Below are 56,529 nucleotides of genomic sequence, written 5' to 3'. Positions count from 1 at the left end.
TTTCGGCGGTAGCGGCCTGGGCTTCGGCTTTGCTGCGCCGCGCCACCAAGAGCGGCATCATCACGTTTTCCAGCGCGGAAAACTCGGGCAGCAGGTGGTGGAATTGATACACGAAGCCCAAATGCCGGTTGCGCAGCCGGCCGATGGCCACTTGCGAGAGGTTGTTGAGCCCTTGGCCTTTGATTTTCACTTCGCCGCTGGTGGGCTTGTCGAGCCCGCCGAGGATGTGCAGCAGGGTGGATTTGCCGCTGCCGGAGGCGCCGATGATGCCGATGCCTTCGCCTGAGGCTACCTGAAAATCCACTTCGCGCAACACTTCCACTTTGAGGCTGCCGTCGTCATACACTTTGCCCACGTTTTGGCATTCGATTACCCATTCTTTATTCATAGCGCAGGGCCTCCGCAGGTTGGGTTTTGGATGCGCGCCAGCTCGGCAGCAGGGTGGCCACGAAGGAGAGGCCGAGCGAAATGCTCACGATGGCCAGCACGTCGGAAAGCTTCACTTGCGAGGGCATGTAGTCGATGAAATAGATGGCGGAGGTAACCAGCTTGCGCCCGGCCATCTGCTCGATGCCGGCCACGATGCCGCCCACGTTCAGCGCCACGGTAATGCCCAGCGCCACGCCGATGGCGGTGCCCACCACGCCCAGCAGCGTGCCCTGCACCAGGAAGATTTTCATGATGCCGCGCGGCGGCAGGCCGAGCGTGCGCAGGATGGCGATGGCGGCCTGCTTTTCGGTTACGGTCATGATCAGTGTGGAAATCAGGTTGATGGAGGCCACCAGGCTGATGAAGAACATGATCACAAACATCATTTTTTTCTCCACTTCCACGGCTTGGAAATAATCGCGGTTTTGGTAGGTCCAGTCGTAGGCCGCGATTTTGTCGCGCTGCTCGGCGGGCACGATTACGGCGGTTACATCCGGCGCGGTTTCCGGCTGCGACAGGCGTAGCTGCACGCTCACGTCGCCGTCGCCCGCGCGGTAGAGGGTTTTTGTGTCGTCGATGTGGATTACAGAGAGGCTGTTGTCCACCGCGAAAATGCCAGTGGACACGGTGGCCACCACGGTGAATTGCTTCATGCGCGGCACCATGCCGATGGGGGTGACGTTGCCTTCGGGTGAAATCAGCGTAACCTTTTCGCCCGGCTGTACGCCCAGGCGGTCGGCAATGTCTTTGCCCAAAATCATTTCAAATTGGCCGGGATGAAGCCGCTGATAGAGCTCGTTGGGCAGTTTGCTGCCGTATTCCGACACTTTCGGTTCTTCGGCCGGGTCGATGCCTTTCACCTGTACACCCTGTACTTCGCCGGAATTGGCCAAGAGCGCCTGCCCGCTCACATACGGCGCCACGCCGAGCACGCGCGGGTTGGCCTGCGCGATTTTGGCCAGGCTGCGCCAGTCGTCGCCCGGCTCGGCTTGCAGATAGCTCAGCTGCATATGCGGGGTTACTTGCAGCAGCTGGCCGCGGATTTCTTTCTGAAAGCCGTTCATCACGGAAAGCACCACGATCAGCGCGGTCACGCCGGTGGCGATGCCGAAAATCGAAATGATGCTGATGACGGACATCAGGCCGTTGCGTTTTTTGGCGCGCATATAGCGCAGGCCGATCCAGGTTTCGAGGGAAAGCATGGTGGGATTTGCTCCGCAGGCTGCGTGCGGCAGGCTGCAAAAGATTTGGGTTGTGCGGTAATTGCTTTAAAAGCGGCGTCGTTGGGGCAGAGAGGGTTTTTCAGGTAGCCTCAAATTTTCAGGTAGCCCCAAAGCGGCGCACAGTATACCGTTTATTGGATGGCAGGGCAGGGGCGATTACGCGGGTATGCGTGGAATTTTCCCTATTTAACGGCAGTTTCCGGGGCGCAGATATAGAAAACTGCATTCCCTTGCTGAGCCAGAGAATGCAGTGTCTCGGTGGAAACGCGGCTGAAAGGTTTATTTCAGCTTGGTTTCTTTGTAAACCACGTGTTTGCGGGCAACCGGATCGAATTTTTTGATTTCGAATTTGCCGGCCATGGTCCGCTTGTTTTTGGTGGTGGTGTAGAAATGGCCGGTACCGGCGGTGGATTCCAGCTTGATTTTATCGCGCATGACTCTGATTCCTTAAATAATGGTTAGGCTTCGCCGCGTGCGCGCAAATCGGCCAGAACGGCATCAATGCCGACTTTGTCGATCAAACGCAAAGCTGCGTTGGAAACGCGCAAACGCACCCAGCGGTTTTCACTCTCAACCCAGAAACGGCGCGATTGCAGGTTCGGCAAAAAACGGCGCTTGGTTTTGTTGTTGGCGTGCGATACGTTGTTACCGGACATCGGCCGCTTTCCGGTTACTTTGCAAACTCGTGCCATGGTTATTCTCCAAACTTCAAAAATATTAGATAGAAACGAAACTTGCTTTATACCATAGAAAAGATATCCGGTTCAAGTTTTATCGTGATGAAAACGGCGGAAGCGGTGCGGGAAACCACACATGCAGGGGAAGGCGCATGGCAGGCAAGCTGCTGTTTCAGGTGGCCTTTGCTTGCAGCGGAAGTGCGGCTGCCCGGGTTGGTATAGCGAACCAACTTAACTTTCGCTACGGCGTTAGCTCGCCTTGCCGTACTCCTGTACTGTCTGCGGCTCGCTGCCTGGTATCGAAAGCTAATTTGATTCGCTATATTTTTCAGGTAGCCTTAAATTGCGTTTGAGGCTACCTGAAAACGGTTTGGCGCTACTGATGCTGTTTGCCGCGAGGAAACGATTGCGCAGGCGGGTGCCGGCGCGTGCGGCAAAACCATGAGCCGGATTCGGGCGTTAGGCGCGGCGGCGGCTTTATTTCCTACGGCGGGCAACACAATTTGCTTGCCTCTTGCGCCGTGTGGCTTTACAGTTCGGCCTGTGCGAATGTAGCACGTTTCCCGGAGCAACCCATGCAACAGACAAAAGACCAAGAATGGCTTCTCGTTGATAGCGGCAGCCTCGAAGTGTCCGTTACCCGCGAAGCGGATGCCGTGGCGGAAGCACAACGCCTGCGATACGAGATATTCGGCCTGGAAATGGGCGCCGGCATCCATGCCGAAGACGGCCGCGACATCGACCGCTACGATGAATTCTGCCGCCACCTGATTGTGCGCGACAAAGCCAGCGGCCGCATCATCGGCACCTACCGCCTGATTACCAAAGAGGCGGCCAAGGCGGCAGGCGGCTGGTATTCCGATTCGGAATTTGATTTGTCGCGCATCCGGCATATTTTGCCGAAAACGGTGGAGCTGGGCCGTGCCTGCGTGCACAAGGATTACCGCACCGGCGGCACGATTTCGCTGCTGTGGATGGGCTTGATCGGCTTTATGCAGGCGCAGGGCTTGGAATATATGATCGGCTGCGGCAGCGTGCATATGGACGACGGCGGGGATTATGCCGCGAGCCTGTTCCACAAGCTGAAGCAGACGCATTATTCGCCGGAAGAATACCGCGTGTTCCCGAAAGTGCCGCTGCCGCTGGATGAGCTGCGGCAGGATTTGGACGTGGAGGCGCCGCCGCTGATGAAGGGTTATCTGCGCGCGGGCGTGTGGATTTGCGGCGAGCCGCATTGGGATAAGGATTTCGGCAGCGCCGATATGCTGGTGATGATGCCGATGGAGAATATCCATCCGCGTTATGCCAAACATTTTGTGAAATAAATCAGGAACAAGGTTAGCTGATGCGTAGGCTCAGACTGATTGTGAGGCTATTTGGGGTGGCCGCCATTTTGCTGTGGGGCTGCTTTCAGGTAGCCTTGTTTTTCGGCCGCGAGGATAAGGCGAAACGCCAGTGGCGGATTCGGCGCTGGTCGCGGCAGTGTATGCGGATTTTTGGCATTCGGCTGACGGTGCACGGCTCGGAGCGGTTTTTTGCCGAGGGCGGGCAGTTTATGGTGGGCAACCATGTGTCGTGGCTGGATATTTTCTTGATTAATTCGGTGCAGGCGGTGCGCTTTGTGGCCAAGCAGGAGGTGCGCGACTGGCCGGTGATCGGCTGGCTGGTGGCGCGGGTGGACACGGTGTTTATCAAGCGCGGCAGCCGGCAGTCTTCGCAGCAGGTGATGGAGGTGTTGCTGCAGATTTTGGCGGAAAAGGATTATGCGGTGGTGTTCCCGGAGGGGACGAGCACGGACGGTACGGGCATCAAGCCGTTTAAGAGCGGGCTGTTTGATACGGCGGTGGTGGGCAATCAGGCGGTGTGGCCGGTGTTGTCGTATTATCCGAATGCGGACGGCAGCCCGAATATCAATATGGCTTATTATGGCGAGATGAGCCTGTGGCAGTCGTTTTGCCGGATTTTGCCGCAGCGGGGCAGTGAGGCGGTGCTGTATTTCTTGGAGCCGATTGCGCCGCAGGGTAAGACGCGGCAGGAGTTGTGTGCGGTGGCGCAGGCGCAGATTGCGGCCAAGCTGGCGGAACTGCGCGGTGTGCCGCCGGAGAGTGTGGTGGCGGAGAAGGGGGCAGTGTTTGAGCACACGGCTTAAGGGTGTGCGTTATGTTGCGAAGGCTGTTTCGCTTGCGGGCGGGGCGGCCTTTGGTGTTTTGGGCGGGATGGAAATGCTGTCTTTGTGGCAAGGCGGTGTGTTTGGAGAAACTTGCTCCGCTTGTTTTTCAGGTAGCCTTTGGGTGGGCGGGGAGGCTACCTGAAAAGTGTTTTGCTGTAATGGGGATATATAGTGGATTCACAACAATCGGGACAAGGCGAGGCAACGCCGTAGCGGTTTAAATTTAGTCCACTATGGCGAATCAAATTAGCTTTCGATACCAGGCAGCGAGCCGCAGACAGTACAGGAGTACGGCAAGGCGAGCTAACGCCGTAGCGAAAGTTAAGGTGGTTCGCTATATGTTTTCAGGTAGCCTGTGGCGGACGTACAGGCTACCTGAAAAATTTTTTGCTTGCTGTGTCAATCTAATAGCAGGCGGCGCAGAATGTTTTCGTAGATGGCGGAGAGCCGGGGGATGGCGGCGAGCTCGATGTGTTCGTCGATTTGGTGGATGCTTTGGTTGACGGGGCCGAGCTCGATGAGTTCGCTGGCGATGGCTTTGATGAAGCGGCCGTCGGAGGTGCCGCCGCCGGTGGAGAGGGCGGCTTGGATACGGCATTCTTCGGCGATGGCGGCTTGGGCGGCTTGGGTGAGGCGGCCGGCTTCGGTGAGGAAGGGTTGGCCGGAGAGCTGCCATTGCAGGTTGTAGCTCAGTCGGTGTTGTTGCAAGATGGCTTCTACGCGCTGTTGGAGGCTTTGGGCGCTGGATTCGGTGGAGAAGCGGAAGTTGAATTGGACGCTGAGGCTGCCGGGGATGACGTTGGTGGCGCCGGTGCCGGCGTGGATGTTGGAGATTTGGAAGCCGGTGGGGGGGAAGTAGGCGTTGCCGTTGTCCCAGTGTTCGGCGGTGAGTTGGGCGAGGGCGGGGGCGGCGAGGTGGACGGGGTTGGCGGCGAGGTGGGGGTAGGCGATGTGGCCTTGTTTGCCGTGGATGGTGAGGCTGCCGGAGAGGGAGCCGCGGCGGCCGTTTTTGATGGTGTCGCCGAGGGTGTGTTCGGCGGTGGGCTCGCCGATGATGCAGTAGTCAATATGTTCGCCGCGGGCGCGCAGGGTGTCAACGACGCGGGTGGTGCCGTCGCGGCCGTCGCCTTCTTCGTCGGAGGTGATGAGGAGGGCGAGGCTACCTGAAAAGTGGGGGTGGGCGGCGGTGAAGCGTTCGCAGGCGGTGATGAAGCAGGCGATGCTGGTTTTCATGTCGGCGGTGCCGCGGCCGTAGAGTTTGCCTTGGCGTTCGGTGGGCTGGAAGGGGGGGGATGTCCATTCTGCTTCGGGGCCGGGGGGAACGACGTCGGTGTGGCCGGCGAAGCAGAGCAGGGGGGCGCTGCTGCCTCGCCGTGCCCAGAGGTTGCGGGTGCGGCCGAAGGGGAGGTCTTCGATGGTGAAGCCGATGGCGCGCAGGCGCTCGGCGATGATGTCTTGGCAGCCGTGGTCGTGCGGGGTAATGGAGGGTTGGGCGATGAGTTGTTTGGCGAGGTGGAGGGTGGCGGTGTCGGTCATGGCGGGGATGTGCGGATTGGGGAAGGCTGGGTTATAGCGGGTTTGGCGGGGTTTGCCAAGGGCTTGGGGCGGCGTTGATGCGGGATGGAAAGAGGCTACCTGAAAAGTGGTGTGGCATTTTCAGGTAGCCTTTGTTGTGGCTCGGCGCTTAGGGCTGGCGGTAGGGGTTGTGCACATGGCGCATAAGTTCGACGAGGAAATCGCGCACTTGTTGTTCGCCGCAGCCCATGAGCAGGGCGTCTTCGAAGGTGTCTTGCGCGAGCTGGTAGAGCTCTTGCATGTTTTCCTGCATCACTTTCACTTTTTCGGTGCAGGAAACGATGTCGCCGTTGTCGCTATACCATTTGGGCATGTCGGGCATGTGCATGGGTGTGTGCCTTTAGCGGGTGAAGCGGGTGGAACGGTCTACGCGGCGGGCGGTGATGTAGCGGTTTTTCCAGTAGTTGCCGTTCATGCTGGTGATTTCGATGTCGCGGCCGGTGCGGGGGGCGTGGATGAAGCGGTCGTTGCCGATATACATGCCGACGTGGGATACGCGCCCGCCGCCGCCGAAGAAGACCATGTCGCCGGGCTTGAGGTTGGCGCGGTCGACCTGCTGGCCCACGGTTGCCATTTCGGCGGAGGTGCGCGGCAGGGTGATGCCCATGCTGCGCTTGAAGATGTATTGCATGAAGCCGCTGCAATCGAGGCCTTGGGTGGGGGAGTTGCCGCCGAAGCGGTAGGAGAGGCCGATGAGGCTCATGGCGTTCATGATGAGGTCGCCGGCTTCGTCTTGGCTGCCGGAGGGGCGGCTGCTGGAGGATGATCGGCTACCTGAAGATTGGCGGCCGGATGAGGAGGATGAGGCGTTGCTGCCGTGGCCGGTGCGTTCGCGGATGAGGCGTTCGAGCGCGTCGTTATCCAAGCCTTCGGGCGCGGCTTGGGCGCTGAGCGGGAGGGCGAGGGAGAGCGCCGTGAGGGCGAAAATGCTTGCTTGCTTGATCCACTTCATCAATTTGGAGCTTTCTGTTTCTTGCCGTGTTATAGCGTATTCGGATTGAGGCGGAAACGCGGCGCGGCGGGCGGCGTATGCGCTATAAGGGGCGGGTGTGTTATGCTGTGTATCCGTTATGGATACAGATTTTGCAGGGGGTATGCGTATGGCTAAATCTGCCGTTCTCGCTTGGGGCGACCTCAACCGGTTGCGCCAAATCGTGTCCACGCTTGCCCGGCACGGGCTGGGCGGCTTCCTCGGCCGGCTCAAGCTGAACCGCTCTTCTTGGTTTGGCGGCGAGGGGCGGCCGGCCGACCATGTTGCCATGAGCACTGCGCGCCGTTTCCGGCTGGCGTTTGAAGAGCTGGGGCCCACGTTTATCAAGCTGGGGCAGATTCTGGCCACCCGCGTGGATGTGTTCAACGCCGAATGGATTGAGGAATTCGAACAGCTGCAAAGCCGTGCTAACCCCTTGCCGTTTGAGGAAATCCGTTTGCTGCTGGCCGAGCAGCTCGGGCGAGCGCCGGAAGAGGTGTTCCGGCATATCGACAGCGATCCGGTGGGCAGCGCTTCCATTGCGCAGGTGCACCGCGCGGTGCTACTCGACGGCAGCGAAGTGGCGGTGAAGGTGCGCCGGCCCGACATCGAGCCGCTGATTCAGGCAGACTTGCGCATTCTAACCTATTTGGCGCAATTGATAGAATCGGAAATTGCCGAAACGCGCCGCTATCATCCGGTGCAGATGGTGCAGTATTTTGCCAAAAGCCTGGCCAAGGAAACCGATTTGTCGGCCGAGCTGCGCCATATGCAGCGTTTTGCCGCCTGGTATGACGGCCGCCCGGGCATTCATATCCCCAAGGTTTACCCCGAATATAGCAACCGGCAGATTCTGGTGCAGGAATACATGGCGGCCGAGCTGCTGAAAGATGCCGACATCGCAGCGCTGGGCGCGGAAGAGCGGCACCTTCTGGCCTGCCGCATCACCGATGCCCTGCTCCACATGATTCTCGGCCAAGGCCTGTTTCACGCCGACCCGCATCCGGGCAATATTTTCATCTATCCTGATTTGAGCGTCGGGCTGATCGATTTCGGCATGGTGGGCTACCTGAATACCGTGCGCCGCCAGGAAATCAACGCCTTAATCGAAGCCCTGATTCACCGCGACCCCTTCGCCGTGCAATACATCCTCGGTAACTGGGCGCAGGGAGATGTGCCCGATGAAGACCTGCTCGGCGCGGATGTGATGGAAATGCTGCTCGACTACGAGCACACCGCCGTGCGCGATTTGCGCGTGAGCCAAGTTATCAACGATCTCACCCGCATCATGCGCGAGCACGAATTGGCGCTGCCCGGCGATTTGGTGATGCTGTTTAAAACCCTGCTCACCCTGGAAGGCGTGGTGAAGCGCCTAGACGGCGATTTCCAGCTGCTGGAGCATGCCAAGCCGATTGTGCAAAGCGTGATCCGGCAAGGCTTTTCGCCCGAGCGCGTTTGGCGGCGCGCCCGCACGCAGAGCCGGATGCTGGGGCGGATAATGGGCGATTTGCCGAAAAACCTGCTGCGCCTCAACCGCAGCCTGCAAAGCGGTCGCGTAAACGTAAATCTCGATTTGAAACGCCTCGATAGCCTCAACCAGCATCTGGAACACAGCGCCAACCGGCTCACCATGGGCATGGTAACCGCCGCGCTGATTATCGGCTCCTCTATCTTGCTGAGCAGCAACATCGGCCCCAAGCTGTTCGGCCTATCGTTTCTCGGCTTTTTCGGCTACCTCTTGGCCTTCGCCAACAGCCTGTGGATTATCTGGGCTATTTGGCGTTCGGGCAAACATTAAAACAAAACTTTTCAAGCGTAAAGGGAATTTGATGAAGGAGAGAGGCTACCTGAAAAACAAAAAGGCGTGTGGAACCAGCATCCCACACTCCTTTAATTTTAAAATCAGCAAGCTAACACAACACATGTTTGGCCAGGCCGCCGATGGAGGTTTCGCGGTATTTCTGATCCATATCGCGGCCGGTTTCATACATGGTGGCGATCACTTCGTCCAGCGTTACCGCCGGCTCGGTGGTGCGGCGCAGCGCCATGCGCGAGGCGTTGATGGCTTTCACGGAAGATATGGCGTTGCGCTCGATGCAGGGCACTTGCACTTGGCCGTTTACCGGGTCGCAGGTGAGGCCGAGGTGGTGTTCCATGGCGATTTCGGCGGCAATGCACACTTGATCCGGGCTGCCGCCTTGCAGCTCGGTGAGCCCGGCGGCGGCCATGGAGCAGGCCACGCCCACTTCGCCCTGGCAGCCCACTTCGGCGCCGGAAATGGAAGCGTTCATTTTGTAGAGGCTGCCGATGGCGCTGCAAGTGAGCAGGTAGCGCAGCACTTGTTCGTCGGTGAGGCTGCTCACGAAGTGGTCGTAGTAGGCGAGCACGGTGGGCACGATGCCGCAGGCGCCGTTGGTCGGGGCGGTAACCACGCGGCCGCCGGCGGCGTTTTCTTCATTTACGGCGAAGGCTACCATGTTAATCCAATCCACGATGCCCATCGGGTCGCTGCTGATGCCGGCGTTGCTTTCGAGCTGTTTTTTCACTAGCGGGGCACGCCGCTGGATGTGCAGCGGGCCGGGCAGCGTGCCGTCGGTGTTGAGGCCGCGTTGGATGCAGTCGCTCATGGTTTGCCAGATGGCGCGGGCGTAAGCGCGCACTTCTTCTTCGGGGTGCAGTGCGCATTCGTTGCGGAAGATGACTTCCGACAGGCTCAGCTTATGCTCTTTGCATTGGCGGATGAGGTCGGCGGCGCTTTGGTAGGGGTAGGGCACGTTGAGCGGCGCCTGCTGCTGGTCGGCTTTGGCAAACTGCTGCTCGGTGACCACGAAGCCGCCACCGATGGAGTAATACACTTCCTGCGCTGCGATTTCATCGCCAATGAAGGCTTCCAGACGCATGCCGTTTTCGTGCAAGGGCAGGAAGGAGGAGTGGAAGCGGAAATCGCGCATGTAGTCGAACGGGGTTTGGTGGCCGTTGATGTCGGGAAGGGTTTTGCTCGACATCACTTGCCGGATGAATTCGGGGAAGGTGGTGGTGTCCACAGTGTCCGGTTCGTAGCCGGCCAGGCCGCCGATGATGGCGGAATCCGTGCCGTGGCCGCGGCCGGTGAAGGAGAGAGAGCCATAAACATGCGCCCGGAAACGGGTGATTCGGTTTAATAACTTCTGATCGATTAGCTGCTGCCGGAACAGCGCCCCGGCACGCATCGGCCCGACAGTGTGCGAGCTGGAAGGGCCGATACCGATTTTGAACATATCAAAAAAACTGATCATTCTTTTGCCGCCTTTCTGTCGTAATTTTTCAATATTTTACCAAATCCGGCTGTGGCAGCCTAGGCGGGCGGCGTGGCGCAGATGCCGGCTGTGGCATTTATTCTCTTTGTAAGGCTAGACAACCGGGCGTTATCTAGGCAAAATGCGCATTATTGCCTGTTAAATGTTGTAACGAAGTTTGGATAACGGAGTCATAAACGCGGGCAATACTTGCGACGTCTACTGCATATTTTCACAAAACAATGCAGTAAGCTTAGATAGATATATTTTTTAATCGACTACATTATTTAGAGGTTAATATGCCACAAATGTTGATTCAGGTATCCGGTATGCAGAACAAAACGGATGGGGACCGGCTGGTTGCCAAAGGCGAAACCGTGGCCGGCGTGAGAATGGTAAACGCCAATCACGAAGATGGCCGCGTGGTGATTACTTGCGGCGACGGCTTCGACATCGCCGCATTCAAAGCCGCGTTGACGGAAGAAGGCTTTTCTCCCGAATAAACCCGCGCCTTTCCGGCAGCACGCAATCGCAGCAATAGCAAATGGCTTCCACGGCGGAAGCCATTTTCCTTTTTCAGGTAGCCTTATTTGCCCGCCGTGGCGCAAATGAGGCTACCTGAAAATATTTGCGTGCCAAGGGCGGGCAAACGGCAAGCCTGCCTAGTCAAACAAATCCTGCTGCCTGGTGCGCCGCGGCAACACCTGCGCCTGCGCGGTGCCGGTTTCGAAATGCAGCGAGAGCACCTGCCCGCTGTGCAGCCGGCCGGCATCGCGCACCACCTTGCCCGCGCGGTCGGTGATCACGCTGTAGCCGCGCGCCAGGGTGTGCTGCGGCGAGAGGGCTTCCAAGATGCCGGCCTGCTTTTGGCACTGCGCCTGTTTGTGCGCGAGCAGGGCGGCCAGGTGGCGGTTGAGTTGCACGGCCTGGGCTTGCACCTGGCGCGCGGCGGCCTGCGGCGCGGGGCGGCTGCGGCGGCACAGTTGCGCCAGATAGGCCAGCTGTTCTTGTTTGCGCAGCAGGTGGCGCTGCATGTGGCCGGCGAGGGCGTGGCGGCTGCGCAGGAGGGCGGCCTGCTGCTCCTGCCACTTCTGGCGCGGGTGGCGCAGTTGGGCGGCGTGCCAGTCGAGCCGCTGGGCGGCATCGGTGCAGCGGCGTTGCAGGGTGTGGCGCAAATGGCCGAGCAGCTGCTGCATTTTGCCGAGCTGTTCCGTGCGGTTGGGGCTGGCCAGCTCGGCGGCGGCGGTGGGCGTGGGCGCGCGCAGGTCGGCGGCGAAATCGGTGAGCGTGAAATCGGTTTCGTGGCCCACGCCGCTCACCACGGGAATCGGCGAGGCCGCCACCGCGCGCACGGCCGCCTCTTCGTTGAACGCCCACAAATCTTCCATGCTGCCCCCACCTCGGCACACAATCAGCACATCTGCCTGCCCGTGCGCCGCCGCTGCGGCAAGGGCGGAGGCTACCTGAAATTCGCTGCCCGCGCCCTGCACCGCCGTGGGATACACGATTACGCGCACATCCGGCGCGCGCCGCCGCAAAGTGGTGGCCACATCGCGCAGCGCCGCCGCGGCCAGGCTGGTAACCACGCCGATGCACTGCGGCGCTTCGGGCAGCGGCCGTTTGCGCGAAGCGTCGAACAAGCCTTCCGCCTGCAAACGCTGCTTCAGCCGCTCATAAGCTTCAAACAACTGCCCCAGCCCCTTGCGCCGCACTTCCTGCACATTAATCTGAAACTCGCCGCGCGCCTCATACAGCGTGATTTTGCCCAGCACTTCCACTTCCGCCCCCTCGCGCAGCAGCGCGGCCAGCGAACGGGCGGCGTGTTTGAACAAGGTGCAGCGCACTTGGGCGCGTTGGTCTTTTAAAACAAAGTAGTAGTGCCCGCTGGCCGCCTTCACCAAGTTCGACACCTCGCCGCCCACCCACAGGCCGGAGAGCTGGTCTTCCAGCAGGGTTTTGGCCAGATGGTTCAGCTCGGAAACGGAAAGCGCGGCGGGGGCAAACAGGTCAGACATGGCATCGGGCAGGGGAATGATGGAAGGCGGCATTATACAGCCGGAAGGCTACCTGAAAAATCGGGCAGATGGATTTTCAGGTAGCCTTACCCCGCGCGGCGATATGTTAGAATGCGCCGTTTTCAATTCGGGTTTCCGCCATGTCCAATATTCCAGACCAAGTGCGCCGCCGCCGCACCTTCGCCATCATCTCCCACCCCGACGCGGGCAAAACCACGCTCACCGAAAAACTCTTGCTGTTTTCCGGCGCGATTCAGAGCGCGGGCACGGTGAAAGGCAAAAAAACCGGCAAATTCGCCACTTCCGACTGGATGGAAATCGAGAAGCAGCGCGGCATTTCCGTGGCATCCAGCGTGATGCAGTTCGACTACAAAGACCACACGGTGAACCTGCTGGACACGCCCGGCCACCAAGACTTCTCCGAAGACACCTACCGCGTGCTCACCGCTGTCGATAGCGCGCTGATGGTCATCGACGCGGCCAAAGGCGTGGAAGCGCAAACCATCAAACTGTTGAACGTCTGCCGCCTGCGTAACACGCCCATCGTAACCTTCATGAACAAATACGACCGCGAAGTGCGCGATTCTTTGGAATTGCTGGACGAAGTGGAAAATATTTTAAAAATCCGCTGCGCGCCGGTAACCTGGCCCATCGGCATGGGCAAAAACTTCAAAGGCGTGTACCACATCCTGAACGACGAAATCTATCTGTTTGAAGCGGGGGGCGAGCGTCTGCCGCACGAGTTCGACATCATCAAAGGCATCGACAATCCCGAGCTGGAAAAACGTTTTCCGCTGGAAATCCAGCAGCTTCGCGACGAAATCGAGTTGGTGCAGGCGGCTTCCAACGAGTTTGATTTGGACGAATTTCTTTCAGGTAGCCTCACGCCCGTGTTTTTCGGCTCGGCGATTAACAACTTCGGTATTCAGGAAATCTTGAACTCGCTGATTGACTGGGCACCCGTGCCGAAACCGCGCGACGCGACCGTGCGCATGGTTGAGCCGGACGAGCCGAAATTCTCCGGATTTATCTTTAAAATCCAAGCCAATATGGACCCGAAGCACCGCGACCGCATCGCCTTTTTGCGCGTCTGCTCCGGCAAATTCGAGCGCGGCATGAAGATGAAGCACCTGCGTATCAACCGCGACATCGCCGCATCCAGCGTGGTTACGTTCATGTCGCACGACCGCGAGCTGGTGGAAGAAGCCTTTGCGGGCGACATCATCGGTATCCCCAACCACGGCAACATCCAAATCGGCGACAGCTTCTCCGAAGGCGAGCAACTGGCGTTCACCGGCATCCCCTTCTTTGCGCCCGAACTGTTCCGCAGCGTCCGCATAAAAAACCCGCTGAAAATCAAGCAACTGCAAAAAGGCTTGCAACAGCTTGGCGAAGAAGGCGCGGTGCAGGTGTTCAAACCGATGAGCGGCGCGGATTTGATTTTGGGCGCGGTGGGCGTGTTGCAGTTTGAAGTCGTTACCTCGCGGCTGGCCAACGAATACGGCGTGGAAGCCGTGTTCGACAGCGCGTCCATCTGGTCGGCGCGCTGGGTGTCGTGCGACGACAAGAAAAAGCTGGCGGAATTTGAAAAAGCCAACGCGGGCAATTTGGCGATAGATGCAGGCGGCAATCTGGCCTATCTCGCGCCCAACCGCGTGAACCTGAACCTGACGCAGGAACGTTGGCCGGATATTGTGTTCCACGAAACGCGCGAGCACGCGGCGAAGTTGAGCTGAATAAAGAGGCTACCTGAAAATTTTGGCAATCTTGTTTTCACTGTTTTCAGGTAGCCCTTAACCGGATGGGGAAACGAATGGCTTGGTTCAAAATGAGCGAGTGGGAGTGGTGGAACAAGCTGGCGCTGGCGGCGGCGCTGGTGTTGGGCGCGGTGTTGGTGATGACGCAGCCGCTGGCGTGGAAGAAGGGGGCGTCTTGGCTGGCGGGGGCGGTGTTTGCCGTGCTGGCGGCGCTGTGCGTGCGCTGGCTTTTCCGTCTGCGCAAGGGCGGCGCAGGGTTGCCGGCGGGGGATCGGTTTAAGCGGGATATGTCGCGCGTGATGTGGGGGGTGTTGATGGCGGGGGTGCTGACGCGGGTGCTGGTGAATGCGGTGTTGCTGGTGTCGCTGCTGCCGGTTGAGCCGGTGTCGGTGGAGGCGCGTTTGCTGGAAACGCAGAAGGGCGCTTTCAAATCTTGGGTGCTGGAGCTGGAGGACGGGATGCGTTTTGAGCTGGACGAGGGTGTGCTGCGGCGTACGCCGGAGGATTTGGCGGGGCAGACGGTGCGGGTGAGGGTGCGGGAGAATGGGCTGGGGTATTATGTGGTGGCGGAGTAGGGCGTGGGTGTGAAAAAGGCTACCTGAAAACTTCATTGCGTTTTCAGGTAGCCTTTGGTTTGGCGCTAAGCAGGGCAGGCTAAATGGAGCAGTCGTTTTATTTCAGGTTGATATTATCTGGCGGGGTGTGAATCTGACCTGTGCTTGCTGTTGTCGTGTTTCAAAAAGTGTTCCATGCAAACCTGATATTCGATTCTACCCACCGCAACAGAGGTTTTTGTGTGCTCCGACCTAGGCAGCCTCCTTAGGTATGGATACAGGTCATAGGCTTTATCCAGCGAGTGTTTGACTTGCGCGCGCATTAGCTCGCGTATTCTGGGATCGTTTGGGAGGGGATTGATATAGCTGGCTTCCAGTTTCCGCTGTACCGTTTGTCGGCTTTCACCGTTGAGGCTGGCGCGTACGGCGTCGTAGGTGATATTGCCGGTTATTTTGCAGAATTCGTGTATTTCCTGAGTGTTGGGTTCGGCATGGGCGGGGACGGACAACATGGCGATGAGGCAGGCGGTGATGATCTGTTTTTTCATTGTGTTACTCCTTATCTCGTATTTTCAGATAGCCTTTGTACGGGCGTGTCAGCAGGGAAAAGGCTACTTGAAAACGGGAGCTTCGTAGAAACTTTGCTGTATTGCGTTTTCAGGTAGCCTTAATATTGTGCGGCAAATTAGGCGGGCAGATGCGGGGCGATGGTTTGCAGCATTTGCGCCAGCACTTTGGGCGGGGCGGCGACGATGTTGCCGCTTTCGAGCCAGCCTTCGTTGCCCTGCATATCGGTAACGATGCCGCCTGCTTCCTGCACGATGAGGGCGCCGGCAGCGATGTCCCAGGGTTTGAGGTTGAATTCGAAGAAGCCGTCGAAGCGGCCGCAGGCCACGGCGCAGAGGTCGAGCGAGGCGGCGCCTTCGCGGCGGGCGCCGGCGGTTTTGGCAAGGAAGCTTTGCAGGATTTGCAGGTAGCTTTCCATCATGCTTTGATCGACCACGGGGAAGCCGGTGCCGATGAGGCAGCGGTTGAGCTCGGTGCGGTTGGATACGCGGATGCGGCGGTCGTTGAGCAGGGCGCCTTGGCCGCGCGAGGCGAGGTAGAGGTCGTTGCGCTCGGGGGCGTAAACGAGGGCTTCTTGTAGCACGCCTTTGTGCAGCAGGGCCATGCTGACGGCGTATTGGGGATGGCCGTGCAGGTAGTTGGTGGTGCCGTCGAGCGGGTCGATAATCCATTCGTATTCGGCTTTTTCGGGGCCGGAGGTGCCGGTTTCTTCTGCGGTGATTTTGTGCTGGGGGTAGGCTTCGTGCAGGATTTCGCTGATGATTTCTTCGGCGGTGCGGTCGATGTCGGACACGAAGTCGTTGAAGGCTTTGCTGTCGATTTTGACGGCGGAAAGGTTGTTGGAGGCGCGCAGCATCATGTCGCCAGCGCGGCGGGCGGCTTTGATGGCGGTGTTGAGGACGGGGTTCATGTTTCTCTTTCTCCGATTCGGGCTGTGGGCAGGCTGGCTACCTGAAAATTAGAAAGGGGCTGCGCTCGGGGCGGCAGCCGATTGTTGGGGCGGCATTATACCTTGGGCGGCGGGCGGGCAAAAGCGGGCGGGCTTTAAATCGGCGGGGGCGGCCTTATTTTGCGGGGGTGAATCATTGTTTTGTTTGGGAGCGGGTATGACGGCTTCGTTGGTTGTGTTGGCGCTGGTGTTGCTGCTGGCGGGTTTGGCGGGGGCGGTGCATCCGCTGCTGCCGGGGATGCCGATAATGTTTGCGGGCACGTGGTTGTTGGCTTATAGCCAGGATTACGAGGTAATCGGCCCGACGGCGCTGGTGGTGCTGGGGCTGATTTTGGCGCTGGCTTGGACGTTGGATTATGTGGCGGGGCTGCTGGGGGCGAAGTTTACGGGGGCGAGCAGGCAGGCGCTGTGGGGTTCGCTGGCGGGCGGTGTGGTGGGGCTGTTTTTTGCGCTGCCGGGGATGGTGTTGGGCCCGCTGGTGGGCGCGGCGGCAGGGGAGTTTGCGGCGCGGCGCAGTTTGTGGTCGGCGGGCAAGGTGGGGCTGGGCACGCTGTTGGGCATGGTGGCGGGGGTGGTGGCGAAACTGGGCTGTGCGCTGGTGGTGTTGTTTAGTATTTTGGGCTTGTATGTGTATCATTGGGTGAGTTGAGGGTTTTGGGACTTTAGCTTGAAACTTGGTATCGATAATATTTTGTACGGCATGGGAGAGATTTCAGGTGGCCTGCTAATTTCAGGTAGCCTTTGCCATCCTTGCCCTATTCACCCTTGCGCCTCATGCCGGCGCGGGCACTTCCTTTTCTTTGCTTCGCCAAAGAAAAGGAAGCAAAAGAAAGGCGACTGCGGGCACAGGTTTGGCTTCGCCAAACTTCCCTCACTCCACGCAGTTTTTCGGGCGGGCTCGCAACTTGCGGTTGCGCCGCTTCGAACATGCAAGCCCTTGTTTCCCGAAAAACCGCGCTCCGTTCGGCTGCGCCAGCAGAGAAGTCACAGCCCCAAGTATTGACATCAAGATATTCTGCGCTTGGTTTTTCAGGAAGTTTTGTTGGGAGTTTGGATTTCAGGTAGCCTGTGGCGAAATGGGGCTGCCTGAAAAACGGCGGGATGATTTTGTCTTTACGGCAATTTTGCTGCGCTGGGTTTGAACTGAGTTGAGGCTGACGTTTTCAGGTAGCCTTTCTCTGCTATGATTGGCTACCTGAAAAATAATTTTGAGTGAAATGAGAAGTAGATGATCGGTTTGATGATTATGACGCATGAAACGCTGGGCGAGTCTTATAGCAAGCTGGCGCAGCATTTTTTCGGCGAGATGCCGGAGTATTTGTCGATTATCGGCGTGCGGCCGGATGAGGAGCCGGAGGCGGTGATGGCGCGGGCGCAGAAGGAAGCGGAGCGGCTGGCGTTTACCGACGGCATCTTGCTGCTGGCGGATGTGTTTGGCGCCACGCCGTGCAATGTGGGGCGGCGGCTGTTGCGGCAACACCGCATGGTGATGCTCACGGGGCTGAATGCGCCGATGATGGTGAAGGCGGTGCAGGAGGCGAAAAAGAGCGATGATTTGCTGGCGTTGGCCGAGGCGGTGCGCCAGTCGGCTTTGGCCGGGATTATGCTGATTTTGCCGGAAGAGGAGCAGGGCGTATGCTGAAGCAGCAGGTGGAGATTATTAACAAGCTGGGGCTGCACGCGCGCGCGTCGAGCAAGTTTACGCAAACGGCGGGCGCGTTTGCCGCCGAGGTGCGGGTGTGCCGCAACGGCAAGTGTGTAAACGGCAAGAGCATCATGGGCTTGATGATGCTGGCGGCGGCCAAGGGCGCAGTAATCGAAATCGAAACCGAGGGCGCAGACGAGCAGGCGGCCATGCAGGCGCTGCTGGCTTTGATCAATAATTATTTCGACGAAGGCGAGTAAACATGAGCGTGGTGTTGCACGGATTTGCGGCGGGCAGCGGGATTGCCATCGGGCGGGCGCATTTGGTGGTGCGCGGCATGGAGGAAGTGCCGCAGCTGGATATGGCGCCGGAGGAAATCGATGCCGAGGCCGAACGTTTTGAAGCGGCCGTGAAGGCCACCCGCCGCCAGCTGGAGCAGCTGCGCAGCGCCATCCCCGAAAATGCGCCAACCGAATTGGGCGCGTTTATTTCGCTGCACCTGATGCTCCTGGCCGACGTTACCCTTTCGCGCGAGCCGATCGACATTCTGCGCGCGCAGGGCATCAACGCCGAATGGGCGCTGAAGCTGCAAACCGACAAGTTGGCCGAACAGTTCGACGCCATCGACGACGAATACCTGCGCGAACGCAAGCAAGACATGCTTCAGGTAGCCGAGCGGATCTACCAAAACCTGATGGGGCAGAACACCGACTTCTTGCCCGACACCGACACCGAAGACGACATCATCCTGGTTGCCCACGATTTATCGCCCGCTGATGCCGTGTATTTCAAGGAGCACCGCATTGCCGGCTTCGCCACTGACGCCGGCGGCCCTACCAGCCACACCGCTATTTTGGGCCGCAGCCTGGATATGCCCTCGGTAATCGGCCTATACAACGCGCGCGAGCTGATCAGCCAAGATGAATGGATCATTGTGGACGGCCTCAGCGGCGTGCTAATCATCAACCCCGATGACCTCATCCTCAGCGAATACCGCAAGCGCGACCGCGTGTACCGTAGCCAGCGCCGCCTGCTCAACAAGCTCAAAGACATTACCGCCACCACCAAAGACGGCATCGACATCGAGCTTTTGGCCAACATCGAATCCGGCCAAGACGTGCGCCTGATGAACCGCCTTTCCGCCGACGGCGTGGGCTTGTTCCGCAGCGAATTCCTGTTTTTAAACCGCGACAACCTGCCCGACGAAGACGAGCAATACCGCGTGTATGCCGGCATTGTGAAAAAGCTCAAAGGCAAGCCGCTCACCTTGCGCACCGTGGATTTGGGCGTGGATAAAAACCCGCGTTGGTTTGGCGAAGGCCACGCGCTCAACCCCGCCTTGGGCATGACCGGCATCCGCCTCTGCCTGGCCGAGCCGGTGATGTTCCGCACCCAGATGCGGGCGGCTTTGCGCGCGGCGGCGCTGGGGCCGGTGAAAATCATGTGGCCGATGATTTCTTCAGTGGATGAAGTGCGCCAGTGTATCAACCATTTGGCCACCGCCCGCCGCCAGCTGGAGGAGCGCGGCGAAGAGTATGGCAAAGTGCAGGTGGGCGCGATGATCGAAATCCCCTCGGCCGCACTCACTGTGGGCAGCATTTTGAAATATCTGGATTTTATCTCGGTCGGTACCAATGATTTGATTCAATATACCTTATCGGTGGATCGCGGCGACGACAGCGTGAGCTATCTCTACCAGCCCGCTCACCCGGCTGTGTTGAAGCTGCTGCATCATGTGTTTGGCACCGCCAAGCGCATGGGCAAGCCGGTGTCGGTGTGCGGCGAAATGGCGGGCGATTTGCATTTCACCCGCTTGCTGTTGGGTCTGGGCCTGCGCCGCTTCTCCATGAATGCTAGCAATCTGCTGGCGGTGAAAAATGTGATTATTCAAAGCAACACGGCCGAGCTGGCCTCTCAGGTGCGCAAACTGCTGCGCATGGGCGATCCGGAGAAGGTTCGGCAGGCAGTTAAGAAGATGAATGCGGCAGATGATGACAAAAACGCAACAGTTGAAATAACATAACATTCAGATAGAAAAGTGAAGAATCGTTAAAAATTATTGTTTAAATACTGCGCTTAATCTTTACTTAAATAAATGAACAAATCTTCTTCTTTTCAAGCTTAGTGCAAGTTTATGGCGGCGAATTGCCGTATTTGGGTAAAAAATAACAATTAGTAGTGACAATAATCAAAGTATTCTATACAATGCGCCCCGTCTGTGCCGCTTCTTGGTAGGCGGTATGGATAGTAAGTAGACGTTTTCCCGCAAGTTGGCCATCAATACTTCCTCCCTTGGTATTGATGGCTTTTTTTGTCTGTGCCAGGCGCACAAAGTGAATGTTCAACTTGCGTCGGGGGAGCTGCCGATATTTTTCAGGTAGCCTGATGGCGTGGCCGGCGTGTAAGGGCTTATTCTTATCTAATTCTTCATTTGCCAAGCACAATCGTTCTGCCGCTCTGCCCGATGGTGGCAATCGTTTGCAGTTTCCTGTTTGGCGATGCGCCGCCGCTGGCTTATAATCCGCAGTTTTCCAAACTATCTCAATCTGTCGGCAGAACCCATCATGCAAGAACTCTACCAACCCTCCCTCACCGAGCCCGCCGCCCGCGAAAAATGGGCGGCGCACCGCGTTTTCAACGCCAAAGAAAACAGCACCAAGCCCAAATTCTACTGCCTCTCCATGTTCCCCTATCCCAGCGGCAGGCTGCACATGGGGCACGTGCGCAACTACACCATCGGCGACGTGCGCAGCCGCTTCAAATTGCTGAACGGGTTCAACGTGTTGCAGCCGATGGGTTGGGACGCGTTCGGCATGCCCGCCGAAAACGCCGCGCTGAAAAACGGCACCGCGCCCGCCAAATGGACATATGAAAACATCGCCTATATGCGCGGCCAGTTGCAGAGCTTGGGCTTCGCGCTGGATTGGGAACGCGAAATCGCCACCTGCCGCCCAGAATACTACCGCTGGGAGCAATTGCTGTTCACCAAGCTGTTTGAAAAAGGCATTGTGTACAAAAAGTTGGGCACGGTGAACTGGGACCCGGTGGACCACACCGTGCTGGCCAACGAGCAGGTGATTGACGGGCGCGGCTGGCGCAGCGGCGCGCTGGTGGAAAAGCGCGAAATCCCGATGTACTACTTCAAAATCACCGATTACGCCGAGCAGCTTCTGGCCGATTTGGACGGCTTGGACTGGCCGGAGCAGGTGAAAACCATGCAGCGCAACTGGATTGGCAAATCGCGCGGCATGAACGTGCGTTTTCAGGTAGCCGCCGACAGCCGCGAAGGGCTACCTGAAAATTATGCCGATTATATTCAAGTCTATACCACCCGCCCCGACACGCTGATGGGCGCGACTTATGTGGCTGTGGCCGCCGAGCACCCGCTGGCCGCCGCCGCTGCCGAAAAGCAGCCTGCACTGCAAGCGTTCATCGCCGAATGCAAGGCCGGCAGCGTGGCTGAAGCCGATATGGCGACGATGGAGAAAAAAGGCCTGCCCACCGGCCGCTTCGTCATCAACCCGCTCAACGGCGAGCGGCTGGAAGTGTGGGTGGCGAACTATGTGCTGTGGGGCTACGGCGACGGCGCGGTGATGGCCGTGCCCGCGCACGACGAGCGCGATTTTGAGTTTGCCAACAAATTCGGCCTGCCGATTAAACAGGTGATCGAATTGAACGAACCGCAGCCCTACAACCCCTCCGTGTGGCATGACTGGTATGGCGCGAAGGAAAACACGCGGCTGATAAACTCAGGCGAATTCAACGGCTTGGATTTTCAGGCTGCTTTCGATGCCATCGCCGCCAAGTTGCAGGCTGCTTCTGCGGGCGAGCCGAAAACGCAATACCGCCTGCGCGACTGGGGCATTTCCCGCCAGCGTTATTGGGGCTGCCCGATTCCCATCATCCATTGCGAATGCTGCGGCGAAGTGCCCGTGCCCGCACAGGATTTGCCCGTGGTGCTGCCCGAAAACGTGGTGCCCGACGGCGCGGGTTCGCCGCTGGCCAAAATGCCCGAATTTTATGAGACAAAATGTCCGAAATGCGGCGGCGCGGCCAAGCGCGAAACCGACACCATGGACACCTTCATGGAATCGAGCTGGTACCAGTTCCGCTATATGTCGCCGCGCGACGACGCGCACATGGTCGCGCCCGAAGCGGCGGCGTATTGGGGGCAGGCCGACCAATACATCGGCGGTATCGAACACGCGATTTTGCACCTTTTGTACGCCCGCTTCTTCACTAAATTGATGAACGAAGAAGGGATTGTGCCCGTGCGCGAGCCGTTCAAGCAGTTGCTCACACAGGGCATGGTGCTGGCGCAAACCTACTACCGCGACCGTGCCGATGGCGGCAAAGAATGGTTCAACCCCGCCGATGTGGATTTGCAGTTGGACGACAAAGGCCGCCCCGCCTCCGCCGTGTTGCGCGCCGACGGGCAGCCCGTGCAGATTGGCGGTATGGAAAAAATGTCCAAATCCAAAAACAACGGCGTTGATCCGCAAACGCTGATCGACACCTACGGCGCGGACACCGCCCGCCTGTTCATGATGTTCGCCGCGCCGCCCGAGCAGTCGCTGGAATGGAACGACGCCGCTGTGGAAGGCGCGCACCGCTTCCTGCGCCGTTTGTGGCGCACCGTGTACGAATTCAATCAGGGCGGTACGGCGCAGGCGTTTTCAGGTAGCCACAACGCGCTGGCAGGCAGCCTGCAAGAGTTGCGCTTCAAGCTGCACAGCACCATCGCCAAAGTCACCGACGACTACGACCGCCGCCAGCAGTTCAACACCGCCGTGGCCGCCGTGATGGAGCTGCTGAACCAATACGACGCCACCGCCAAAAGCGGCGCGTTGGCCGAAACGCACGGCCGCGAAGTGGCGCAGGAAACGCTGGAAGCCGTGCTGCTGCTGCTGTGGCCCATCGTGCCGCACATTTGCGAAAGCCTGTGGGGCGAGCTGCGCGAGGGCGGCAAGGTGTGGGAAACCGCGTGGCCGAAAGCCGACCCCGCCGCGCTGGTGCAGACCGAAATCGAAATGATGGTGCAGGTGAACGGCAAGCTGCGCGACAAAATCACCGTGCCCGCCGAAGCCGACAAAGCCGCCATCGAAGCCGCCGCGCTCGCCACCGCCGGCGCGCAGAAGTTTATGGAAGGCAAAGCGGCGAAGAAAATCATCGTCGTGCCCAAGCGGCTGGTGAATATTGTGGTGTGAGGCCGTTGGGCTGATAAGAGGCTACCTGAAAATATTGGCTTTCAATTTTTCAGGTAGCCTTTGTTATAACTAAATCAAATCCATGCAAAAAGTCGGCTTGTGCTGAACCTGTTTGCGGTTTTATTGGCTTTGGGAGAGTTTAAAGGTTGGCTTGATTTTATTGCCAACGTCCCGTCTCGTGATTTCCATTACTTCATCATGGGAATGATTGAATTACTAGTCTATTATTTGGTAAGCCTGTTTATTGTTTATTTGTCGTTTCATTGCCTGCCCGTCAAAGCCGCAGCAGCCGTCAGGATATTTTGCTCGGCAACGGTTTGCTTGTTGTTGGATATGTTGTTTTGCTTGTTTGTATATCGTCTGTTTTTTATTGTGTAAGCAGGCCGCAGCGAGTGAATCAGTCTGATTCATTCTTCAGCCAGCCCTTCTAGCACAGAGGCTACCTGAAAAATCCCCGCCCCAAGTTTTCACTTCGCTGAAGCTTGCGTTTTAGCTTCGCAGAAACTCACTCCGTTCGTTTTAACTGCGTTGAAGCTCACGCTTTCAGGTAGCCTTTTGCCGCCCAATCAGGCTGGCCTGCCTTGCCGCGAACTTGCGTTGTCCAGTAAAATAACGTGCTTCCGACAGGCGGCGCGCCCGCCCCAGAAGCACGTTTGCACACCGCCATGCGGTGCGGGAACGTGCTTTTTCTCGGATTGAACCCCTCTTATCGGACACCACACCATGACCACTCCCGCACTCCTCGTTCTCGCTGACGGCAGCGTATTTCACGGCACATCAATCGGTTACGACGACACGACTTCCGGCGAAGTCGTGTTCAACACTTCCATGACCGGCTATCAGGAAATCCTGACCGACCCGTCCTACTGCAAACAAATCGTTACCCTCACCTACCCCCACATCGGCAATACCGGCACCAACGCCGAAGACGAAGAAAGCCGCAGCGTTTATGCCGCAGGCCTGATTATCCGCGACCTGCCGCTCTTGCACAGCAACTTCCGCGCGTTCGAAAGCCTGCACGACTATTTAGTGCGCAACAAAACCGTCGCCATTGCCGACATCGACACCCGCCGCCTGACCACGCTCTTGCGCGAAAAAGGCGCGCAAGGCGGCGCGATTCTGACCGGCGCGGACGCTACGGTGGAAAAAGCGCAGGAACTCATCGCCGCGTTCGGCAGCATGGTCGGCAAAGATTTGGCGAAAGAAGTTTCCTGCACAGAAGCCTACGAATGGACCGAAGGCGAATGGGCGTTGGGCAAAGGTTTCGTTACTCCTGCCGAACAGCCGTTCCACGTTGTCGCCTATGATTTCGGCGTGAAAACCAACATCCTGCGTATGCTCGCCTCGCGCGGCTGCCGCCTGACCGTCGTCCCCGCCCAAACCAGTGCGGAAGAGGTGTTGGCACTCAACCCGGACGGCGTATTCCTCTCCAACGGCCCGGGCGACCCCGAGCCTTGCGACTACGCCATCGAAGCCGTGCAAAAACTGATGGCAAGCGGCAAACCCATCTTCGGCATTTGTTTGGGACACCAGCTCATCAGCCTCGCCATCGGCGCAAAAACCCTGAAAATGCACTTCAGCCACCACGGCGCGAACCACCCCGTGCAAGACTTGGACAGCGGCAAAGTCGTCATCACCAGCCAAAACCACGGCTTCGCCGTCGATGCCGACACCCTGCCCGCCAACGCAAGGATTACCCACCATTCCCTGTTCGACGACACCTTGCAAGGCATTGAGCTGACCGACAAACCCGTGTTCTGTTTCCAAGGCCACCCCGAAGCCAGCCCCGGCCCGCAGGATGTCGGCTATCTGTTTGACAAGTTTATTGCCAATATGCAGGCTGCCAAACAGTAAATATTGCTGTTTCTCAGCCACCGTTGAGGTTTGTATAGTGGATTAACAAAAATCAGGACAAGGCGAGGCAACGCCGTACTGGTTTTTGTTAATCCACTATACTTTTCAGGTAGCCTTTGCCATGCGCGAAGGCTACCTGAAAATTTATCGGCTTGGTTTAACGGTTAGGGCGAACCATGAAAATATACGAAATCCATTGCTCCGGCATCGAGCTGTTGCGCCGGCCTTTCTCTTTGGCGCTGGCGGCAGACCCGTTTCCTTTGGAGCAAAACTGCGATTGCGTGGAAATCGGCGCGGCGGCAGGCGGCAGCGAACTGCGCCTGTGGTATGACGACGGCTCGCGCCTGGCCTGTTTTTCTCCGGCGTTTGAAGCGCTGTATATCGACAGCGGGCGGCTGTGCGCGGATATTTGGCTGCCACCGGAAACCACGGATGGCGCGCCGCCCAGCGGCATCGGGCAAATCCGCCTGTTTTTGGCGCGCGAACACCTGCTGCGGCTGCAAACGGTGTGGCCGCTAGACAGGGTGGCGGATTATGCGGCGCTGGCATATTGCTTTGAGGAATAGGGCGGCGGCTTGCCTGCGTGCGGGGTTTGGGGTAGGCTGGGTTTGGCTTTGTTGCTGCGGTATTTTCAGGTAGCCTTGGGTGAAGATTGGGGCTACCTGAAAAATGGCGCGGCTCAAGCGGGAAGGGTATGAGTTTGCTCATACGCGAGATGATTTGCGATTGGATATTGAAAGGAAAAGACATGGGAAAATGGATGATGATTGCGGCGCAGGCGGCGTTGCTCATGGCTTCGGCTGTACAGGCGCAAACCTTGGATGAGCAGGCAAAAATACAGGTTGTGCGGCAGGCGTATGCCAAAGAGGATTATTTGCCGTATGCTTCGCCGGAATTTAAGCGTGTTGTGAATCAGGCTTATCGGATTATCGATAGAGCTAATACCCGGGCCCAGGGGATTGAGTGCGAATATGCCAGGCATTTCGATATGGGCATTGGGAATGGCGGTGCGCCCGATGATTTGATGCGGACACTGAGGGTGACGCCATTGCAGGGAGACAGGGTGCGTGCAACGTTTAAAGATTTTGTCAATCTGGGCGAGCCTAGAAAAACCGTTACCACTCACTTTAACGTTAGTTGCCATAACGGACGTTGCCAAATCAACGATGTGGGCAATGTGCGGAGGGTTTACCAGCAGATTGTCCGCACGAATCGGTGTGAGTAGGGCAATGTGGCTCGTACGGCAGGGTTGTTTGTTGCCGATGGTTTTCAGGTAGCCTCCAGCTTCGCGTGAGGGCTACCTGAAAACTATTCGGCCTTTCTCTCTGCTTAAGCCCTTGCCGCCAATCCGCTTTGGGCTATAATCGCCCTTTCTTTTTTCTGCCGGTTTCCTTCCCCTTGGATTTCACCACCCGATTGCGTCGCGCCCGCCGCTACCGCCCATACCAGCCGCAGGCGGTGATGCCGGCGCACCATATTTGCTGCCATTCCTGCGGTTTGGAGCTGCGCCTGCCGCCGCTCAAGCCGGGGAAGGCGGCGTTTTGCCCGCGCTGCCGGCATCCGCTGGCGCGGGTGGAGGCCAATCCGTTTATGCTGCCGCCGGCGCTGGCTTTGGCTTCGCTGATTATGCTGGCGGTGGTGTTTTCCGGGTTGTATATGCAGGTTACGGTGTTGGGGCAGAATGTGCCGCTCACGCTGCCGGAAATGATGAAGGTGCTGATTTTGCAGGAATCGGGCTTTTTGGCGGAGGTGATGTTTGTGCTCACTTTCGGCGCACCGCTGCTGTTTTGCCTGCTGTGTTTGTATGTGTATGGCGGGCTGCTATGGGGCAGGCCGCCGCCGGGGGTGCTGCGCGCCACGCGCTGGCTGGTGCGGCTGCGCGGTTGGATGATGGTGGATGTGTTTTTTATTTCCACGCTGGTGGCGTATATCAAGCTGGGCAAGGTGGCGCAGGTGCAGTTTGGCGCGGCCTTTTACCTGATGTTTGCGCTCTCCGTGCTGCTGATTCGCACGGCGATTTCGGTGCCGGAGCATTGGGTGTATTACCAAATCCGGCGGCTGAACGGGGATCGGGATTTGCTGCGGCCGCAAGGCAGCTCGGTGTTTTGCGGCAAGTGTTTGTTTGAGCGGCCGGCGGGCGAAACGGAATGCGGCATCTGCGGCTCGGGGCTGCACAAGCGGCGGCCGAACAGCCTGGGCTGGAGCTTGGCGCTGCTGATTACGGCGCTGGTGTTGCTCTTGCCGGCGAATTTGATGACGATTATGGTGTCGTCCAACCCCACCGTGATCGAGCGCAGCACGATTTTCAGCGGCATCCGGTTTATGTGGCGCGACGGCGACCACTATATTGCGATGATTATTTTCAGCGCCAGCATCATGGTGCCGTGGCTGAAGATTATCGCCATGGGCGTGCTGCTGTATGCGGCCAAGTTTGGCATCAATATGGCGCCGCAGAAGCTTTCCAAGCTGTATCTGATTACCGAATCCATCGGGCGTTGGTCGATGATTGATATTTTCGTCATCATCATGCTGATGTCCACTTTCCGCACGCATTTGGCGCGCGTGGTGCCCGGGCCGGCGGCGCTGTATTTCTGCCTGGTGGTGCTGCTCACCATGCTTTCGGCGCACTTTTTCGACCCGCGCCTGATGTGGGACAAAGCCGCCCAACGGCGCAAACAGTCGGGCTGACATTTTGGCTTTGCAGACATTCCGCCGCGCTGCGTTTTTCAGGTAGCCTCCGGCTAAGAAAAGGCTACCTGAAAACACCCAAGCCCCAACCTTTTTAAAAACCAAGCATCCCAACCATGACAACACACTCTTCCGAACACGAGCCGCAGGCGGAAATCCGCCGCAACCGCAGCTTCTCCTTTATGGTGTGGCTGATTCCGCTGATTGCGCTCATCACCGGCGCCTGGCTGCTGTTTGAGTACATCCGCGATACCGGCCCCGAAGTCACGCTGTATGTGGCCAATGCCGAAGGCATCGAAGTGAACAACACCGTAATCAAAGTGCTGGATGTGGACGTGGGCCGCGTAACCGCCATCCACCTGCGCCCCAACCAGGAAGGCGTAGCGCTCACCGCCCGGCTCACCGGCGAAGCCAAAGAGATGGTGCGCAAAGACAGCCAGTTTTGGATTGTGAAGCCGCGCGTGGACCAAAGCGGCATCACCGGCTTGAGCACGCTGGTGTCCGGCTCGTATATTGCGCTGCTGCCCGGCAAAAGCCCGGAAGAGGCGCGCGAATTCACCGTGGCCGATTTCCCGCCGGTGGCCGCGTTTGCCCAAGGCGGCCTGAGGTTGCGCCTCAAAGGCGGCGGCAGCAAGATTTTGAGCAACGGCAGCCCGGTGATGTACCGCGACATCAATGTGGGCATCGTGGAGGACGCTGAGTTTGATCCGGTGAGCAAAACCGTTTCTTATCAAATTTTTATCGCCAGCCCGAACGATAAGCTGGTGGGCAGCAATGCCCGCTTCTGGCTACAAAGCGGCCTGAAGGTGGAGCTGGGCAACGGCGGCCTGAAAGTGGACAGCCCCTCGCTGCCCGCGCTGATTTCCGGCGCCATCGCCTTCGACGACCCGCCTAGCGGCGAGAAGGGCGGCCAAGTGGGCAACAACACCCTGTTCAAGCTCTATGCCAGCCGCGCCGACGTGGAAAACCAGGCCGACGAGCGCTCGCTGTATTACGTGGTTTTCTTCAAACAGAGCGTGCGCGGGCTGGCGGTGGATGCGCCGGTAGAATACAAAGGTATCCCCATCGGCACGGTTACCGACGTGCCGTATTTCGACCGCAACGACAGCCTGCGCCTGTTCGACAACGGCTGGATTCCGGTGCGCATCCGCATCGATCCCTCGCGGCTGGAAATGAATGCCGACGCGCAAAGCAAGGAAGCCTGGGCCGACCAAATTGGCCGCGCCCTCAACAAAGGCCTGAGCGCCACCCTCGCCAGCAATAACCTGCTCACCGGCTCGCTGTTTGTGGAGCTGTCCGAAGCGCCCGGCCAGAGCGTGCTCAAGCCCGTGGCCAGCTACCAGGGCAACACCGTGATCGCCACCCGCAACGGCGCCGGCTTGGGCGATTTGCAGCAGCAGGTGTCCGATTTGCTGGATAAATTCAACCGCCTGCCGCTGGATAAAACCGTGCGCGAGCTCAACGGCAGCCTGGCTGAGCTCAAAGGCACGCTGGCGCAGGCCAACCGCCTGCTCGGCCAGCCGCAAACCCAGCAGCTGCCCGGCGAGCTGAACCGCACCCTGGCCGAATTGCGCACCACCCTGCAAGGTGTGTCGCCGCAATCGCCCGTGTATGGCGACGTGCAGAAAACCCTGCGCAGCATCGACCGCACCCTCCAGCAGGCCGCGCCCGTGCTCAACACCCTGAAAGAGCAGCCCAACGCCCTGATTTTCAATTCTTCCTCCACCGACCCCACCCCGAAAGGAAGCCGCTGATGAACCTTCTTGCCAAGCTGGCCGCGCCTGCCGCCGCCCTGCTGCTGGCCGCCTGCGCCGCCACGCCCGCCACCCAGTATTTCAGCCTGCCCGACAGCGCCTTCGTGCCGCCCGCCGGCCAGGCCGCCCGCCAAACCGCCGTGCAAGTGATTCTGGCCGAGCCGCTGGGGCAGGGCGGGCTGGTGTATCAAACCGACGAGCAGCGCCTGAATTTCGCCCGCCACCACCTGTGGGCCGCGCCGCTGGATCAAAGCCTCGCCGCCGCCTTCAGCAACCGGCTGAACCGCCACGGCGGCGCCCGCTTCGTGCCCTACGGCCGCGGCAACGGCCTGCCCGTGCTCAAGATTTACATCGAGCAGTTTCAAGGCAGCTTCCGCGGCCACACGCTGGTGAGCGGCTACGCCCAATGGCCGAACGGCCGTACTGCGCCCTTCCGCATCCAAACCCCGCAGCAGGGCGACGGCTACGCGGCGATGGTGAACGCCTTGTCGCAGGGCGTGGCGCAGGCGGCGGAGCAAATCGGCGCATATTAACGGCACGTGCTGGCACGCAAAAGGCTACCTGAAAATTTTGGCTGCGCAGAAACTTTGCGTTTCGTTGCAGCCGATGTTTTCAGGTAGCCTTCCGCATGGGCGGCACGGATTGGAGGCTACCTGAAAAATAGTGGATTCAATTTAAACCGAGGCAAGGCAGCAAGCCAACGCCGTAGCGGTTTAAATTGAATCCATTATCTGATGGCAGCAGCTGAAGGCCGTTGCCGAGTTTTCAGGTAGCCCCAACGCTTGGAATCTCGCTTCGCGCAATCAAGGCTACCTGAAAAATGCTTGGGGCAGAAACTTCGTTTTAGCTTCGCAGAAACTTCGTTTTCACTGCGTTGAAGCTGCGCTTTCAGGTAGCCTGGATTGATGGTGCGGGTGCTGCGTTACAGCCTGCTCACGCCGGTAACGCCTTTTACGTTGGCGAGGCTGGCGAGCACGTGCGGCAGGTCGCCCACTTGGTGCACTTCCAGCGTGAAGCGCAGGCTGGCTTCGAGGTTGCGCGATTGGGTTTGCACGGCGGTTACGTTCAGCTTGTGCCGCGCCAGGGCTTCGGAGAGGTCGCGCAGGAGGCCGTTGCGGTCTTGGGCAGACACTTCGATGTCTACGGCAAACACCTGCCCGGCCGGCACGCCAGCCCAGGAGGCGGGCACGACTTTTTCGGCGGCTTGTTCGGCCAGCTTCTGGAAGGCGGGGCAGCCGAGGCGGTGGATGGAAATGCCGCGCCCGCGGGTAACGAAGCCGGCGATTTCGTCGGGCGGGGCGGGCTTGCAGCATTTGGCCAGGGTGGTGAGCAGGCCGGATTCGCCGTCCACCAGGATGCCGCCTTTGCCGCCGTCGGCCTTGATGCGCGATTCTTTCACGATGCTCTGCGTGCTCACAGGCTCGGGCGCGGGCTCGGCCAGGAGGCCGCAGGCTTTCTGCACGGCGCGGGGCATGATTTCGCCGTGCGCCACGGCGGTGTAGAGGTCGTCGGGCTTTTTGAAGCCGAGTTTTTCGGCCAGGGCCTGCATATTGGGCTTGGCCTGGATTTTGAGCAGGGTGCGCTCCAGTTGCAGCTTGCCTTGTTCGCGCAGGTTTTCGGCGTTTTGGCGGCGGATGTGGGCGCGGATTTTGGCGATGGCTTTGTTGCTCTTCACCCAGCCTTCATACAGCCAGTTTACCGAGGGCTCGCCTTCTTTGGCGGCGATGATTTCCACGCGCTGGCCGTTTTCCAGCGGGGTGGAGAGGGGGACGATTTGGCCGTCTACCTTGGCGCCGCGGCAGCGGTCGCCCAGATTGCTGTGCAGGGCGTAGGCGAAATCGATGGGGGTGGCGCCCACGGGCAGGGAGAGCACTTTGCCGTGCGGGGTGAGCACGTAGATGGTGTCGTTGAAGAGCTCGGTTTGGAAGGCGGCGGCGAGGTCTTCTTTGCCGCTTTCGGCCATGTTTTCGCGCCAGTCGAGCAGTTGGCGCAGCCAGGCGATTTTCTGTTCATACGCCGCGTCGCCTTTGCCGCCTTCTTTGTAGCGCCAGTGTGCGGCCACGCCGAATTCGTTGAATTGGTGCATTTCTTTGGTGCGGATCTGCACTTCAATGCCTTTGTCTTCGGGGCCGATGATGACGGTGTGCAGGCTTTTGTAGCCGTTGCCTTTGGGGTTGGCGATGTAGTCGTCGAATTCGCCGGGGATGGGCTGCCACAGGCTGTGCACGATGCCGAGCACGGTGTAGCACTCGGGCACGCTGTTCACCAGCACGCGCACGGCGCGGATGTCGTAGAGCCCTTCGAAGTCGAGCTTTTTCTTCACCATCTTGCGGTAGATGGAGTAGATGTGTTTGGGGCGGCCGGCCACGTCGTAGTCGCGGATGCCGTATTTGGCCAGCTCGGCTTTGAGGATGCCGAGGAAGTGGTCGATATAATGCTGCCGCTCGGGGCGTTTTTCGTCGAGCAGGTGGGCGATGCGGCGGTATTCTTCTGGGTTTTGGTGGCGGAAGCCCAAGTCTTCGAGCTGCCATTTGAGCTGCCACACGCCCAAGCGGTTGGCGAGCGGGGCGAAAATATCCAGCGTTTCTTTGGCGATGGCGCGTTTCCCTGGGCTGTCGGGGCAGCTGCCGAGGTATTGCATGGTGCGGGTGCGCAGGGCGAGTTTGATGAGCACCACGCGGATGTCGGACACCATGGCCAGCAGCATTTTGCGCATGGTTTCGGCCTGCGCGGCGCGCTCTTCGGGCGTGGCGAGGCCGTCTACGCGGGCGAAGTGGGTGAGCTTCTGTACTTGGTCGATACCCTGCACCAGGGCGCACACGGTTTGCCCGCATTGCTCGGCTACCTGAATTTGCCAATTGCCGCCCTGTTTGGATATGCCGGACAATATGGTGGCGGCCACGGCTTCGGGCAGCAAGTCGAGCTGCGCCACCATCTGCGCGGCGCCCAAGGCGTGGGGCAGCAGCGGCTCGCCGGCGTAGGTTTGCGCGTCGGCGGGGTAGTGCGCTTCGGCCAGGGCGAAGGCTTGGTGCAGAAGTTGTCGGTCGGCCTCGTTTTGCTGGGCGGCATACTCGGCCAGCCAGCGGCGGCAGGCGGGCAGGTCGGTGATGTGGGTGTCTGAATAGCCGGTTTCCATGGGGGTTCGCCTTGTGTTCGGTTTCTCGGGCTGATTGTAACCAAAAATCCGCCGTGTGTGTTTTGCCTGCGGCGGGGATTTGATTTGGGTGCGCAATGTTGTGCCAAACGGCGGTGGAAATGGTAATATCCGCACCGTTCACAGGCTACCTGAAAGATTAACTATCATGCTGTTCCACCCCGAAGTGATGACTGTTGAAATGCTGGCGCAGAAAATCCGCAAAATCCCGCATTGGCCACAGGAAGGCGTGCTGTTTCACGACATCACGCCCGTGCTGCAAAGCCCGGAATATTTCCGCCTGCTGGTGGACTTGCTCACCTACCGCTACATGACGCAAGACATCGACGTGGTGGCCGGGCTTGATGCGCGCGGCTTCATCATCGGCGCCGCGCTGGCCTACCAACTCAACGTCGGCTTCGTGCCCATCCGCAAAAAAGGCAAGCTGCCCTTCGCCACCGTGTCGGAAAGCTACGCGCTCGAATACGGCGAAGCCACCGTGGAAATCCACACCGACGCCTTCAAAAACAACGCCCGCGTATTGCTGGTGGACGACCTCGTGGCCACCGGCGGCACCATGCTCGCCGGCATCAACCTCATCCGCAAGCTCGGCGGGCACGTGGTGGAAGCCGCCGCCATCCTCGAATTCACCGACCTGCCCGGCGGCGACCGCATCCGCAACGAAGGCGTATCCCTGTTTACCCTGTATCAAAACAGCGGCGCCGTGGGCAGCGAGCACGGCACGCCGTAGGCTACCTGAAAAATAAACCCAACCAATCCGGCGCTCAGGCTACCTGAAAGCCGGATTTCCTTATCCCGAATCAGACAAGCCGCCCCCGCTGCGCTATAATCAGCCGCGCAGTATTTCCCCCATGTTTTAATTAAGGAAACCACGTTATGAAACTGTACCTCCCCCTGATTGCCGCCGCCGCACTGGCGCTGGCCGCCTGCGGCGGCGAACCCGCCCAGCCCGCCGCTGCTTCCGTTGCTTCCGAAGCCGCACACGAGCATCCCGCCTCCGCCGCTTCCGAAGCCGTGCCCGCTTCCGAAGCCGCCTCCGCCCCCGCCGCTGCCGCCGAAGGCTGCTCGCAACTGGTGGAAACCGGCGACAGCATGCAATACAACACTGCCGAAATCAGCGTGCCCAAAGGCTGCACCGACTTCACCGTTACCCTCAAGCACACCGGCAGCATGCCCAAAGCCTCGATGGGGCATAACATCGTCATCACCGCCGAAGGCGACGTAAACGGCGTGAACAACGACGGCATCGGCGCCGGCCCCGACAACGACTACGTGAAACCCGGCGACACCCGCGTGATCGCTCACACCAAACTCATCGGCGGCGGCGAAGAAACCTCGGTTACCTTCCCCGTGAGCAAGCTGGCCGCCGGCTCTAGCTACAAATTCTTCTGCACCTTCCCCGGCCACGCCGGCGTGATGAACGGCACCGTGAAACTGGCAGACTAAGCTGCCAATGCGCCAAAGGCTACCTGAAAAATATTTTCAGGTAGCCTTTGTGTTTCAGCAATGGGGAGTGAGGCAAGCCGGATATCCGCTTAGGCTGCTTCAACCCGATTAAAGGCTACCTGAAAAGTGGGCGAGGTTTCAAGCAGCCTTTGTGTTTTCGTATCTTTCCGTGATAGGCGGGATGGCGGGCCGGGCAGAGTTATCCAAGGTTGGAGGCCAATGCCCAAGCTATTTTGAACCCGCAGGAGGCTACCTGAAAAAGTAATGCTGGATTTTCAGGTAGCCTGAAATGTTGGCGTGTCGGTATCGGGGCGGGTGTGGGGAAAAGGGGAGGGCGCAAATGCTGGCCAAAGCCGTGTCGGCGGGGGCGAGTGGGCGCGCGTGTGGCGTTTAAGCAGGCGGCGTGTTGTAAAAATACCGTAAAAACCGGCTTTGAATGGATAAGGCGCTAGGCTGAACAGGTAAAGATGGGTATCATGCAGCCCTAATTTGACCGGCGTTTGTAGAGTATATAGCCCACTGAATCTATTGAGAGAAAAGTCTTTTGGCTTGCAAGGGTAGTTTAAATTTTGTGTGATTTGGCAAGTTTTTCAGTGGGAATGCGCTTATGTTGATGTAAATCAGCTGTTCGGGCGGCTTTGCAAGTTTTTATGTTGATTTTTGATTGGTTTAGAAAAAACTAAGGGAGAGAGTAAATGAATAAAGTTTACCGCGTTGTGTGGAACGAACATACCAACACTTGGGTGGCGGTGCAGGAAACGGCCAAGGCTCATGGTAAATCTGCATCTACCGGAGTAAATGGCAGCGGGGCAGGTATTTTGAGTCGGGTGGGCATCAGGATGCCCCGAGTTGCTGCTTCTGCAATGTTGCTGGCTCTGACTGCTACTGCCGGGTATGCCCATGCCGGCCCGGGGATTTATATCAATGACGGACAGGATGCTAACTGTACTGTTCTTCCTGATGGTTCTACTGCCGTGCCTTATGCCATACAGCCGGCTAATCCTAAACAGGTTTCAACTCCTTTGGAGGGGATCGGAAATGTATCGATGTATAACGCCGCCGATGTTGGCTTAACATCTTCATACAATCCGTGTAATTCGCGCACTACCACAGGAAGTGAAAAACACGATACGCAGACCAACCGCACTTTGTTTTACGGTGATAAGAAGCTTGCTCCCACAAGCGAGACTGATAATGGTGCCAAACATCTTACCCTTGGCGGCCGCTTGGATGTGAACAGCGGCATCATCGGTGTGGGCGATCGAGGTGTCAATGGGGCAAACGCAACGAACAGCATCCGCATCGGGACTGGAGCTACCTTGCTGGAAGCCAACAAGCAAATAAATTCAATCGCTATCGGTGTTGATACCAAAGCTACCGCGACGCATGCCACGGCACTGGGTGCAGAAGCAGAAGCCTCTTTAAAAAACTCTATTGCTTTGGGTAATAAAAGTACCACTAAAGTAAATGCTTCTGCCGTAACCAGCGCCACTATCGGATCGATAACATACAGTGGCTTTGCAGGTGCGACTAATATTGCGGCAGGCGACCAAGTATCGGTAGGGGCGGCTGGGGCTGAACGCCAAATCAAACACGTTGCCCCGGGTGCCATTACTGCCGCTAGCACTGACGCTATTAACGGCAGCCAGCTGTATTCCATCGTAAACGGCTTAGGTTTTGGAGTGAATGCTGATAACAACAGCCTTCAAACCCATCAATTGGGCAAGGAGTTGGCCATTGTTGCTGGCAATACTACAGAAGCTACTTCTTCCGCCAACCTGAAAACTAACGTTGCTCAGGATAATGCTACCGGTAAAACCACGGTTACCATCAGCATGAAAGAAGCCCCCACCTTTACTAGCGTAACCACTCAAGATGCGGCAGGGAATAAAACCATAACCAACGGCAGCGGTGTGACCATCACTCCAGCAGGCGGAGGCAAATCGGTGAGCCTGACGACCGGCGGTTTGAACAACGGCGGTAACAAGATTACCAATGTGGCCAACGGCACGGCCGACACCGATGCGGTCAATTTTAGCCAGTTGCAGGCGATGGGCAGTGCCGCCAAAACGCACTACTACAGCGTCAACAGCACCGAAACTGGCGCAGACAGCAACTACAACAACGACGGCGCTACGGGTGTGGACGCACTGGCTGCCGGCGTCAAAGCCAAAGCGGAGCAACGCAATTCCGTTGCTATCGGTAACCAAGCGCAAGTCGTTGACTCGCCAGCTAATCCGTCCAGTGGCTCGATTGCCATCGGCGACAAAGCCAAAGCGCAGGGTGATCTGGCGGTGGCGCTTGGCGCGGGTGCCACGGTAAGCGGCGAAAGCGCAGCCGGCGGCATTGCTATCGGTGCGGCCGCCTCCTCGAACAATGGCGGCATGGCTGTCGGCAGCGGCGCCAATGCCGGCAACGGCACGGCGATGATTCCCGGCCTGCCAGTGCGTCTGAACAACAACGTTGCCTTGGGCGACAGCGCAAAAGTTAAAGACGATACCAACTTCAATGTTGCGCTCGGCTCCTTCTCCATTGCCGGCGAAACAGACCTGACTGCCACGCCCTACAAACCGACGGCAAACGCCGTTGTTGCCGGCGTTGCCGAAGCTGGTGTGCAGCTGGGCGAAGTATCGGTCGGCGGCGACAACACGGCTGGGATGGGGCAAAAACTTTACCGCCGCGTCACCAATGTCGCTGCCGGCGCGGCCGACACCGACGCGGTGAACGTGAGCCAGCTGAAAGCCGCACAGGCCGCCGCCACCAGCAAGGTAGAGGCGGGTGACGGCATCACCGTGACCTCGAAAGTGGATAACACCACCGGCAGCACCACCTACACCGTAGCGGCCGACACCACCGCACTGACCGTGGGCGACGGCAACAACGGCAACCCGGTTGGCAAAGTGATTGAGCCGACCGGCGCCGATGCCAACAAACTGGCCACCGCCGGTGATATTGCCAAAGCCATCAACAACAGCGGCTTCACCTTGACGGCGCAGGGCGAAGCCACCACGGCCTCGCAAGTAAACCCGGGCGAAACAGTCGACCTGCGCAACACAGACGGCAACATCGTCGTTCAAAAGACGGCGGCGGACAACACCATCAGCTTCGACCTGGCCAGCACCGTCAAAATCGGCCCGGCTGCCGGCGGTAAACCGATTACCATCAACGGCACCGTCGGCACCATCAGTGGCCTGACGGGTAACCTGCCGGCCACCAGCAGCAGCACCCCGTACACCACCGACCAGGAAGCTCCTGCCAATGCGGCCGCCATCAGCGGCAACGCCGCCACGGTAGGCGATGTACTCAACGCCGGCTGGAACCTGCAAGGCAACGGCACTGCAGTCGACTTCGTCAAACCCTACGACACGGTGAACTTTGCCGACGGCACCGGCACCACCGTAACCACCCAAACCACGGGCTCTGTCACCACCGTCAAAGTCAACGTCAATGCGCAAAACATTGCCGAAACCGCACAACTGCCGGTGGTCTACACCCAAGCCGACGGCAGCAAAGTCTATAAACACACCGACGGCAACTTCTACGACGCGCCTAACGGTGCAGGTAACCAAGTTGCAGCCGGCGACGTGATTGCCAGCATGCAAAGCGCCGGCGGCAGCACCACCGCGCCGACCAAACTGGCCAATGTGGCGGCAGGCACGGCCAACACCGACGCCGTCAACGTCAGCCAACTCAAAGGCGCGGCTGATGCGCTGGGTGGAGGAGCAGGCATTGCAGACGGCAGTGATCCAGCCGTACCGGCCGGCACTTTCATTCAGCCTAGCTACAGCATCACCAAAACCGACGGCACGACCTATCCAGTTGCCAACAACGTGGGCACTGCACTCAGCAACCTGAATGCGGAAGTAGTCAAACCCATCACCTTTGCGGGCGACAGCGGCGCGGACTCGGCACGCAAGCTGGGCGAAAAACTCACCATCAAAGGCGGCGTGACCGACGCGAACAAGCTGACGGACAACAACATCGGCATCGTCTCGGACGGCAATGGCACGCTGACAGCGAAACTGGCTCAGAACATCGACCTGGGTGACAACGGCAGCGTCAAAACCGGCGACACCAAGATGGACAACAGCGGCATCACCATTGCTGCGCCGACCCCGACGAATCCGGCGAACACGGTGAGCCTGACCAAGGATGGTCTGAACAACGGCGGCAACAAGATTACCAATGTAGCCAACGGCGCGGCCGACACCGATGCGGTGAACGTGAGCCAGCTGAAAGCCGCACAGGCCGCCGCCACCAGCAAGGTAGAGGCGGGTGACGGCATCACCGTGACCTCGAAAGTGGATAACACCACCGGCAGCACCACCTACACCGTAGCGGCCGACACCACCGCACTGACCGTGGGCGACGGCAACAACGGCAACCCGGTTGGCAAAGTGATTGAGCCGACCGGTGCCGATGCCAACAAACTGGCCACCGCCGGCGATATTGCCAAAGCCATCAACAACAGCGGCTTCCAAGCCACTGCCGGTGGTAATTTGGCCAGCGGCAGCACCGCCACCCCCACCACCGTGAAGCCCGGCCAGAAAGTCACCTTTGCCGCTGGCGATGGTTTGACCGTCAAACAGGATGTGAACGGCACCACTGGTGACCAAACCTATACCTACGCCCTGAATGCCCAGGCCGTGGTGCAGAACGCCCAAACCCCGGTGGTGTACACCAAAGCTGACGGCAGCAAGGTATACAAACACACCGACGGCAACTTCTACGACAAGCCCGAAGGTCAAGCGGGGGCACAGCAAGTACAGCCTGGCGACGTGATTGCCCGTATGCAGGATGCAGGTGGTGACACCACCAAACCGACCACCCTGGGCAACGTGAAGAGCAACCTGGCCGATGCCAGCACAGTCACGACCAACCCGACTGGCAACGACCGTGCGACTCTGACTGCCAACGGTAAAGGCAATAACGCCGCCACCGTGAACGACGTACTGAACGCCGGCTTCACCGTACAGGGTAACGGCACCGATAAAGACTTTGTTACCCACGGCGACACCATCAACTTTGTCAACGGCCAAGGCACCGTAGCCAAAGTCAACACCACTGGCGGTGTAACCGAAGTCAAATTCGACACCCCGCTGACCTACGTTGACCCGGCAGGCCAAGCCAGCAATGCGCCGAGCAACAAAGTGAACCTGGTAGGTGTGGCGGCAGGCGATGCAGTCACCTTAGGCAACGTCGCCGACGGCAATATTGCTGCCAACAGCAAAGACGCCGTCAATGGCGGTCAGCTACACACCACCAACCAGAACGTTGCCAACAATGCCACCAACATTGCCAAAGGCATCAACTTCGGCGGCACCACCGGCAGCAACAACTACCAGCTGGGGCAGACGATCAACGTGACAGGTGACGACAACATCACCAGCACCACCGTAACCGGTGGCGCCAAGTTGGCGTTGAATCCGAACCTGAGCGTGACCAGCGTGACCACCAAGGATGCGGCCGGCAACCAAACCGTAACCAACGGCAGCGGCGTAACCATCACCCCGGCAGCTGCCGGCAGCAGCCCGGTGAGCCTGACGACCGGCGGTTTGGATAACGGCGGTAATAAGATCACCAACGTAGGTGCGGGCACCAATCCCAACGATGCAGTCAATGTAGGCCAGCTCAATCAGGCCTTGGGCGCAATCAGCGGCAGTAACAACGCCAACATCGTGGCTCTGGATGCCAAAGTAAACGACGTGGCCAACACCGCCAATGCCGGCGTTGCCCAAGCCATCGCCACCGCCGGCCTGCCGCAGGCTTATCTGCCGGGCAAAAACATGGTGGCCGTGGGTGGCGGCTACTATAAAGGCGAAACCGGTTATGCCATCGGCTTCTCAACGATTTCCGATAACGGCAACTGGATCATCAAAGCCACCGGCAGCGGCAATTCGCGTGGCAACTTCGGCGGTTCTATCGGCGCCGGATACCAGTGGTAAGCTGAAAGAGGCTACCTGAAAATGCAGCAGATGGTTTTCAGGTAGCCTAATCGGATTTCTGTAAAACAAGATAAAAGGAAAGATGATGAAATTTGTTCAATTAGCCAGCCGTGCGGCAGTGGTGGCGGCAGCGGCGCTTGCCTTGTCGGCCTGTTCTTCTTTGTCGAAAGTGAAAGCAGACGGCAGCACCGATGAGCCGGTGTGGCCGAAGTGGGACAGCGTTTCGTTCAACAACAAACGCGGCACCTTCCCCGATTTGGGCAGCTTGTCGCAAGTGAAGCCGGGCTTGACTAAAGACGAGCTCTACTACCTGCTCGGCCGCCCGCATTACAACGAAGTGTGGCGCCCGCGCGAATGGAACTATCTGTTCCACTTCCACACCCCCGGCCAAGGCACCAATGGCGTGACCACCTGCCAATTTAAAGTATTGTTCGACAAGAACAGATTCAGCGGCAGCACTTATTGGAAAGCTGTTGATCCGGCAGATGCCACCTGCCCGCCGCAGCCTCAGGCTGCCGCAGCGATGCAGCAGCACTACACCCTGAGTGCAGACGTACTCTTTGCCTTCGACCGCAGCAGTGAGCGCGATTTGCAGCCGCGCGGCCGTGAAGAGCTGAGCGAGTTGGCCGCCAAGCTGAGAAGCTTCGAGCAGCTCAACAGCATCACCGTTATCGGCCACACCGACTACTTGGGTTCCGATGCCTACAACCAAAACCTGTCGCAACAGCGAGCCGAAACCGTGCGCCGTTATCTGGCGGGCGAAGGCTTGCCGGCAGAGAAAATCCGTGCCGTGGGCATGGGCGAATCCCAGCCGGTGAAACAGTGCGACAACCGCGGCAGCCGCAACGAGCTGATTGCCTGCCTGCAGCCGAACCGCCGTGTGGAAATCCAAGTGGACGGCTATGGCACCCGCCGCTGATTGCTGCCGTTTCAGTTGAAATAAGCGCTAGATAATCAGTAAGTGAGAACCCTTCTTGTTGAGCAAGAAGGGTTTATTTACGTTTACTACACAAGCTGGCATAATACTTGCTTGGTGAATCGGTAAGATTGTGATACCGGATTGCCGCTTGTTTGCCAAGATTGGCAAAATTCGGTTTGGAGTGTTGCCGGCCGGCAAAGGGAGTGTGATTGCCGGCGGCAATCGGTTTTATGTTTACTTAAAGAGGGACGAAAATGGCTTTTGTATATTGGACATCTGATTTGGATACGGGCTTTGAAGATATTGATGACCAACATCGCAAACTGGTGGATTACATTAATCAGCTCTACGATGCCAAACAAAGCGGCGACCAAGAAGCGATCGAGCGCGAATTCCAGCATTTGATCGACTACACCATTGAGCACTTCAGCTACGAAGAAATGATGCTGGCCGAAGCGCAATACCGCCTACTGGAGCCGCACAGAAAAGTGCACGAAAACTTTGTGAACAAAATGAGCACCCTGCAAGCCCGCTACCACAACGGCGATGCTGCCGCTTTGGATGAAGTGATTGACTTGTGCGAAGGCTGGCTGTTCCGCCACATCCGCATCAATGACCACGGCTACATCGAAAGCGTGAAGGCATCAGGCATCCGCTCTTAATCGAGGCGCGCCATGCCGTAGAGGCTACCTGAAAATATTTTCAGGTAGCCTTTTGTTTGTCTGCAAACAAAAAGCCGGGAGGGTATATAATGCCGCCCAAGCGCGCTCACACATGAAAGGAAAATCATGAAACTGCTTGACGACATTTTGCAATTTAACAAACGCTTCGTGGAAAGCGGCGAATACATCCAGTTTTTCAGCGACAAATATCCCGAGAAGAAACTGGCGATCTTATCCTGCATGGACACCCGCATCATGGAGCTGCTGTATGCGGCGATGGGGCTGAAAAACGGCGACGCCAAAGTAATCCGCAATGCCGGCGCAGTGGTGCTGCACCCGTGGGGTTCGGTGATGCGCAGCTTGCTGGTGGCGGTGTTTGATTTGAATGTGGAAGAAATCATGGTGGTGGCACACCACGATTGCGGCATGTGCGGCTTTTCACCCAAACATTTGCTCGATAAAGCCCGCGCTGCCGGCATTTCCGACGAAAGCATCAACACCCTGCGCCATGCCGGTATCGATTTGGACGGCTGGCTTACCGGCTTCGACAATGCCGACGACAGCGTGCGGCACACAGTGCAGATGATCCGCCAACATCCGCTGATGCCCGATTACGTTGCCGTGCACGGCATGGTTATCCACCCGACCACCGGCAAATTGACCTTGGTGGTAAACGGTAATGAGGTAGATGCGGGGTAGGCGAGTTTCAGGTAGCCTATTTGTGCTTATGAATGAATAAGCTAAATGATATTTGCAGAAAAACAGAAATATTTTTGCAGAAATAGCTTGACTCAAATTGCAAGGCTATCTATAATTCAAAACTCCACAGCGCACCCGTAGCTCAGTTGGATAGAGTATCTGGCTACGAACCAGAGGGTCGGGCGTTCGAATCGCTCCGGGTGCGCCAATTATGCGCCCATCGTCTAGCGGTTAGGACATCGCCCTTTCACGGCGGTAACGGGGGTTCGATTCCCCCTGGGCGTGCCAAGATTCGAAGGCTAAGTTAATTCTGGGCTTTGGAAAAATAAAAAAGATAAATACCTTAAAAAAGATAAATACCTTATTGAAGCTTAATTCTGGAACACGGAATTAAGCTTTTTGTTTATCTGTGTTTTTTGAATGACACATTCAAGCGGCTTTCCAATCCTTGCTGCCTGCGGTGAGCCGTATTGCTTTTCGATACAGGTTAGCAAGCCGTAGTTATGTCGTAGTGAAAAACTTCATCGCTATATTGCTCGCGCCCCTTTAGCATTGTTGAAGCCGGCACTTTAGCTTTGCCGAAACCGCCTTGGTTTGCTAGTCCATTGTTTTAACCAAATTCGCCATGCTCGTTTTAATTTCGTTGAAGCTTAACGCTTTAGCTTCGCAGAAACTCCGCTTTGCTTTGCAAGACATCTGTCTACTGCGTTGAAGTTTGTGCTTTCAGGTAGCCTCATCTTGTGAACACCCTCCGCCGTTTCCTTGTCCTTGCCGCCCCGTTTTGGTTTGCCCGTCGACAGTGGCGCGAATGGCTGCTTTTGGCCGCCGTGGTCGGCTGTTCGCTCGCCATCGTGCGCGTCAGCGTGCTGATTACCGATTGGAACAAAACGTTTTACGATGCGCTGGCCGCCTTCGATGGCCGTGCCATGCCCGCGCTGGTGGGCGAATTTTTGCTGTATATTTCGCTGGTTACCGCCTTTGTGGCGCTGGGCAACTGGTTGCGAAAAATCCTGCTGTTCCGCTGGCGCAGCCACCTCACGCAGCAGTTCCAGCGGCAATGGCTCGGCCGCAGCCGCCACTACCGCTTGCAACTGCAAGCCGGCGGCGAGCCGGACAACCCCGACCAACGCATTGCCGAAGACATTTTCCTGCTGTCGGAAAAAAGCATTGATTTGTTCAAATATTTCATCATGAACGCCGCCAAACTCGGCGCGTTTGTGGTGATTCTGTGGCAGCTCTCCGGCGTGCAAACCTTCCAAATTTTCGGGCAAAACATCACGATATACGGCTATCTGGTGTGGGTCGCGCTGGCCTACTCGGCAGCCTGCACCCTCGTTACCCATCTCATCGGCCGCAAACTCCAACCGCTCAATGTGGAACGCCAGCACCGCGAAGCCGACTACCGCGCCACCCTGCTGCGCGTGCGCGACCACGCCGAGCAAATCGCCCTGTATCGCGGCGAAAATGCCGAGCAAAGCCGCCTGAACCGCCGCTTTGAAGCCGTGCGGCACAACTGGCGCGAACTCATCGGCCGCGAGCTGCGGCTGGAAACCTTTTCCGCCGCCTACCTGCGCCTGTCCATGTTCATCCCCATCATCGCCACGCTGCCCATGTATCTGGCGCACACGCTCACTTTCGGCGACATGATGAAGGCACGCAGCGCGTTTTCCAACGTGCAGGACGGCTTCGGCTGGTTTATGGACTACTACAAACGCATCATCGAATGGGCATCCGTGGTGGAACGTTTGGCCGGTTTTCAGGTAGCCCTAAACGCGCTGGATAGCGCACCGCAAAAGCAGCCTGCACATCATGAACACGCGGAACACGGCCATGCCGCCCGCTTGGAAGTGGATAGCCTGACCCTACACACCGCCGACGGCCGCACCCTGCTGCACCATCTTTCGCTCGCCGCCCGCGCGCCCGAATGGCTGCTGCTGGAAGGGCGCAGCGGCATCGGCAAATCTACCCTGTTGCGCGCGCTGGCAGGGCTGTGGCCGTATTACCAAGGCCGCTTCGCCATCAGCGGCCGCAGCCTGTTCCTGCCTCAACGCCCCTACCTGCCGCACGACAGTCTGCGCAACGTGCTCGCCTACCCATACGCCGCCGCGCCCGATAACCAAGCCATCGCCGCCGTGCTGACCCAAGTCGGCCTGCCGCGCCTGCTCGCGCTCGACCCCGATACCGAATACGAGTGGCACAAAACTCTTTCCGGCGGCGAACAGCAGCGGCTCAGCCTCGCCCGCGCCCTGCTGCACCGCCCCGATGTATTGTTCCTCGACGAAGCCACCAACCAGTTGGACGACGCGTCCGCCGCCGAACTCATGCGCACGCTGCGCCAATGCCTGCCCGATGTGCTGTGCGTGGGCATCAGCCATCAGGCGGCGATTCAGGGGATGTTTGAGCGGCGCATTGAGCTGGCGCCCTTTGCTGGTGCGGAGCAGGGCTGAGGTTTTTAGCTTCGCAGAAACTCCGTTTTCAGGTAGCCTCAAGCAGCAATTCAGGCTACCTGAAAGCGTGAGCTTCAACGGAGTTAAAATGATGTCTTGCAAAGCAAGGCGGAGTTTCTGCGAAGCTAAAACGCAAGCTTCAACGCAGTGGACCGTTGTCTTGGCAAAGCCAACGCTAAGTTTCTGCGAAGTTAAAATGTGAAGCTAAAGCGAGCAAAGCGGGTTTCGTTCAAGCGCGAACGGCAAGCAGGCGGAGCTTCAACTGGCAGCAAAAACGGTTTGGAAAAATTTTCAGGTAGCCTTTTGGATAGAGAAAGAGGCTACCTGAAAAATGTTTTGCCAATCCATATCGCGGCTTAGAAACCCTTGCCCGCCATGCAGATAGCCCTAGGGCGGCACAGCGCGGCAGATGCTGCCGCCGGCCGAGTTTTAAACTGTGCAATATTTCGCACAAGCCCGGAAAATAGGCTACAATCGCCCCGTTTCAGACCATCCAGAAGTAAAGGTTACGCCATGTTGACCGGCAGTATTGTTGCCATCATCACCCCGATGCGTGAAGACGGCAGCGTCCATTACGAACAATTCCAGCGCCTGATTGATTGGCACATTGCCAACGGCACCGACGGCATCGTGGCCGTGGGCACCACCGGCGAAAGCGTCACCCTGAGCGTGCCGGAGAAGATTGAAGTGATCGAAGCCGCCATCCGCTTTGCCGATGGCCGCGTTCCCGTTATCGCCGGCACCGGCACCAACAGCACCGCCGACGCCATCGCGCTTTCCCGCGCCGTGGCCGGCAGCGGCGCCTATGCCACGCTGTCGGTGGTGCCGTATTACAACAAGCCGCCGCAGGAAGGCATCTACCGCCACTTCGCCGCCATCGCCGAAGCCGCCGACATCCCGATGATTGTGTACAACGTGCCCGGCCGCACCGTGGTGAGCATGAGCAACGACATCGTGCTGCGTTTGGCCGAAATCCCGAACATCATCGGCGTGAAAGAGGCCAGCGGCAACATCGGGAGCCAAATCGATTTAATCAACCGCGCGCCCGAAGGCTTCGCCGTGTATTCCGGCGACGACCCCACCGGCATGGTCGCCATGCTGTGTGGCGCCCACGGCGTGATTACCGTGGCCGGCAATGTGGCGCCCAAACTGTTTGCCGATATGTGCCGCGCCGCCTTGGCCGGCAATCTGGCCGAAGCCCGCGCGCTGAATGCCAAACTGGTGCCGCTGTATCGGGAAATGTTCTGCGAGCCCAGCCCCGCCGCGCCGAAATGGGCGCTGGAAAAGCTCGGCCTGTGCGGCCGCTTCGTGCGCCTGCCGATGATGCCGTTAAGCGAGGCCGGCCAGGCGCGCGTGGCTGCCGCCCTGCAAAACCTGCAACTGATTTAAACCAAGTTTTCCCACTCCGAAGGATTGCTGTATGAACGTATTCAAACTGCCTGCCGCTTTGCTGATGGCCGGTTTCTTGGCTGCCTGCGCCTCCAAAGGCGAAGAAGCGCCCAAACTGGACTACCAAACCGAAAACCGCAAGGTAGTCAATCTGGAAGTGCCGCCCGATTTGGACAACCCCGCCCAAGGCAACGCCTACAGCCTGCCCGCCGGCGGCGCGGTGCGCGCTTCCGACGTGGCCCGCAACCGTCAGGCCGCTGCCAACCGCCCCGGCACGCCCGTGCTGGCCGAAGTGAAAAACATTACCATCCAGCGCGAAGGCAGCCAGCGCTGGCTGAATATCGCCAACAAAAATCCGGCCGAAGTGTGGCCGCTGCTGCACGCCTTCTGGCAGGAGCAGGGTTTTGTGATTGCCCGCGAAGAGCCCGGCATCGGCCTGATGGAAACCGACTGGGCGGAAAACCGCGCCAAGCTGCCGCAAGACGGCCTGCGCCGTCTGTTTGAGCGTGTCGGCCTCGGCGGCGTGTATTCCACCGGCGAGCGCGACAAGTTCACCATCCGCCTCGAGCGGAACAGCAAAGGCGGCACCGACGTATTCTTCACCCACCGCGGCATGAAGGAAACCTACGCCGACCGCAACAAAGACACCACTATGTGGCAGCCCTCCGCCCGCGACACCGATTTGGAAGCCGCGCTGCTCGGCCGCTTCATGCAGTATCTGGGTGCCGATGAGCAGCAAATCGAGCAGGCGCTCAAGCAGCAGCAAACCACCGCCGCCCGCAGCGGCGACTTGGCCAGCCTGCAAAACGGCCAGCTCACCCTGCGCGGCGACCAAGCGCGCAACTGGCGCCGCGTCGGCCTCGCGCTCGACCGCATCGGCCTGAGCGTAACCGGCGAAAACACCCAGCGCCAGGCCTATCTGGTGCAGGTGGCGCCGTCGGAAGGTGAGGCCGTGCGCACCGAGAAGCCTGGCTTCTTCGGCCGCCTGTTTGGCCGCAGCAGCAAGCCCGCCGAGCCGCAGGCACGCCCCGAATTCGTGGTGGTGGTGCAGCCGCAGGGCAATAACGCCAGCCAGCTGCTACTGGCCAACAAAGACGGCAGCCCCTACCAAGGCCGCGACGCGCAAACTTGGCTGAGCCGACTGTATAACGAGTTGCGCTAAACGTGATTGAGAAACAGCCTTTAATGCCCGTTAAAGGCTGCTTTTGTGTTTGCCGCATAGAGGCTACCTGAAATTTTGCTCCAACTGTTTTAATTGCGTTGAAGCTCACACTTTCAGGTAGCCTCTGCGGTTTTCAGGTAGCCGCCATGCCCAGCAAGCCGCTGCGCCAAACAAAAAGCGGCAAAGAGCTGCTACAATACGCCGCTTGCCGGGCTCCGAAATAACTTTCGCCCGACTTTGTTTTGGGTGGCAGGAAGGCTACCTGAAAACCAGAATTAGGGTTGCAACCCGTTCACAAACATTTCAAATCTTCGAGAAAACGCCGTAAACGGCTTCCCCGTTTTCCAGTTCCGCCATGAATAAAACCCGACGCTACCTCAAACTCACCGCGCTGTTTACCATCCTCTTCATTCTCTTGCTGTTGCTGGGTAACTGCCTGATTATATTGCGTTATATTCCCGCCGCCATTGCCTCTTTTGTGGCTGCTTTCGTGTGTGTGGCCGGGCAGATGATGGCGTTGGGCAAGTTTTTGCGCCAGAAGCAGCTGGCCGCCTTGCAGGCGCAGGCAGCACTGGCTGGCAACGAAACGGCAGCAACGGAAAACGTAGCGGAAACAAAGGATACGCCATGAAAGAATTGGTTTTGGCCAGCGGCAATGCGGGCAAGCTGCGCGAATTTGGCGCCCTGTTTGCTGATTTGGGCTGGCGGGTGCGCGCGCAGTCGGATTTTGCCGTGCCCGAATGCCCCGAGCCGCACTGCACTTTTGTGGAAAACGCGCTGGCCAAGGCGCGGCACGCCAGCCGGCACAGCGGCCTGCCCGCGCTGGCCGACGACAGCGGCATTTGCGCACCCGCGCTGGGCGGTGCGCCGGGCGTGCTTTCCGCACGCTATGCCGGCGAGCCGCGCTCCGATGCCGCCAACAATGCCAAGCTAGGCGCCGATTTGGCCGCACGGGGCGATTTGGCCGTGTATTACGTGTGCCTGCTGGTGCTGGTGCGCCATGCAAACGACCCGCAGCCGCTAATTGCCGAAGGCGTGTGGCACGGGCAATGGCAGCACGAAGCTGCTGGCAGCCACGGCTTCGGCTACGACCCGCATTTCTTCCTGCCCGAGCTGGGGCAAACCGCCGCCCAGCTTGCGCCGGACACCAAAAACCGCCTCAGCCACCGTGCACAGGCCGTACAGCAGCTGCTGGCGAAAATCCGCGCCGATTGGCGGTGATGGGCAAAATGAGCTGGTTTCTATCCCGGCGCCGCAAAGGCTACCTGAAAATGGGCAAAGCGAGTTTCTGCAAAGCTAACACCATCGCGCTGCTGCCGGTTTTGCTGTTTGCCCTGCACGCGCAGGCCGAAACCGTGAGCGGCGAAGTGGTACGCGTGTGGGATGGCGACAGCCTGCATCTGCTGGATCACGCCGGGCAGCGGCACAAAATCCGCCTTGCCGACATCGACGCGCCCGAGCTGGAGCAGCCGCAAGGCCGCTCCTGCCGCAATCGCTTGGCCGAACAAGTGCTGCACCGGCGTGTGCAGGCCGAAATTGTGGACACCGACCCGCACGGCCGACAGGTGGCCTATATCCGCCTCAACGGCGCCGACATCAACCGGCAGCAGATTGCCGACGGCTGCGCCTGGCACTACCGCCGTTTTGCCCGGCAGCGCCAGAGCCCGTCGGCCTACGCCGCCTATGCCGCAGCGGAAGAGGGCGCCAAACAGCGCCGTGCCGGCGTGTGGCGGCAGGATGCGCCACAAGCGCCGTGGCAGTTTCGCCGGCAGCAGCGCAGGCCGCATTGAGCCTTGGCCGCCGCGCAGGCTAGAGGCTACCTGAAAGCGTGAGTTTCAACGCAGTTAAAACGATGTCTTGGCGAAGCTAAGGTGGAGTTTCTGTGAAGCTAAAGCGCAAGCTTCAACGTAGTTAAAACGGGCAAGGCAAGTTTCCGCGAAGCGAAAAATATCCCGACCCTGCAAACCAGTTCTCCGCACCCCAACACAATGCTATAATTCGCAAATTTTTCCGCCGCCGCGCGGTGTTACCCTTTCAGAAAGACAACATGGCAGCCTTCAACACACAAACAGTTTTGTCCGTCCACCACTGGACCGACGCCTACTTCACCTTCACCTGCACCCGCGACGACAGCCTGCGTTTTGAAAACGGCCAGTTCGTGATGGTCGGCCTGCTGGTGGACGGCAAACCCCTGATGCGCGCCTACAGCGTCGCCTCCGCCAACTGGGAAGAGCACCTCGAATTCTTCAGCATCAAAGTGCCCGACGGCCCTCTCACCAGCCGCCTGCAACACCTCAAAGTGGGCGACGAAGTGCTCATCAGCAAAAAGCCCACCGGCACCCTGATTTGCGGCGATCTCAACCCCGGCAAACACCTCTACCTGCTCTCCACCGGCACCGGCATCGCCCCGTTTTTGAGCATCACCAAGGATCCGGAAGTGTATGAGCAGTTTGAAAAAGTGATCCTCGTGCACGGCGTGCGCTACAAAAAAGACCTCGCCTACTACGACCGCTTCACCCAAGAGCTGCCCAACCACGAATACCTAGGCGAAATGATCCGCGAAAAGCTCATCTACTACCCCATCGTGTCGCGCGAGCCCTTCCAACACGAAGGCCGCCTCACCGACCTGATGAAGAGCGGCAAACTGTTTGCCGACATCGGCCTGCCGCCCATCAACCCGCAAGACGACCGCGCCATGCTGTGCGGCAGCCCGGCCATGCTCAAAGACACCAGCGACGTGCTCAACAGCTTCGGCCTCACCGTGTCGCCCAAAATGGGGCAGCGCGGCGATTATCTGATCGAGCGCGCGTTTGTGGACCAATAAACGCCGGCTTGCCGCGATAAACCGAAAGGCTACCTGAAAATTTTAGCTTCGCAGAAACTCGCGGAGCTCGTTTTAACTACGTTGAAGCTTGCGCTTTCAGGTAGCCTTTTTCAGGTAGCCTTAAAGCTGCCGCTTGTTTTGCAGCCAGTTTGTTAATCCACTATATTGCTTGTTTGAACACCCGTTTCAGCCATAGCAGGCAACACAAAGGCTACCTGAAAAATGTCCGCACTTTTCAGGTAGCCTTTTGGTGTGGGTTGGCTGCTAAGCTTTGGGCGCAGGTTCTTCTTCTGCGGTAGATTCTGCTTCGGCGGCAGTTTCCGCAGCGGGCTCGGCTGCCGGGGCGCTGTCGGCGGCGGGCGCTTCGGCAGGCTGGGCGGCGAGCTCGACGCTGGCGGTGTTCGGCGCGGGGTTGAACACGGGCGCATCGGCGGCGGCATCGGCTTCGTCTAAGTCGTTTTGCTGGGGCACGGGCGCATTGTACGGCACCAGCTGGATGCGCTGCTCGGGCGCGTCTGCCGCATCGGGGGCTTCGGCGTCGGCGAGGTAAGACAGGGTGATGGTTTGGCCGCTGCGCTGCTCGATTTGGCTGCGGTAGGCTTCGGGCGTCATCAGCTCTTCGGCGCCGCGGCTGAGCTGGGCAAACACGTTTTGGTAGCTGCGGGTGAGCTCGTCCACGGCGTCGGCGGTGTCGATAAAGTGGTGGTTTACGGCTTCGCGGTAGTCTTGCAGGGCTTTTTTTGCTTCTTCCAATTCGGCTTGCTGCTTGCGGTTGCCGCGTTTGAGCAAGAGGGTGATGAGGACGCCGATAAGGAAGCCGCCGAGGCCGGCCAGCAGAAGTTGGGTGATGAGCGGCAGATTGTTCATGTGGTTTCTCCTTGGAAATAGACGGGCGCAGATGCGCTATTGTATAGCAATTTTCGGGCGGGCCGATAGGGCGGGATAGGCGGATTGTGCCGCAGCGGGCATAAGCGCCGCAGCCGGGAGCGCCCCAATGGCCGGCCTGCTGCAAATTCTCGGGCAGCTTCAAGCGTTTTCGGCTAAAATGCGCAGTTCGGTTTCGGCGGCGCGCCTAATATTTTTAACTGCGTTGAAGCTCACGCTTTAGCTTCGCAGAAACTCAGCCTTGGCATTACCAAGACATCATTTTCAGGTAGCCTGCTTTGCCGATTCCGCCTTATCCGCATAACGACAGCACACTTAACTGCCCGGCCATTATGAACAATATCCGCAATTTCTCCATCATCGCCCACATCGACCACGGCAAATCTACGCTGGCCGACCGCTTCATCCAATACTGCGGCGGCTTGGAAAACCGCGAAATGAGTTCGCAGGTTTTGGACAGCATGGATATCGAAAAAGAGCGCGGCATCACGATTAAAGCGCAAACCGCCGCGCTGCAATACAAAGCCAAAAACGGCGAAACCTATCTGCTTAACCTAATCGACACCCCCGGGCATGTGGATTTTTCCTACGAAGTCTCCCGTTCGCTCTCCGCCTGCGAAGGTGCGCTCTTGGTGGTGGACGCATCGCAGGGCGTGGAAGCGCAAACCGTGGCCAACTGCTACACCGCCATCGATTTGGGCGTGGAAGTGGTGCCTGTGTTGAACAAAATCGACCTGCCCGCCGCCGACCCCGACCGCGTGGCGCAGGAAATCGAAGACATCATCGGCATCGACGCGGTGGACGCGGTTACCTGCTCCGCCAAAAGCGGTTTGGGCGTGGAAGACGTGCTGGAAGAGATTGTGGCCAAAGTGCCCGCGCCTTCGGGCAGCCCGGATGAGCCTTTGCAGGCCATGATTATCGATTCGTGGTTCGACAATTATGTGGGCGTGGTAATGCTGATCCGCGTGAAAAACGGCATCATCAAGCTGAAAGACAAAGTGCGCTTCATGAGCACCAAGGCCGAAACCTTGGTGGAGCAGCTTGGCGTGTTCACGCCGAAATCATTGCCGAAACAGCAGCTTTCTGCCGGTGAAGTGGGCTTTTTGGTTACCGGCATCAAGGAGCTGGGTTCGGCCAAAGTGGGCGACACGGTAACGCTCGCCGCCAATCCCGCCGCCGAGCCGCTGCCCGGCTTCAAAGAAGTGCAAAGCCAGGTGTTTGCCGGGCTGTATCCCGTGGAAAGTCACGACTACGAAGCCCTGCGCGATGCGTTGGAAAAGCTGCAACTGAATGATGCCTCATTGAAATTCGAGCCGGAAGTATCGCAAGCGCTGGGCTTCGGCTTCCGCTGCGGCTTCCTCGGCCTCTTGCATATGGAAATCGTGCAGGAACGCCTAGAGCGCGAATTCGACATGGATTTGATCACCACCGCGCCCACCGTGGTGTATGAAGTGATTTTAAAAACCGGTGAGCATATCGAAGTGGAAAATCCGTCCAAACTGCCGGATTTGGCCACGGTGGAATCCATCCTGGAGCCGATTATCACCGCCACCATCCTCGTGCCGCAAGAATATGTGGGCAACGTGATGACGCTGTGCAACCAGAAGCGCGGCGTGCAGCTCAATATGCAGTATCTCGGCCGTCAGGTGATGCTCACTTACGATCTGCCGATGAACGAAGTGGTGATGGACTTTTTCGACAAGCTCAAATCCACCTCACGCGGCTATGCCTCGCTCGACTACCATTTCAAAGAATTCCGCGCCGCCAACCTGGTGAAATTAGACATTATGGTGAACGGCGACAAGGTGGACGCGCTTAGCCTGATTGTGCACCGCCAAAACGCCGTGCACCGCGGCCGCGAGCTGGCGGCGAAAATGCGCGAGCTGATTCCGCGCCAAATGTTCGACATCGCCGTGCAGGCCGCCATCGGCAGCCAGATTATCGCCCGCGAAAACGTGAAGGCGCTGCGCAAAAACGTGCTGGCCAAATGCTACGGCGGCGACATCACGCGCAAGAAAAAACTGCTGGAAAAACAAAAAGCCGGTAAAAAGCGCATGAAGCAGGTGGGCAATGTGGAAATCCCGCAAAGCGCGTTTTTGGCGATTTTGCAGGTGGGAGACAAATAACCGCATTCAGGCTACCTGAAAACGGGATGACTGACTATGGAAACTCGGGTTCAAAAAACCGAACGCTTAATCCGCGAAATCAACCGCATCCACGCACAATATTCGCAGGATTATTTTGAAACGGGCAAGGTGCAGAAAATCAATCTGTCGCACACGCTGAAAAATGTGACGATTGAACATATTTTGTCCTACCGCCTGAATCTGCATGAGGCGATTAACGACTATTTGGCCTTTGCCGATATGCGCGGCATCGATTTTTTCTACCGAGTGAAAACTGCCGAAAGCATTCATGACAAAATCAGCCGCTATCTGGCGCGGGACAACCAATATCCCGTAAACAATATCCTAAACGACATTTTCGGTGCGCGTGTGATTCTGCCTTCCGAGAGCGTGGCGGAAATTATGGAAAAATTGGATGTCTGGAAAGCAGAATACGGCTTAAAAAACTGGTATCTGCGCGATGTGGACGGCTATATTGGCATCCATATTTATTTCAAAAACGGTAGTAATTTCTACTACCCTTGGGAATTGCAAGTGTGGGATGAGAAAGATGTCAAAGCCAATATTGAGAGCCATATGGCATATAAACGCCTGTTTGTGAAATAACGTACTATCCCAGCGTGGGAATAACAGTGGCCTAAATTCTAGGGAAGCCGATTTATGAAAACCCTTTTTTCAATGCTGGCAGTTTGTGCGGCTTCCGCTGCCTGTGCCGCGCCCAATCCGCAGCCGGAGAAGCCGGGGCAAACCGAACCGCTGGCCGTTTCCGCCGCGCCGGAAGTATTGGCGCAATTCCGACAATTCTGCCCAGACGGCACGCCCGTGCTGTTTTTGAACGGAGACAATCCCCGCTATCAGTATTTTCAGGTAGCCTGCCGCGAGGTAAACGGCGAAACGGCCTACGGCTTCGGCATCGGGCGGGGCAGGTGATAGGTAATATATTGATTTATCGAGACTGTCGGTTTCAGGTGGCCTGATTACAGGGGGTGCGAGCTTATGGGGAAAATTCGGATACAGAAACGTTCACCGAAACCGCCTGTTCGCCATTACTGGTGGCGCTGGTTGTATTCCTTGGTTGCTTTAACTTCTCCGGTATGGATGCCGATTTTTTGGCTTGCTATGTCTAATTTTCCCTTGTCACGGGAAATGTTGAGCGATGGTATGGTTGAAATAACCTTGTATTCCATGCTGATTTTGCCATTCACACCACTGTAGTATATGGAGAAGTGTGGCGAGGTTGGTTTATTTTGTGGTTTTACTTGGTATGGCACCTTTTCTTGCCTTTGCTGCTTTTGTCCTCGGTTGGGGAGTGTTGCAGACATATTTCGGCTCATGAATTGGCAAATTAGGTTCAGATGGTTTGAGATACATGAAAGTAGATTTTTTTTCGCAAAAGTAGTAATCTTGACGCATGTTATTTGTAGGAGCCCATCATGCAAATCATGACTTGCCAAGACTTCAACCGCTACACCAACAAAGCGCAAAGCCTGGCTGACCGCGAGCCCGTGATTATTACCAAATACGGCAAACCTGCCTATATTTTGCAGGCTTATCAAGAAGATAATCAGAAAAAACAGCCCGAGACCCTGGCTGAATGGTTTGGTTGCGCCAATCCCGAGGTAGCCGAAACCAATTGGGATGTGTCGCCGCGCAGTGCCAGGCAACGGAAACAATTGGACTGGGGCGGCGAATAAATGTATCTACTAGATACCAATATCTTTCGAGAATTGCGTTTGTTGCCTAAAGGCAAGGCCAATCCGAATGTGGCGGCTTGGGCACAAACCATTAAAACAGAACAATTTTTTACCAGTGTAGTGGTGGCGATGGAAATTGAGCGCGGGGTGCTGGGGATGGCCAATAAAGATCCGGCCCAAGGCGTGGTGCTCCGCCAATGGTTTGAGCATACGTTCAAACCATCGATGCACGGGCGGATTTTGGGCATAGACGATATCACCGCCGCTATTTGCGCCACCCTGCATATTCCGGATAAATCGCCCGAAAACAACTCCTGGATTGCCGCCACCGCCATGCAGCACCGCCTCACTTTGGTTACGCGCAATACTGCAGATTTTGCCGGCATGGGCGTGGCATTATTGAATCCGTTTGATTTTCAGGTAGCCTCTCTCTAAGAAGACCGCAACATAGGAACAAAATTAAAGTGGAACAATCCAACACAATCCTCTATGCCGCCATCGCCGCCTTGGTTGCCGGTATCGTGCTGTTTGCCGCGAGCGGGAAAACGCGGCAGAACAACGGCGAATGGAGCGGCGGCCTGCAATGGGGCTACCTTTTGATGATGGTGGGTGCCTTCGGCCTGCTGGCCAAAGTGATTAGCCTCACCGCCGTGCTGCTGATTTTGGTGCTGCTCACCGGCGCGGTGTGGCTGTGGGCGCGGATGGCGCGCAAGCAGCGGCGGCAAGCGCCCGGCTACAGCGCCGAAACCGACCGCGACGACAACCATTTCCGCGACTACATGGGCAGCTTTTTCCCGCTGATTTTGGTGGTGTTTGTGTTGCGCACCTTTGTGGCCGAGCCTTTCCAGATTCCTTCCAGCTCGATGCGGCCGGGGCTGGTGAAGGGCGATTTTGTGCTGGTGAACAAGTTCACCTACGGCATCCGCGTACCGGTGTTGAACAATGTGCTGATTCCGGTGGGGCAGGTGCAGCGCGGCGATGTGGTGGTGTTCAACTATCCCGTAAACCCCGACATCAACTACATCAAGCGCATCGTCGGGCTGCCGGGCGACGTGGTGGAATACCGCAATAAGGTGCTGACGGTAAACGGCAAAACCGAGCAGGATACCTTCGCCGCCGCCTACAGCTATCCCGATGATTTCAATGCAAACAGAATCTTGGAAGCCGCCCGTTTTACGGCTAACTGGGAAGGCCGGCAGTTTGAAGTGCTGAAAAACGAAGACGCACCCACGGTGTCCATCCCCTTCCTCGCCCAATCGGCCAACGATTTCGCCCAAAGCGGCTACCAAAGCGGCCTGCGCGAACATTGCGAATACGAGGCAGACGGCAGCGGCTTCAAATGCACCGTGCCGGCAGGCAAATATTTCGCTATGGGCGACAACCGCGACAGCAGCGCCGATTCGCGCTACTGGGGCTTTGTGGACGACAAACTGCTGGTGGGTAAGGCATTTTTCGTGTGGATGAACGTGGGCGACAGGTCGCGCATCGGCAATTCCATCCGCTAAGAGCCGACACGGCAAAAGGCTACCTGAAGACGAAGCGCAGCGCAGTCTGTGCGAAGCTAAAGTTTTTCAGGTAGCCTTTTTTGTTGCGTGCTTGAGTTGGGAAGGCTAGGACTAAAGGACAAAAGGGATGGTAAAAATCGCTGGAAGCCTTACCATACGCGGCTTTCAGCGATTTTTTGCCAATGTTCGTTAAAAATGCCCCTTTTGCTATAAAAATGCCCTAATCAAATACGGTCGTAAAAACGGCCGGCAAAGATATAAATGTTCCGCCTGCCAAAAGTACCTGCCCGTCTCCAAACTCCCTTCTCCCAGCCAACTGTTGCAAGAGTACATCCACGGCAAGCAAACGCTCGCACAATTGGC

Annotated in this window: 52 protein-coding genes, 2 tRNA genes and 2 pseudogenes (1 of these 56 only partly in view); 41 read left to right on the top strand and 15 right to left on the bottom strand. The window is 58.1% G+C overall.

The annotated features are described in order from the left end of the window. The 4 genes from lolD to rpmB all read right to left on the bottom strand — a co-directional run. Positions 1-388 carry the 5' portion of a lipoprotein-releasing ABC transporter ATP-binding protein LolD gene (gene lolD, locus A7P95_RS00875; RefSeq protein ID WP_067589749.1) on the bottom strand. The gene continues 293 nt to the left of window position 1, outside the view, so only the first 388 of its 681 coding nucleotides appear in the window; its start codon is at positions 386-388; the stop codon falls past the left edge of the window. Continuing rightward, entirely contained in the window at positions 381-1,631 is a 1,251-nt protein-coding gene (locus A7P95_RS00870) for a lipoprotein-releasing ABC transporter permease subunit (protein ID WP_067589746.1), read from the bottom strand. Before A7P95_RS00870 ends, lolD begins: the two co-directional genes overlap by 8 nt. 300 nt (positions 1,632-1,931) lie before the next feature. Further along, entirely contained in the window at positions 1,932-2,087 is a 156-nt protein-coding gene (rpmG, locus tag A7P95_RS00865) for a 50S ribosomal protein L33 (protein WP_067589743.1), read from the bottom strand. A gap of 23 nt (positions 2,088-2,110) precedes the next feature. Next, the gene (gene rpmB, locus A7P95_RS00860; RefSeq protein WP_035579964.1) at positions 2,111-2,344 is read right to left on the bottom strand and encodes a 50S ribosomal protein L28; all 234 of its coding nucleotides are present in this window, start codon (positions 2,342-2,344) and stop codon (positions 2,111-2,113) included. Positions 2,345-2,904: 560 nt separating this feature from the next. Here rpmB and A7P95_RS00855 point away from each other — a divergent pair. Together A7P95_RS00855 and A7P95_RS00850 are read left to right on the top strand one after the other, a co-directional pair. Continuing rightward, positions 2,905-3,654 (top strand): GNAT family N-acetyltransferase, encoded by a 750-nt coding sequence (locus A7P95_RS00855; protein WP_067590333.1) that lies wholly within the window; start codon positions 2,905-2,907, stop codon positions 3,652-3,654. Between the two features lie 20 nt (positions 3,655-3,674). Further along, the gene (locus tag A7P95_RS00850) at positions 3,675-4,478 is read left to right on the top strand and encodes a lysophospholipid acyltransferase family protein (protein WP_067589742.1); all 804 of its coding nucleotides are present in this window, start codon (positions 3,675-3,677) and stop codon (positions 4,476-4,478) included. Between the two features lie 420 nt (positions 4,479-4,898). Here the strand turns inward: A7P95_RS00850 and dapE are convergent, their stop codons facing one another. From dapE to A7P95_RS00835, 3 genes are all read right to left on the bottom strand, one after another. After that, positions 4,899-6,035, bottom strand: coding sequence for a succinyl-diaminopimelate desuccinylase (gene dapE / locus A7P95_RS00845; protein ID WP_067589739.1), 1,137 nt, complete (start codon positions 6,033-6,035; stop codon positions 4,899-4,901). A gap of 148 nt (positions 6,036-6,183) precedes the next feature. Beyond that, complete coding sequence (locus tag A7P95_RS00840; protein WP_067589736.1) at positions 6,184-6,402, bottom strand: hypothetical protein; 219 nt, start codon at positions 6,400-6,402, stop codon at positions 6,184-6,186. A gap of 12 nt (positions 6,403-6,414) precedes the next feature. Then, entirely contained in the window at positions 6,415-7,026 is a 612-nt protein-coding gene (locus A7P95_RS00835) for a C40 family peptidase (RefSeq protein ID WP_067589733.1), read from the bottom strand. Between the two features lie 148 nt (positions 7,027-7,174). Here A7P95_RS00835 and A7P95_RS00830 point away from each other — a divergent pair, with 148 nt between their 5' ends. After that, positions 7,175-8,842: an ABC1 kinase family protein gene (locus A7P95_RS00830; protein WP_067589730.1), complete on the top strand. Its 1,668-nt coding sequence runs from the start codon at positions 7,175-7,177 to the stop codon at positions 8,840-8,842. A 112-nt stretch (positions 8,843-8,954) separates the two neighbouring features. Here the strand turns inward: A7P95_RS00830 and A7P95_RS00825 are convergent, their stop codons facing one another. Then, positions 8,955-10,319, bottom strand: coding sequence for an L-serine ammonia-lyase (locus A7P95_RS00825; protein ID WP_067589727.1), 1,365 nt, complete (start codon positions 10,317-10,319; stop codon positions 8,955-8,957). A 329-nt stretch (positions 10,320-10,648) separates the two neighbouring features. Here A7P95_RS00825 and A7P95_RS00820 point away from each other — a divergent pair, with 329 nt between their 5' ends. Next, positions 10,649-10,822 (top strand): hypothetical protein, encoded by a 174-nt coding sequence (locus A7P95_RS00820; RefSeq protein WP_342667756.1) that lies wholly within the window; start codon positions 10,649-10,651, stop codon positions 10,820-10,822. Positions 10,823-10,981: 159 nt separating this feature from the next. Here A7P95_RS00820 and xseA read toward each other — a convergent pair whose 3' ends face one another. Then, a complete protein-coding gene (gene xseA / locus A7P95_RS00815) occupies positions 10,982-12,334 on the bottom strand; it encodes an exodeoxyribonuclease VII large subunit (RefSeq protein WP_067590330.1) in 1,353 nt (450 codons plus the stop codon). Positions 12,335-12,474: 140 nt separating this feature from the next. Between xseA and A7P95_RS00810 the strand changes: the two genes are divergently transcribed. Together A7P95_RS00810 and A7P95_RS00805 are read left to right on the top strand one after the other, a co-directional pair. Then, a complete protein-coding gene (locus tag A7P95_RS00810; RefSeq protein ID WP_067589721.1) occupies positions 12,475-14,070 on the top strand; it encodes a peptide chain release factor 3 in 1,596 nt (531 codons plus the stop codon). Between the two features lie 77 nt (positions 14,071-14,147). Then, complete coding sequence (locus tag A7P95_RS00805) at positions 14,148-14,666, top strand: nucleoside/nucleotide kinase family protein (protein ID WP_156503452.1); 519 nt, start codon at positions 14,148-14,150, stop codon at positions 14,664-14,666. A gap of 113 nt (positions 14,667-14,779) precedes the next feature. Here A7P95_RS00805 and A7P95_RS00800 read toward each other — a convergent pair whose 3' ends face one another. Together A7P95_RS00800 and A7P95_RS00795 are read right to left on the bottom strand one after the other, a co-directional pair. Next, positions 14,780-15,193: a hypothetical protein gene (locus tag A7P95_RS00800; protein ID WP_067589714.1), complete on the bottom strand. Its 414-nt coding sequence runs from the start codon at positions 15,191-15,193 to the stop codon at positions 14,780-14,782. Between the two features lie 137 nt (positions 15,194-15,330). Further along, on the bottom strand, positions 15,331-16,122 hold the full coding sequence (locus tag A7P95_RS00795) for an inositol monophosphatase family protein (RefSeq protein ID WP_067589710.1): 792 nt from the start codon (positions 16,120-16,122) through the stop codon (positions 15,331-15,333). A gap of 196 nt (positions 16,123-16,318) precedes the next feature. Between A7P95_RS00795 and A7P95_RS00790 the strand changes: the two genes are divergently transcribed. From A7P95_RS00790 to ptsP, 4 genes are all read left to right on the top strand, one after another. Continuing rightward, positions 16,319-16,810, top strand: coding sequence for a DUF456 domain-containing protein (locus A7P95_RS00790; RefSeq protein WP_067589707.1), 492 nt, complete (start codon positions 16,319-16,321; stop codon positions 16,808-16,810). 579 nt (positions 16,811-17,389) lie between these two features. Further along, positions 17,390-17,803, top strand: a complete 414-nt coding sequence (locus A7P95_RS00785; protein WP_067589704.1) for a PTS sugar transporter subunit IIA — start codon at positions 17,390-17,392, stop codon at positions 17,801-17,803. After that, the gene (locus A7P95_RS00780; protein ID WP_067589701.1) at positions 17,797-18,066 is read left to right on the top strand and encodes an HPr family phosphocarrier protein; all 270 of its coding nucleotides are present in this window, start codon (positions 17,797-17,799) and stop codon (positions 18,064-18,066) included. Before A7P95_RS00785 ends, A7P95_RS00780 begins: the two co-directional genes overlap by 7 nt. A 2-nt stretch (positions 18,067-18,068) precedes the next feature. Next, positions 18,069-19,829, top strand: a complete 1,761-nt coding sequence (gene ptsP / locus A7P95_RS00775) for a phosphoenolpyruvate--protein phosphotransferase (protein WP_067589697.1) — start codon at positions 18,069-18,071, stop codon at positions 19,827-19,829. Positions 19,830-20,004: 175 nt separating this feature from the next. Here the strand turns inward: ptsP and A7P95_RS11410 are convergent, their stop codons facing one another. After that, complete coding sequence (locus A7P95_RS11410) at positions 20,005-20,244, bottom strand: hypothetical protein (RefSeq protein WP_156503451.1); 240 nt, start codon at positions 20,242-20,244, stop codon at positions 20,005-20,007. Between the two features lie 126 nt (positions 20,245-20,370). On the opposite strand from A7P95_RS11410, the gene leuS reads away from it, so the two are divergent. The 8 genes from leuS (at position 20,371) to A7P95_RS00735 (ending at position 29,842) form a co-directional block, all read left to right on the top strand. Beyond that, positions 20,371-23,013, top strand: coding sequence for a leucine--tRNA ligase (leuS, locus tag A7P95_RS00770; protein ID WP_067590327.1), 2,643 nt, complete (start codon positions 20,371-20,373; stop codon positions 23,011-23,013). A gap of 99 nt (positions 23,014-23,112) precedes the next feature. Further along, positions 23,113-23,391 carry a hypothetical protein gene (locus A7P95_RS00765; protein WP_067589695.1) on the top strand — a complete coding sequence of 93 codons (279 nt, stop codon included), beginning with the start codon at positions 23,113-23,115 and terminating at the stop codon, positions 23,389-23,391. A gap of 345 nt (positions 23,392-23,736) precedes the next feature. Then, positions 23,737-24,867, top strand: coding sequence for a glutamine-hydrolyzing carbamoyl-phosphate synthase small subunit (carA, locus tag A7P95_RS00760; protein ID WP_067589692.1), 1,131 nt, complete (start codon positions 23,737-23,739; stop codon positions 24,865-24,867). A 176-nt stretch (positions 24,868-25,043) separates the two neighbouring features. After that, positions 25,044-25,433 (top strand): hypothetical protein, encoded by a 390-nt coding sequence (locus A7P95_RS00755; RefSeq protein WP_067589689.1) that lies wholly within the window; start codon positions 25,044-25,046, stop codon positions 25,431-25,433. Between the two features lie 128 nt (positions 25,434-25,561). Beyond that, positions 25,562-26,092: a hypothetical protein gene (locus A7P95_RS00750; protein WP_156503450.1), complete on the top strand. Its 531-nt coding sequence runs from the start codon at positions 25,562-25,564 to the stop codon at positions 26,090-26,092. Between the two features lie 236 nt (positions 26,093-26,328). Continuing rightward, positions 26,329-27,555 (top strand): paraquat-inducible protein A, encoded by a 1,227-nt coding sequence (locus A7P95_RS00745; RefSeq protein ID WP_156503465.1) that lies wholly within the window; start codon positions 26,329-26,331, stop codon positions 27,553-27,555. Between the two features lie 116 nt (positions 27,556-27,671). Next, the gene (pqiB, locus tag A7P95_RS00740; RefSeq protein ID WP_067589682.1) at positions 27,672-29,309 is read left to right on the top strand and encodes an intermembrane transport protein PqiB; all 1,638 of its coding nucleotides are present in this window, start codon (positions 27,672-27,674) and stop codon (positions 29,307-29,309) included. Further along, a complete protein-coding gene (locus A7P95_RS00735) occupies positions 29,309-29,842 on the top strand; it encodes a PqiC family protein (protein WP_067589679.1) in 534 nt (177 codons plus the stop codon). The genes pqiB and A7P95_RS00735 overlap by 1 nt, the downstream gene beginning before the upstream one ends. A 389-nt stretch (positions 29,843-30,231) precedes the next feature. Here the strand turns inward: A7P95_RS00735 and A7P95_RS00730 are convergent, their stop codons facing one another. Next, complete coding sequence (locus A7P95_RS00730; RefSeq protein ID WP_156503449.1) at positions 30,232-32,445, bottom strand: RelA/SpoT family protein; 2,214 nt, start codon at positions 32,443-32,445, stop codon at positions 30,232-30,234. 166 nt (positions 32,446-32,611) lie between these two features. On the opposite strand from A7P95_RS00730, the gene A7P95_RS00725 reads away from it, so the two are divergent. The 16 genes and pseudogenes from A7P95_RS00725 (at position 32,612) to A7P95_RS00655 (ending at position 49,956) form a co-directional block, all read left to right on the top strand. Continuing rightward, complete coding sequence (locus A7P95_RS00725) at positions 32,612-33,193, top strand: adenine phosphoribosyltransferase (protein WP_067589676.1); 582 nt, start codon at positions 32,612-32,614, stop codon at positions 33,191-33,193. Positions 33,194-33,339: 146 nt separating this feature from the next. Next, positions 33,340-33,909: an azurin gene (gene azu, locus A7P95_RS00720; RefSeq protein ID WP_067589673.1), complete on the top strand. Its 570-nt coding sequence runs from the start codon at positions 33,340-33,342 to the stop codon at positions 33,907-33,909. A gap of 695 nt (positions 33,910-34,604) precedes the next feature. Next, positions 34,605-35,600: pseudogene (locus A7P95_RS12435) on the top strand (ESPR-type extended signal peptide-containing protein); the annotation flags it as partial. 222 nt (positions 35,601-35,822) lie between these two features. Next, positions 35,823-39,854, top strand: coding sequence for a YadA-like family protein (locus tag A7P95_RS00715; RefSeq protein ID WP_245636536.1), 4,032 nt, complete (start codon positions 35,823-35,825; stop codon positions 39,852-39,854). Positions 39,855-39,936: 82 nt separating this feature from the next. Next, positions 39,937-40,773, top strand: coding sequence for an OmpA family protein (locus A7P95_RS12430; RefSeq protein ID WP_370632654.1), 837 nt, complete (start codon positions 39,937-39,939; stop codon positions 40,771-40,773). Positions 40,774-41,027: 254 nt separating this feature from the next. After that, a complete protein-coding gene (locus A7P95_RS00705; protein ID WP_067589664.1) occupies positions 41,028-41,435 on the top strand; it encodes a bacteriohemerythrin in 408 nt (135 codons plus the stop codon). 126 nt (positions 41,436-41,561) lie between these two features. Next, the gene (locus A7P95_RS00700) at positions 41,562-42,134 is read left to right on the top strand and encodes a beta-class carbonic anhydrase (protein WP_067589661.1); all 573 of its coding nucleotides are present in this window, start codon (positions 41,562-41,564) and stop codon (positions 42,132-42,134) included. Between the two features lie 131 nt (positions 42,135-42,265). Next, positions 42,266-42,342: transfer RNA gene (locus A7P95_RS00695), tRNA-Arg, on the top strand. A gap of 5 nt (positions 42,343-42,347) precedes the next feature. Further along, positions 42,348-42,422, top strand: a tRNA-Glu gene (locus A7P95_RS00690). Positions 42,423-42,874: 452 nt separating this feature from the next. Next, positions 42,875-44,581, top strand: coding sequence for an ABC transporter ATP-binding protein/permease (locus tag A7P95_RS00685; protein WP_067589658.1), 1,707 nt, complete (start codon positions 42,875-42,877; stop codon positions 44,579-44,581). Between the two features lie 513 nt (positions 44,582-45,094). Further along, complete coding sequence (gene dapA / locus A7P95_RS00680) at positions 45,095-45,970, top strand: 4-hydroxy-tetrahydrodipicolinate synthase (RefSeq protein WP_067589655.1); 876 nt, start codon at positions 45,095-45,097, stop codon at positions 45,968-45,970. A 31-nt stretch (positions 45,971-46,001) separates the two neighbouring features. Then, positions 46,002-47,132 (top strand): outer membrane protein assembly factor BamC, encoded by a 1,131-nt coding sequence (gene bamC / locus A7P95_RS00675; RefSeq protein WP_067589652.1) that lies wholly within the window; start codon positions 46,002-46,004, stop codon positions 47,130-47,132. Positions 47,133-47,487: 355 nt separating this feature from the next. After that, positions 47,488-47,763, top strand: a complete 276-nt coding sequence (locus A7P95_RS00670; RefSeq protein ID WP_067589649.1) for an NGO_0222 family membrane protein — start codon at positions 47,488-47,490, stop codon at positions 47,761-47,763. Further along, positions 47,760-48,353 carry a non-canonical purine NTP pyrophosphatase gene (locus A7P95_RS00665; RefSeq protein WP_067589646.1) on the top strand — a complete coding sequence of 198 codons (594 nt, stop codon included), beginning with the start codon at positions 47,760-47,762 and terminating at the stop codon, positions 48,351-48,353. Before A7P95_RS00670 ends, A7P95_RS00665 begins: the two co-directional genes overlap by 4 nt. A 50-nt stretch (positions 48,354-48,403) precedes the next feature. Beyond that, complete coding sequence (locus tag A7P95_RS00660; protein WP_179945885.1) at positions 48,404-48,922, top strand: thermonuclease family protein; 519 nt, start codon at positions 48,404-48,406, stop codon at positions 48,920-48,922. Positions 48,923-49,179: 257 nt separating this feature from the next. Then, positions 49,180-49,956, top strand: a complete 777-nt coding sequence (locus A7P95_RS00655) for a ferredoxin--NADP reductase (protein ID WP_067589643.1) — start codon at positions 49,180-49,182, stop codon at positions 49,954-49,956. Positions 49,957-50,220: 264 nt separating this feature from the next. Here A7P95_RS00655 and A7P95_RS00650 read toward each other — a convergent pair whose 3' ends face one another. Beyond that, positions 50,221-50,823, bottom strand: coding sequence for a Z-ring associated ZapG family protein (locus A7P95_RS00650; protein WP_067589640.1), 603 nt, complete (start codon positions 50,821-50,823; stop codon positions 50,221-50,223). A 350-nt stretch (positions 50,824-51,173) separates the two neighbouring features. On the opposite strand from A7P95_RS00650, the gene lepA reads away from it, so the two are divergent. From lepA to A7P95_RS00635, 3 genes are read left to right on the top strand one after another with little or no spacing between them, the layout of a single operon-like run. Further along, positions 51,174-52,967 carry a translation elongation factor 4 gene (gene lepA / locus A7P95_RS00645; protein ID WP_067589637.1) on the top strand — a complete coding sequence of 598 codons (1,794 nt, stop codon included), beginning with the start codon at positions 51,174-51,176 and terminating at the stop codon, positions 52,965-52,967. 36 nt (positions 52,968-53,003) lie between these two features. Then, positions 53,004-53,573, top strand: coding sequence for a nucleotidyltransferase family protein (locus A7P95_RS00640; RefSeq protein ID WP_067589634.1), 570 nt, complete (start codon positions 53,004-53,006; stop codon positions 53,571-53,573). A gap of 54 nt (positions 53,574-53,627) precedes the next feature. Next, the gene (locus A7P95_RS00635) at positions 53,628-53,897 is read left to right on the top strand and encodes a hypothetical protein (RefSeq protein WP_067589631.1); all 270 of its coding nucleotides are present in this window, start codon (positions 53,628-53,630) and stop codon (positions 53,895-53,897) included. 116 nt (positions 53,898-54,013) lie between these two features. On the opposite strand, the gene A7P95_RS11405 is transcribed toward A7P95_RS00635, so the two are convergent. Then, positions 54,014-54,289 (bottom strand): hypothetical protein, encoded by a 276-nt coding sequence (locus tag A7P95_RS11405; RefSeq protein ID WP_156503448.1) that lies wholly within the window; start codon positions 54,287-54,289, stop codon positions 54,014-54,016. Positions 54,290-54,400: 111 nt separating this feature from the next. On the opposite strand from A7P95_RS11405, the gene A7P95_RS00630 reads away from it, so the two are divergent. The 4 genes and pseudogenes from A7P95_RS00630 to A7P95_RS12425 form a co-directional block, all read left to right on the top strand. Beyond that, positions 54,401-54,661: a hypothetical protein gene (locus A7P95_RS00630; RefSeq protein ID WP_067589626.1), complete on the top strand. Its 261-nt coding sequence runs from the start codon at positions 54,401-54,403 to the stop codon at positions 54,659-54,661. Continuing rightward, positions 54,662-55,096 carry a type II toxin-antitoxin system VapC family toxin gene (locus tag A7P95_RS00625; protein WP_067589624.1) on the top strand — a complete coding sequence of 145 codons (435 nt, stop codon included), beginning with the start codon at positions 54,662-54,664 and terminating at the stop codon, positions 55,094-55,096. Positions 55,097-55,125: 29 nt separating this feature from the next. Next, the gene (gene lepB, locus A7P95_RS00620) at positions 55,126-56,166 is read left to right on the top strand and encodes a signal peptidase I (RefSeq protein ID WP_067589621.1); all 1,041 of its coding nucleotides are present in this window, start codon (positions 55,126-55,128) and stop codon (positions 56,164-56,166) included. A gap of 205 nt (positions 56,167-56,371) precedes the next feature. Continuing rightward, a pseudogene (locus A7P95_RS12425) lies at positions 56,372-56,529 on the top strand (IS1/IS1595 family N-terminal zinc-binding domain-containing protein); the annotation flags it as partial.

This window comes from Eikenella longinqua (assembly GCF_001648355.1).
GTDB classification, from domain to species: Bacteria; Pseudomonadota; Gammaproteobacteria; order Burkholderiales; family Neisseriaceae; genus Eikenella; species Eikenella longinqua.
This window is presented reverse-complemented; position numbering and strand designations above follow the sequence as displayed.

What these genes read in the sequence shown, in the direction of transcription:
- A7P95_RS00800 (WP_067589714.1), bottom strand. Translation starts at nt 15,193, where the DNA reads ATGAAAAAACAGATCATCACCGCCTGCCTCATCGCCATGTTGTCCGTC.
- rpmB (WP_035579964.1), bottom strand. Translation starts at nt 2,344, where the DNA reads ATGGCACGAGTTTGCAAAGTAACCGGAAAGCGGCCGATGTCCGGTAAC.
- A7P95_RS00660 (WP_179945885.1), top strand. Translation starts at nt 48,404, where the DNA reads ATGGGCAAAGCGAGTTTCTGCAAAGCTAACACCATCGCGCTGCTGCCG.
- A7P95_RS00665 (WP_067589646.1), top strand. Translation starts at nt 47,760, where the DNA reads ATGAAAGAATTGGTTTTGGCCAGCGGCAATGCGGGCAAGCTGCGCGAA.
- A7P95_RS00790 (WP_067589707.1), top strand. Translation starts at nt 16,319, where the DNA reads ATGACGGCTTCGTTGGTTGTGTTGGCGCTGGTGTTGCTGCTGGCGGGT.
- leuS (WP_067590327.1), top strand. Translation starts at nt 20,371, where the DNA reads ATGCAAGAACTCTACCAACCCTCCCTCACCGAGCCCGCCGCCCGCGAA.
- A7P95_RS00725 (WP_067589676.1), top strand. Translation starts at nt 32,612, where the DNA reads ATGCTGTTCCACCCCGAAGTGATGACTGTTGAAATGCTGGCGCAGAAA.
- A7P95_RS00850 (WP_067589742.1), top strand. Translation starts at nt 3,675, where the DNA reads ATGCGTAGGCTCAGACTGATTGTGAGGCTATTTGGGGTGGCCGCCATT.
- A7P95_RS00745 (WP_156503465.1), top strand. Translation starts at nt 26,329, where the DNA reads ATGCCGGCGCACCATATTTGCTGCCATTCCTGCGGTTTGGAGCTGCGC.
- A7P95_RS00705 (WP_067589664.1), top strand. Translation starts at nt 41,028, where the DNA reads ATGGCTTTTGTATATTGGACATCTGATTTGGATACGGGCTTTGAAGAT.
- A7P95_RS00840 (WP_067589736.1), bottom strand. Translation starts at nt 6,402, where the DNA reads ATGCACATGCCCGACATGCCCAAATGGTATAGCGACAACGGCGACATC.
- A7P95_RS00810 (WP_067589721.1), top strand. Translation starts at nt 12,475, where the DNA reads ATGTCCAATATTCCAGACCAAGTGCGCCGCCGCCGCACCTTCGCCATC.
- A7P95_RS11405 (WP_156503448.1), bottom strand. Translation starts at nt 54,289, where the DNA reads ATGTCTGCAACACTCCCCAACCGAGGACAAAAGCAGCAAAGGCAAGAA.
- A7P95_RS00650 (WP_067589640.1), bottom strand. Translation starts at nt 50,823, where the DNA reads ATGAACAATCTGCCGCTCATCACCCAACTTCTGCTGGCCGGCCTCGGC.
- azu (WP_067589673.1), top strand. Translation starts at nt 33,340, where the DNA reads ATGAAACTGTACCTCCCCCTGATTGCCGCCGCCGCACTGGCGCTGGCC.
- A7P95_RS00830 (WP_067589730.1), top strand. Translation starts at nt 7,175, where the DNA reads ATGGCTAAATCTGCCGTTCTCGCTTGGGGCGACCTCAACCGGTTGCGC.
- A7P95_RS00730 (WP_156503449.1), bottom strand. Translation starts at nt 32,445, where the DNA reads ATGGAAACCGGCTATTCAGACACCCACATCACCGACCTGCCCGCCTGC.
- A7P95_RS00855 (WP_067590333.1), top strand. Translation starts at nt 2,905, where the DNA reads ATGCAACAGACAAAAGACCAAGAATGGCTTCTCGTTGATAGCGGCAGC.
- xseA (WP_067590330.1), bottom strand. Translation starts at nt 12,334, where the DNA reads ATGTCTGACCTGTTTGCCCCCGCCGCGCTTTCCGTTTCCGAGCTGAAC.
- dapA (WP_067589655.1), top strand. Translation starts at nt 45,095, where the DNA reads ATGTTGACCGGCAGTATTGTTGCCATCATCACCCCGATGCGTGAAGAC.
- A7P95_RS00655 (WP_067589643.1), top strand. Translation starts at nt 49,180, where the DNA reads ATGGCAGCCTTCAACACACAAACAGTTTTGTCCGTCCACCACTGGACC.
- A7P95_RS00820 (WP_342667756.1), top strand. Translation starts at nt 10,649, where the DNA reads ATGCAGAACAAAACGGATGGGGACCGGCTGGTTGCCAAAGGCGAAACC.
- A7P95_RS12430 (WP_370632654.1), top strand. Translation starts at nt 39,937, where the DNA reads ATGATGAAATTTGTTCAATTAGCCAGCCGTGCGGCAGTGGTGGCGGCA.
- A7P95_RS00625 (WP_067589624.1), top strand. Translation starts at nt 54,662, where the DNA reads ATGTATCTACTAGATACCAATATCTTTCGAGAATTGCGTTTGTTGCCT.
- A7P95_RS00795 (WP_067589710.1), bottom strand. Translation starts at nt 16,122, where the DNA reads ATGAACCCCGTCCTCAACACCGCCATCAAAGCCGCCCGCCGCGCTGGC.
- A7P95_RS00785 (WP_067589704.1), top strand. Translation starts at nt 17,390, where the DNA reads ATGATCGGTTTGATGATTATGACGCATGAAACGCTGGGCGAGTCTTAT.
- pqiB (WP_067589682.1), top strand. Translation starts at nt 27,672, where the DNA reads ATGACAACACACTCTTCCGAACACGAGCCGCAGGCGGAAATCCGCCGC.
- A7P95_RS00700 (WP_067589661.1), top strand. Translation starts at nt 41,562, where the DNA reads ATGAAACTGCTTGACGACATTTTGCAATTTAACAAACGCTTCGTGGAA.
- A7P95_RS00635 (WP_067589631.1), top strand. Translation starts at nt 53,628, where the DNA reads ATGAAAACCCTTTTTTCAATGCTGGCAGTTTGTGCGGCTTCCGCTGCC.
- A7P95_RS00630 (WP_067589626.1), top strand. Translation starts at nt 54,401, where the DNA reads ATGCAAATCATGACTTGCCAAGACTTCAACCGCTACACCAACAAAGCG.
- rpmG (WP_067589743.1), bottom strand. Translation starts at nt 2,087, where the DNA reads ATGCGCGATAAAATCAAGCTGGAATCCACCGCCGGTACCGGCCATTTC.
- A7P95_RS00825 (WP_067589727.1), bottom strand. Translation starts at nt 10,319, where the DNA reads ATGATCAGTTTTTTTGATATGTTCAAAATCGGTATCGGCCCTTCCAGC.
- ptsP (WP_067589697.1), top strand. Translation starts at nt 18,069, where the DNA reads ATGAGCGTGGTGTTGCACGGATTTGCGGCGGGCAGCGGGATTGCCATC.
- A7P95_RS00735 (WP_067589679.1), top strand. Translation starts at nt 29,309, where the DNA reads ATGAACCTTCTTGCCAAGCTGGCCGCGCCTGCCGCCGCCCTGCTGCTG.
- A7P95_RS00870 (WP_067589746.1), bottom strand. Translation starts at nt 1,631, where the DNA reads ATGCTTTCCCTCGAAACCTGGATCGGCCTGCGCTATATGCGCGCCAAA.
- A7P95_RS00755 (WP_067589689.1), top strand. Translation starts at nt 25,044, where the DNA reads ATGAAAATATACGAAATCCATTGCTCCGGCATCGAGCTGTTGCGCCGG.
- lepA (WP_067589637.1), top strand. Translation starts at nt 51,174, where the DNA reads ATGAACAATATCCGCAATTTCTCCATCATCGCCCACATCGACCACGGC.
- A7P95_RS00670 (WP_067589649.1), top strand. Translation starts at nt 47,488, where the DNA reads ATGAATAAAACCCGACGCTACCTCAAACTCACCGCGCTGTTTACCATC.
- A7P95_RS00835 (WP_067589733.1), bottom strand. Translation starts at nt 7,026, where the DNA reads ATGAAGTGGATCAAGCAAGCAAGCATTTTCGCCCTCACGGCGCTCTCC.
- A7P95_RS00805 (WP_156503452.1), top strand. Translation starts at nt 14,148, where the DNA reads ATGGCTTGGTTCAAAATGAGCGAGTGGGAGTGGTGGAACAAGCTGGCG.
- carA (WP_067589692.1), top strand. Translation starts at nt 23,737, where the DNA reads ATGACCACTCCCGCACTCCTCGTTCTCGCTGACGGCAGCGTATTTCAC.
- A7P95_RS00640 (WP_067589634.1), top strand. Translation starts at nt 53,004, where the DNA reads ATGGAAACTCGGGTTCAAAAAACCGAACGCTTAATCCGCGAAATCAAC.
- bamC (WP_067589652.1), top strand. Translation starts at nt 46,002, where the DNA reads ATGAACGTATTCAAACTGCCTGCCGCTTTGCTGATGGCCGGTTTCTTG.
- A7P95_RS00750 (WP_156503450.1), top strand. Translation starts at nt 25,562, where the DNA reads ATGAGTTTGCTCATACGCGAGATGATTTGCGATTGGATATTGAAAGGA.
- A7P95_RS00780 (WP_067589701.1), top strand. Translation starts at nt 17,797, where the DNA reads ATGCTGAAGCAGCAGGTGGAGATTATTAACAAGCTGGGGCTGCACGCG.
- dapE (WP_067589739.1), bottom strand. Translation starts at nt 6,035, where the DNA reads ATGACCGACACCGCCACCCTCCACCTCGCCAAACAACTCATCGCCCAA.